This window comes from Massilia sp. CFBP 13721, assembly GCF_014842025.1.
In the GTDB taxonomy this organism is placed as follows: domain Bacteria; phylum Pseudomonadota; class Gammaproteobacteria; order Burkholderiales; family Burkholderiaceae_D; genus Telluria.
Genome location: NZ_JACYUY010000013.1, coordinates 1 through 56047 on the forward strand (window position 1 = coordinate 1; position 56047 = coordinate 56047).

The 56047-nt window shown below is 64.7% G+C and carries 56 protein-coding genes (1 of these 56 cut by a window edge); 30 read left to right on the forward strand and 26 right to left on the reverse strand.

Features of this window, described 5'->3' with window-relative positions:
• Both IFT60_RS13915 and IFT60_RS13920 read left to right on the forward strand, forming a co-directional pair.
• Nucleotides 1–181 (forward strand): hypothetical protein (locus IFT60_RS13915; RefSeq protein ID WP_192052579.1); only part of this gene is annotated, 181 nt, incomplete at its 5' end.
• A 2-nt stretch (nt 182–183) separates the two neighbouring features.
• Nucleotides 184–603: a DUF1801 domain-containing protein gene (locus tag IFT60_RS13920; protein ID WP_192052580.1), complete on the forward strand. Its 420-nt coding sequence runs from the start codon at nt 184–186 to the stop codon at nt 601–603.
• On the opposite strand, the gene IFT60_RS13925 is transcribed toward IFT60_RS13920, so the two are convergent.
• The 5 genes from IFT60_RS13925 to paaX form a co-directional block, all read right to left on the reverse strand.
• Nucleotides 600–2324 carry a response regulator gene (locus tag IFT60_RS13925; protein WP_192052581.1) on the reverse strand — a complete coding sequence of 575 codons (1725 nt, stop codon included), beginning with the start codon at nt 2322–2324 and terminating at the stop codon, nt 600–602. The genes IFT60_RS13920 and IFT60_RS13925 overlap by 4 nt on opposite strands.
• Nucleotides 2311–3777 carry an ATPase domain-containing protein gene (locus IFT60_RS13930; RefSeq protein ID WP_229510869.1) on the reverse strand — a complete coding sequence of 489 codons (1467 nt, stop codon included), beginning with the start codon at nt 3775–3777 and terminating at the stop codon, nt 2311–2313. Before IFT60_RS13930 ends, IFT60_RS13925 begins: the two co-directional genes overlap by 14 nt.
• 186 nt (nt 3778–3963) lie before the next feature.
• Nucleotides 3964–4197 (reverse strand): hypothetical protein, encoded by a 234-nt coding sequence (locus IFT60_RS13935; RefSeq protein ID WP_192052583.1) that lies wholly within the window; start codon nt 4195–4197, stop codon nt 3964–3966.
• A 62-nt stretch (nt 4198–4259) separates the two neighbouring features.
• Nucleotides 4260–5393: a M14 family metallopeptidase gene (locus IFT60_RS13940; RefSeq protein ID WP_192052584.1), complete on the reverse strand. Its 1134-nt coding sequence runs from the start codon at nt 5391–5393 to the stop codon at nt 4260–4262.
• A 164-nt stretch (nt 5394–5557) separates the two neighbouring features.
• Nucleotides 5558–6487 (reverse strand): phenylacetic acid degradation operon negative regulatory protein PaaX, encoded by a 930-nt coding sequence (paaX, locus tag IFT60_RS13945; protein ID WP_192052585.1) that lies wholly within the window; start codon nt 6485–6487, stop codon nt 5558–5560.
• Between the two features lie 106 nt (nt 6488–6593).
• On the opposite strand from paaX, the gene paaA reads away from it, so the two are divergent.
• From paaA to IFT60_RS14005, 12 genes are all read left to right on the forward strand, one after another.
• A complete protein-coding gene (paaA, locus tag IFT60_RS13950) occupies nt 6594–7583 on the forward strand; it encodes a 1,2-phenylacetyl-CoA epoxidase subunit PaaA (RefSeq protein WP_192052586.1) in 990 nt (329 codons plus the stop codon).
• 114 nt (nt 7584–7697) lie between these two features.
• Nucleotides 7698–7982: a 1,2-phenylacetyl-CoA epoxidase subunit PaaB gene (gene paaB, locus IFT60_RS13955; protein WP_192052587.1), complete on the forward strand. Its 285-nt coding sequence runs from the start codon at nt 7698–7700 to the stop codon at nt 7980–7982.
• A gap of 11 nt (nt 7983–7993) precedes the next feature.
• Complete coding sequence (gene paaC, locus IFT60_RS13960; protein WP_192052588.1) at nt 7994–8746, forward strand: 1,2-phenylacetyl-CoA epoxidase subunit PaaC; 753 nt, start codon at nt 7994–7996, stop codon at nt 8744–8746.
• Complete coding sequence (paaD, locus tag IFT60_RS13965) at nt 8746–9264, forward strand: 1,2-phenylacetyl-CoA epoxidase subunit PaaD (RefSeq protein ID WP_192052589.1); 519 nt, start codon at nt 8746–8748, stop codon at nt 9262–9264. The genes paaC and paaD overlap by 1 nt, the downstream gene beginning before the upstream one ends.
• Before the next feature lie 10 nt (nt 9265–9274).
• Nucleotides 9275–10351, forward strand: a complete 1077-nt coding sequence (paaE, locus tag IFT60_RS13970) for a 1,2-phenylacetyl-CoA epoxidase subunit PaaE (protein WP_192052590.1) — start codon at nt 9275–9277, stop codon at nt 10349–10351.
• 22 nt (nt 10352–10373) lie between these two features.
• On the forward strand, nt 10374–11165 hold the full coding sequence (gene paaG / locus IFT60_RS13975) for a 2-(1,2-epoxy-1,2-dihydrophenyl)acetyl-CoA isomerase PaaG (protein WP_192052591.1): 792 nt from the start codon (nt 10374–10376) through the stop codon (nt 11163–11165).
• Between the two features lie 2 nt (nt 11166–11167).
• The gene (paaH, locus tag IFT60_RS13980; RefSeq protein WP_192052592.1) at nt 11168–12730 is read left to right on the forward strand and encodes a 3-hydroxyacyl-CoA dehydrogenase PaaH; all 1563 of its coding nucleotides are present in this window, start codon (nt 11168–11170) and stop codon (nt 12728–12730) included.
• Nucleotides 12723–13169: a hydroxyphenylacetyl-CoA thioesterase PaaI gene (gene paaI, locus IFT60_RS13985; RefSeq protein ID WP_192052593.1), complete on the forward strand. Its 447-nt coding sequence runs from the start codon at nt 12723–12725 to the stop codon at nt 13167–13169. The genes paaH and paaI overlap by 8 nt, the downstream gene beginning before the upstream one ends.
• A gap of 33 nt (nt 13170–13202) precedes the next feature.
• Nucleotides 13203–14519, forward strand: a complete 1317-nt coding sequence (gene paaK, locus IFT60_RS13990; protein WP_192052594.1) for a phenylacetate--CoA ligase PaaK — start codon at nt 13203–13205, stop codon at nt 14517–14519.
• 13 nt (nt 14520–14532) lie between these two features.
• Nucleotides 14533–15132: a phenylacetic acid degradation protein PaaY gene (locus IFT60_RS13995; protein ID WP_192052595.1), complete on the forward strand. Its 600-nt coding sequence runs from the start codon at nt 14533–14535 to the stop codon at nt 15130–15132.
• 96 nt (nt 15133–15228) lie between these two features.
• Nucleotides 15229–17283, forward strand: a complete 2055-nt coding sequence (gene paaZ, locus IFT60_RS14000) for a phenylacetic acid degradation bifunctional protein PaaZ (protein WP_192052596.1) — start codon at nt 15229–15231, stop codon at nt 17281–17283.
• Nucleotides 17284–17343: 60 nt separating this feature from the next.
• Nucleotides 17344–17883 carry a cupin domain-containing protein gene (locus IFT60_RS14005; RefSeq protein ID WP_192052597.1) on the forward strand — a complete coding sequence of 180 codons (540 nt, stop codon included), beginning with the start codon at nt 17344–17346 and terminating at the stop codon, nt 17881–17883.
• 156 nt (nt 17884–18039) lie between these two features.
• On the opposite strand, the gene IFT60_RS14010 is transcribed toward IFT60_RS14005, so the two are convergent.
• The 4 genes from IFT60_RS14010 to argH form a co-directional block, all read right to left on the reverse strand.
• Nucleotides 18040–18726, reverse strand: coding sequence for an HAD-IA family hydrolase (locus IFT60_RS14010; protein WP_192052598.1), 687 nt, complete (start codon nt 18724–18726; stop codon nt 18040–18042).
• 8 nt (nt 18727–18734) lie between these two features.
• Nucleotides 18735–18962 carry a hypothetical protein gene (locus IFT60_RS14015; RefSeq protein WP_192052599.1) on the reverse strand — a complete coding sequence of 76 codons (228 nt, stop codon included), beginning with the start codon at nt 18960–18962 and terminating at the stop codon, nt 18735–18737.
• 79 nt (nt 18963–19041) lie between these two features.
• Complete coding sequence (locus IFT60_RS14020; protein WP_192052600.1) at nt 19042–19845, reverse strand: lipid II flippase Amj family protein; 804 nt, start codon at nt 19843–19845, stop codon at nt 19042–19044.
• A gap of 260 nt (nt 19846–20105) precedes the next feature.
• Entirely contained in the window at nt 20106–21500 is a 1395-nt protein-coding gene (argH, locus tag IFT60_RS14025; protein WP_192052601.1) for an argininosuccinate lyase, read from the reverse strand.
• Between the two features lie 134 nt (nt 21501–21634).
• Between argH and IFT60_RS14030 the strand changes: the two genes are divergently transcribed.
• The 3 genes from IFT60_RS14030 (at nt 21635) to IFT60_RS14040 (ending at nt 24223) form a co-directional block, all read left to right on the forward strand.
• Nucleotides 21635–22204: a hypothetical protein gene (locus IFT60_RS14030; protein ID WP_229510870.1), complete on the forward strand. Its 570-nt coding sequence runs from the start codon at nt 21635–21637 to the stop codon at nt 22202–22204.
• A 293-nt stretch (nt 22205–22497) separates the two neighbouring features.
• Nucleotides 22498–22935 (forward strand): GNAT family N-acetyltransferase, encoded by a 438-nt coding sequence (locus tag IFT60_RS14035; protein WP_192052602.1) that lies wholly within the window; start codon nt 22498–22500, stop codon nt 22933–22935.
• Between the two features lie 70 nt (nt 22936–23005).
• Nucleotides 23006–24223, forward strand: coding sequence for a cyanophycinase (locus IFT60_RS14040; protein WP_192052603.1), 1218 nt, complete (start codon nt 23006–23008; stop codon nt 24221–24223).
• Between the two features lie 301 nt (nt 24224–24524).
• Here IFT60_RS14040 and IFT60_RS14045 read toward each other — a convergent pair whose 3' ends face one another.
• Nucleotides 24525–25565, reverse strand: a complete 1041-nt coding sequence (locus IFT60_RS14045; protein ID WP_192052604.1) for an alpha/beta fold hydrolase — start codon at nt 25563–25565, stop codon at nt 24525–24527.
• Between the two features lie 135 nt (nt 25566–25700).
• Here IFT60_RS14045 and IFT60_RS14050 point away from each other — a divergent pair, with 135 nt between their 5' ends.
• Both IFT60_RS14050 and IFT60_RS14055 read left to right on the forward strand, forming a co-directional pair.
• On the forward strand, nt 25701–27116 hold the full coding sequence (locus tag IFT60_RS14050) for an IgA Peptidase M64 (protein ID WP_192052605.1): 1416 nt from the start codon (nt 25701–25703) through the stop codon (nt 27114–27116).
• A gap of 146 nt (nt 27117–27262) precedes the next feature.
• Entirely contained in the window at nt 27263–27751 is a 489-nt protein-coding gene (locus IFT60_RS14055; RefSeq protein ID WP_192052606.1) for a hypothetical protein, read from the forward strand.
• 277 nt (nt 27752–28028) lie between these two features.
• Here IFT60_RS14055 and parC read toward each other — a convergent pair whose 3' ends face one another.
• Together parC and IFT60_RS14065 are read right to left on the reverse strand one after the other, a co-directional pair.
• Complete coding sequence (parC, locus tag IFT60_RS14060; RefSeq protein ID WP_192052607.1) at nt 28029–30356, reverse strand: DNA topoisomerase IV subunit A; 2328 nt, start codon at nt 30354–30356, stop codon at nt 28029–28031.
• A gap of 163 nt (nt 30357–30519) precedes the next feature.
• The gene (locus tag IFT60_RS14065; protein ID WP_192052608.1) at nt 30520–32517 is read right to left on the reverse strand and encodes a DNA topoisomerase IV subunit B; all 1998 of its coding nucleotides are present in this window, start codon (nt 32515–32517) and stop codon (nt 30520–30522) included.
• Between the two features lie 287 nt (nt 32518–32804).
• On the opposite strand from IFT60_RS14065, the gene IFT60_RS14070 reads away from it, so the two are divergent.
• Both IFT60_RS14070 and IFT60_RS14075 read left to right on the forward strand, forming a co-directional pair.
• Nucleotides 32805–33620 carry a PleD family two-component system response regulator gene (locus IFT60_RS14070; RefSeq protein WP_229510871.1) on the forward strand — a complete coding sequence of 272 codons (816 nt, stop codon included), beginning with the start codon at nt 32805–32807 and terminating at the stop codon, nt 33618–33620.
• Between the two features lie 52 nt (nt 33621–33672).
• Entirely contained in the window at nt 33673–34659 is a 987-nt protein-coding gene (locus IFT60_RS14075; RefSeq protein ID WP_192052609.1) for a gamma-glutamyl-gamma-aminobutyrate hydrolase family protein, read from the forward strand.
• A gap of 22 nt (nt 34660–34681) precedes the next feature.
• On the opposite strand, the gene IFT60_RS14080 is transcribed toward IFT60_RS14075, so the two are convergent.
• Nucleotides 34682–35059, reverse strand: a complete 378-nt coding sequence (locus tag IFT60_RS14080) for a helix-turn-helix domain-containing protein (protein ID WP_524537865.1) — start codon at nt 35057–35059, stop codon at nt 34682–34684.
• Nucleotides 35060–35064: 5 nt separating this feature from the next.
• On the reverse strand, nt 35065–35364 hold the full coding sequence (locus IFT60_RS14085) for a type II toxin-antitoxin system HigB family toxin (RefSeq protein ID WP_192052611.1): 300 nt from the start codon (nt 35362–35364) through the stop codon (nt 35065–35067).
• Between the two features lie 126 nt (nt 35365–35490).
• Here IFT60_RS14085 and IFT60_RS14090 point away from each other — a divergent pair, with 126 nt between their 5' ends.
• Complete coding sequence (locus tag IFT60_RS14090; protein WP_229510872.1) at nt 35491–35814, forward strand: hypothetical protein; 324 nt, start codon at nt 35491–35493, stop codon at nt 35812–35814.
• A gap of 20 nt (nt 35815–35834) precedes the next feature.
• On the opposite strand, the gene IFT60_RS14095 is transcribed toward IFT60_RS14090, so the two are convergent.
• Together IFT60_RS14095 and IFT60_RS14100 are read right to left on the reverse strand one after the other, a co-directional pair.
• A complete protein-coding gene (locus tag IFT60_RS14095; RefSeq protein WP_192052612.1) occupies nt 35835–36971 on the reverse strand; it encodes a YbdK family carboxylate-amine ligase in 1137 nt (378 codons plus the stop codon).
• A complete protein-coding gene (locus tag IFT60_RS14100) occupies nt 36961–38163 on the reverse strand; it encodes a cation:proton antiporter (protein ID WP_192052613.1) in 1203 nt (400 codons plus the stop codon). The genes IFT60_RS14095 and IFT60_RS14100 overlap by 11 nt, the downstream gene beginning before the upstream one ends.
• Before the next feature lie 217 nt (nt 38164–38380).
• Here IFT60_RS14100 and IFT60_RS14105 point away from each other — a divergent pair, with 217 nt between their 5' ends.
• Entirely contained in the window at nt 38381–38980 is a 600-nt protein-coding gene (locus IFT60_RS14105; protein WP_192052614.1) for a CPBP family intramembrane glutamic endopeptidase, read from the forward strand.
• Nucleotides 38981–39169: 189 nt separating this feature from the next.
• Here the strand turns inward: IFT60_RS14105 and IFT60_RS14110 are convergent, their stop codons facing one another.
• The 5 genes from IFT60_RS14110 to IFT60_RS14130 all read right to left on the reverse strand — a co-directional run bounded on the left by IFT60_RS14110 (nt 39170) and on the right by IFT60_RS14130 (nt 43574).
• Nucleotides 39170–39706: a DUF4166 domain-containing protein gene (locus IFT60_RS14110; RefSeq protein WP_192052615.1), complete on the reverse strand. Its 537-nt coding sequence runs from the start codon at nt 39704–39706 to the stop codon at nt 39170–39172.
• A gap of 8 nt (nt 39707–39714) precedes the next feature.
• Nucleotides 39715–40815 (reverse strand): saccharopine dehydrogenase NADP-binding domain-containing protein, encoded by a 1101-nt coding sequence (locus IFT60_RS14115; protein ID WP_192052616.1) that lies wholly within the window; start codon nt 40813–40815, stop codon nt 39715–39717.
• 143 nt (nt 40816–40958) lie between these two features.
• Nucleotides 40959–42131: a vWA domain-containing protein gene (locus IFT60_RS14120; RefSeq protein WP_192052617.1), complete on the reverse strand. Its 1173-nt coding sequence runs from the start codon at nt 42129–42131 to the stop codon at nt 40959–40961.
• 1 nt (nt 42132) lies between these two features.
• Entirely contained in the window at nt 42133–42723 is a 591-nt protein-coding gene (locus IFT60_RS14125) for a GNAT family N-acetyltransferase (protein ID WP_192052618.1), read from the reverse strand.
• Nucleotides 42720–43574 (reverse strand): AAA family ATPase, encoded by an 855-nt coding sequence (locus tag IFT60_RS14130; protein ID WP_192052619.1) that lies wholly within the window; start codon nt 43572–43574, stop codon nt 42720–42722. Before IFT60_RS14130 ends, IFT60_RS14125 begins: the two co-directional genes overlap by 4 nt.
• A gap of 180 nt (nt 43575–43754) precedes the next feature.
• Between IFT60_RS14130 and IFT60_RS14135 the strand changes: the two genes are divergently transcribed.
• The 3 genes from IFT60_RS14135 (at nt 43755) to IFT60_RS14145 (ending at nt 46057) form a co-directional block, all read left to right on the forward strand.
• Nucleotides 43755–44090, forward strand: a complete 336-nt coding sequence (locus IFT60_RS14135) for a c-type cytochrome (protein WP_192052620.1) — start codon at nt 43755–43757, stop codon at nt 44088–44090.
• A gap of 11 nt (nt 44091–44101) precedes the next feature.
• Nucleotides 44102–44443, forward strand: coding sequence for a c-type cytochrome (locus IFT60_RS14140; RefSeq protein WP_192052621.1), 342 nt, complete (start codon nt 44102–44104; stop codon nt 44441–44443).
• Between the two features lie 108 nt (nt 44444–44551).
• Nucleotides 44552–46057 (forward strand): SulP family inorganic anion transporter, encoded by a 1506-nt coding sequence (locus IFT60_RS14145; protein ID WP_192052622.1) that lies wholly within the window; start codon nt 44552–44554, stop codon nt 46055–46057.
• 217 nt (nt 46058–46274) lie between these two features.
• Here IFT60_RS14145 and IFT60_RS14150 read toward each other — a convergent pair whose 3' ends face one another.
• The 3 genes from IFT60_RS14150 to IFT60_RS14160 all read right to left on the reverse strand — a co-directional run bounded on the left by IFT60_RS14150 (nt 46275) and on the right by IFT60_RS14160 (nt 49033).
• Nucleotides 46275–46703, reverse strand: a complete 429-nt coding sequence (locus IFT60_RS14150) for a DUF1841 family protein (RefSeq protein WP_192052623.1) — start codon at nt 46701–46703, stop codon at nt 46275–46277.
• A gap of 31 nt (nt 46704–46734) precedes the next feature.
• A complete protein-coding gene (locus IFT60_RS14155; protein ID WP_192052624.1) occupies nt 46735–48264 on the reverse strand; it encodes an aspartyl protease family protein in 1530 nt (509 codons plus the stop codon).
• Nucleotides 48265–48412: 148 nt separating this feature from the next.
• Complete coding sequence (locus tag IFT60_RS14160) at nt 48413–49033, reverse strand: RNA pyrophosphohydrolase (RefSeq protein ID WP_192052625.1); 621 nt, start codon at nt 49031–49033, stop codon at nt 48413–48415.
• 204 nt (nt 49034–49237) lie between these two features.
• Here IFT60_RS14160 and IFT60_RS14165 point away from each other — a divergent pair, with 204 nt between their 5' ends.
• From IFT60_RS14165 to IFT60_RS14180, 4 genes are all read left to right on the forward strand, one after another.
• Entirely contained in the window at nt 49238–50968 is a 1731-nt protein-coding gene (locus tag IFT60_RS14165; protein WP_192052626.1) for a proline--tRNA ligase, read from the forward strand.
• On the forward strand, nt 50968–51615 hold the full coding sequence (locus IFT60_RS14170) for a lytic transglycosylase domain-containing protein (protein WP_192052627.1): 648 nt from the start codon (nt 50968–50970) through the stop codon (nt 51613–51615). The genes IFT60_RS14165 and IFT60_RS14170 overlap by 1 nt, the downstream gene beginning before the upstream one ends.
• A gap of 105 nt (nt 51616–51720) precedes the next feature.
• On the forward strand, nt 51721–53151 hold the full coding sequence (locus tag IFT60_RS14175) for an alkaline phosphatase (RefSeq protein WP_192052628.1): 1431 nt from the start codon (nt 51721–51723) through the stop codon (nt 53149–53151).
• Nucleotides 53152–53171: 20 nt separating this feature from the next.
• Nucleotides 53172–54569 (forward strand): alkaline phosphatase, encoded by a 1398-nt coding sequence (locus IFT60_RS14180; RefSeq protein ID WP_197986332.1) that lies wholly within the window; start codon nt 53172–53174, stop codon nt 54567–54569.
• Between the two features lie 214 nt (nt 54570–54783).
• Here IFT60_RS14180 and IFT60_RS14185 read toward each other — a convergent pair whose 3' ends face one another.
• A complete protein-coding gene (locus IFT60_RS14185; RefSeq protein ID WP_192052630.1) occupies nt 54784–55185 on the reverse strand; it encodes an SWIB/MDM2 domain-containing protein in 402 nt (133 codons plus the stop codon).
• Between the two features lie 381 nt (nt 55186–55566).
• Nucleotides 55567–56047: the 3' portion of a signal recognition particle protein gene (ffh, locus tag IFT60_RS14190; protein WP_192052631.1), read on the reverse strand. Its footprint extends 890 nt past the window's final position; 481 of the gene's 1371 nt are visible here — the last part of the coding sequence; its start codon lies beyond the right edge, outside the window — the gene reads right to left on this strand; the stop codon is at nt 55567–55569.

The following is a 56047-nucleotide window of genomic DNA, read 5'->3' on the forward strand; positions in this document are numbered from 1 at the left end:
CCTCGACCTGGTGGCATCGGTCGAACTGTCGCCCCAGTCCGACCTGCTCAGTTCGGCCGACGAAAAGCGCGTGTACGTCAGCTGCCTGGCGCACGACAAGACGGTGATCGCCACCGTGCACTTCGATACCGTCGAAGATGCGCACGCGTGGATCGAAAAGAACCTGGGCGTGCAGCTGTAAGCATGGCCAACAAGACGCTGCCGACTCCGGCCGATGCGCATGGCTATCTCGCGGCCATCGACGACCCGGTGCGGCGCGCCGACTGCCAGGCGCTGGCCGCCCTGATGGAGCGGATCACCGGCGCGCCGCCCGTCATGTGGGGCGCCAGCATCGTCGGCTGCGGCAGCTACCACTACCGCTACGCCAGCGGCCGCGAAGGCGACGCCCCGCTGGCCGGCTTCGCGCCGCGCAAGGGCGACATCAGCATCTACCTCAGCTGCGACCTGGAAGCGCGCGCCGACCTGCTGGCGCAACTCGGCCGCCACAAGATCGGCAAGGCTTGCCTGTACGTGCGCAGGCTCGACGAGATCGATATGGCCGTGCTCGAACAGCTGGTGCGCGAATCGGTCGCCGCTACCGAAGCGCTGTACGGCACATCCTAATTGGCCGCCGTTTCGCCTTCCACCTTCTGCAAGGCGCGCTCCACGATCGCCGCCAGCTCGTTCAACTGGAATGGTTTACGCAGCAGCATGTCGTCCCCGATCACCTGTTCGATCGCCTTCATGTCGGCATAGCCGGTGGCGATGATCATCGGCACGCCGGGCAGTTCCGCACGTGCGCGCAGCACCAGTTCGGCGCCGGTCATGCCCGGCATCAGGTAGTCGGTGATGATCAGGCCGGGCCGGGCGCGCCGCAGTTCCAGCAGGGCCGCTTCGGCGTGGGGCGCCTGCGCCACCGTGTGGCCGAGGGCCTCCAGTGATTCGACCATCGATTCGCGCACGAAGTCGTCGTCTTCGACCACCAGGATGCGCACGCCCGGACGTGGGGAGGCGGCAACCGCCGCCGCTGCCGCCGGCAGCGTGTCGGCGCCGCTGCCCGCCGCGCGCAGCCAGATCTCGACCGTGGTGCCGACGCCCTGTTCGCTCAGGATGCGCGCCGCGCCGCCCGACTGCTGCGCCATGCCGTAGACCTGGGACAGGCCAAGTCCCGTTCCCTTGCCGACGCCCTTGGTGGTGAAGAAGGGTTCGAACACGCGCGCCGCCACTTCCGGCGGCATGCCGGCGCCGCTGTCGGTCACCGCGATGCGGACGTAGTCGCCAGGCGGCAGCAAACCGCTCGGCGGCGTGGCGGCGCCCGCATGAAAGCGCAGCTGGCCGCCGCCATCCATGGCGTCGCGCGCGTTGATCGCCAGGTTCAGCAGCGCCATCTCCATCTGGTTCATGTCGGCCATGATGCTGGTCGATGGGTCCGCGATCTCGAACGACAGGCGGATGCTGGCGCCGAGCGAGGTCGTGACCAGTTCGCGCACGCCCTCGAACAGCGTACCGACGTCGAGCGGGCGCAGGTCGAGGCTCTGGTTGCGCGAAAAGGCGAGCAGCTGGCTGGTGAGCTTGCCGCCGCGCTGGCAGGCCCGTCTCGCCACCTCGGCGCGCTTTTTCGCGGCCTCGTCCTTCGACATCAGGAGGATCAGGTCCATGCTGCCCTGGACCACGTTCAGGAGGTTGTTGAAATCGTGGGCGATGCCGCCGGTGAGGCGGCCGATCGCTTCCATCTTTTGCAGCTGCACCATCGCCGCCTGCACCCGTTCGCGCTCGATGACTTCGTTCATCAGGCGATCGTTGGCCTGCGCCAGCGCGCGCGTGCGCTCGTCGATGCGCGCTTCCAGCGTTTCGTTCAGGTGCACCAGCGCCTGCTGGCTGTGGCGCAGGCTGGCGGCGGTGCGCTCGCGGTCGAGCAGCACGTCGCGCGCCTGGTACTGGCGCCGGCGCGCGCGCAACACCGAGGTCGCGGCGCTGCGCAGCGTTTGCGCGTTCAGCGGGCGCTCGAGCAGGATCACGTTGCCGAGCTCTCCCAGGCGCGTACGGGCGCCGTCGGCCGGCACGCCGACACTGCGGTTGAGCAGCACGACGAAGGGAAAGTCCGACCAGTGCGGCTGGGCTTCGAGCCAGGCGCGCAGGGGCGCGGTGTCGGCGCCTTGCAGCGCTTCCTCGGCAACGATCGCCGCACCGGCGCCTGCGGCAATGCTGGCGGTGAAGTTGCCGACGCTGTCGACCGTGGCGCAGCCGAAACCGTCGCGCGTCAACATCGCGCACATGACCTGCGCATCGCGCCCGTGCGGCGCAAAGATCAGGATGCGCTCCTCGAAGGCGTCAGCCGGCTGCATGCGGACCCGGTACCATCATCGGGGTCGAGCCGCGATAGCTCGGCAGGCCGGTGAGCACGCCGTCGAAGCCTTCGAGCGGCTCGCCAACACGCACGCCTTCCTGGCCGAGCTGCAGTTCGTGGATGGTCAGCGCGTGGTTGGCGGTGCGGCTCTTGATGACGGTGATGGCGCGGCGCAGGCGCCCGCTCGATTCGAAGAAGCGCAGCAGCACCGTGGTGTCGGCCAGGTAGCTCAGGTCGACGTCGCTGTGCACGTCGCCGATCAGGCCGTGCTGCCCGAGCACCAGCAGCGTGGTCACGCCTTGCTGGTTCAGGTAGGAGAGCAGTTCGTGCATCTGCAGCGTCAGGTACTGCTCGCCCGGCATCGCCTGCAAGTAGGCGTTCAGGCTGTCGATGCCGATGAAGGAAACGCCATGCTGCTCGACCGCGTCGCGCAGCATTTGCGCGAATTCACCCGGCGAGAGCTCGGCCGGGTCGATGTGGTGCAGGCGCAGCCGGCCACTGTCGACGAAGGGGCGCAAGTCCATGCCGAGCGCCTGGCTGCGGGCGAAGAAGGTGCCCAGGCCTTCATCGAACAGGTAGAACGAGGCCGTCTCCCCGCGTTCGAGTGCGGACAGCAGGCAGCGCGCCACCATGGTCGTCTTGCCGATCCCGGACGGACCGACGATCAGGGTGTTGGTACCGCTCACCAGGCCGCCGCCGAGCAGCTTGTCGAAGCCGCTCGACCCGGTCGAGTGCAGGGTCGGCGTGAAGTCGAGCACATGTTCGGCCGCGACCAGGCGCGGATACATCGTGATGCCGCCGGTGTCGAGCGTGTAGTCGTGGTAGCCGCCGCGGAAGCGGATGCCGCGCATCTTGATGATGTTGACACGGCGCCGTTCCTTGCCGAATTCCTTGGCGATCTGTTCCAGGCTGATGACGCCGTGGGCGATGCTGTGCAGGTGCTGGTCGGTCGAGCTGGTCTTGTCGTCGAGGAGCAGCACGGTGCAGGCATGCGTGGTAAAGAACTGCTTCAGCGCCAGGATCTGGCGCCGGTAGCGCAGCGGGTTCTGGGCCAGCAGGCGCATCTCCGACAGGCTGTCGAACACCACGCGCAGCGGTTGCACGCGGTCGACTTCGTCCATCACGTTGCGGGTGGTCTCGCCGAGTTCGATTTCGGACGGGTGGAAGATCGATTGTTGGGCGTCGATGTCGAGCGACATGTCGCTGGCCAGTTCGTACAGCGACAGCGCATCGAGCGACCAGCCGTGGCTGGCGGCGACGGCTTTCAGTTCGTCGGTCGTCTCGGACAGGGTGATGTACAGGCCATGTTCGCCCTTCGCCAGGCCGTCGAGCAGGAACTGCAGGCCGAGCGTGGTTTTACCCGCGCCGGGCGAGCCTTCCACCAGGTAGATGCGCCGTGGTGTCAGGCCGCCTCCGAGGATGTCGTCGAGGCCGGCGATGCCGGTCGACATCCGGGGTGGTGGAATGGACTCTGCGGTGCGAAGGGATGCTGGGGAAGTCATGAATACGGCCTATGAGTGGCCGGGGCGCCGTTGCAGGGGCCGGCCGGGTTGGGGTGCGTTGCCGTCGTGCGCGGCAGTGCTGATGACGTAATTATAGTGCCAGTTTGCGCCGTTTTATCGTACGGCCGGGCACATTCAGGCCGCCTCGATGCGGCTCAGGCGCTGGCCGTAGATGCCCCAGGTGACGTCGGCGCCATCGACCTGGGCACGCAGGACCCAGCCGGTGCCGAACTTCTCGACCGTGACCGGCGCTTCGATTTCCTTGGCCACCTTGGCGGCCCAACCCTCGGCCGCGCCGCGGCCTTTAAACAGTTCCTGGCCGTTGTAGACCACGGTGGCGTCGAAGACGGAGGCGGAGAAGATGCTCATGATTCTGCTTTCAAAGGTAAAACGCCCCGGCTGGCGGGGCGTTGGTGCATGTTATACGTCGCTTACTTCAGGGCGCGGATCGATTGCAGCACCGGCTGCAGCACTGCGGCGCCGAGGCGGGCGCTGCGCGCACCGTCCCAGCCCACCTGCGGGTCGGGGTCGTTGGCGTTGTCCTTGAACGGCAGTTCGAGCGTCAGCGACAGGCAGCCGAAGGCGTGCGTGATGTGGGGCGAACCCATGGTCAGCGTCTCTTCGGTATACGGCGACTCGCCGTAGCCGTGGACGTCCTGGAAGTCGGGGCTGGCGATCATGAAGTTGTCGCTGAAGCGTTTTTGCGCTTCCGCCTGCTCGGGCGTGAAGGTCGGCAGCGATTCGCTGCCGGCCACGAACACATAGGGCAGGCCTTCGTCGCCGTGCACGTCCAGGCACAGGTCGACGCCGGTTTCATGCATCTTCTGCTTGACCAGGAAGACTTCCGGGCTGCGTTCCATCGATGGGTTGAGCCACTCGCGATTGAGGTTGGCGCCGGCCGCGTTGGTACGCAGGTTGCCGCGCACCGAGCCGTCCGGGTTCATGTTCGGGACTACGTAGAACACGGTTTCCTTCAACAGCTGGCGTCCGAACGGGTGCGCCGGATCGAGCAATGCATCGAGCATGCCTTCGACGAACCATTCCGCCATCGTCTCACCCGGGTGCTGGCGTGCGATGACCCAGACCTTCTTCTTGCCTTCGCCCGGCTCGCCGATGACCAGCATGTTCAGGTCGCGGCCATCGACGGTCGAACCCAGGTCGAGCATGCGCACGTTCTCGCTCATCTGCGCGCGGTCGAGCAGTTCCAGGTGGCGCTCCCACGAATACGGCTCGAAATAGGCGTAATACACGCTGTCCATGCCCGGCGTGTGGTTGATCGTCATCACCTGGCCGTCGAAGGTGGTCGGCACGCGGAACCAGTTGATGCGGTCGTAGCTGGCCATCGCCTGGTAGTCTTCCCAGCCGGCCGGATAGGCGGCCTGGCCGGCGTTCAGGAAGCGGATGGTGCACGGCTCGCCCGCCGCGCCCTGCAGGCGGAAGTAGAACCACTGGATGATGTCGGCGTGCGAATCCTTGCGGATGTTCAGGTCGATGGCGTTGGCGCTGGTGGCGTTCACGATCTCGATGGCGCCAGCGTCGAACTGGCTGCTGATCTTGATAGACATGGTGTGTCCCGTAGAAGAGGCGTAAAGCCGAGATGATACTCGGTTTCGGGGCGGGTTTGAGGGCGCATCCGCTCATGGGGTGTGACGCGTGGAGTCGGGACTCCACCCTACGGTTATCGCAGTTCGTAGGGTGGAGTCCCGACTCCACCGGGGGCCACGTCCGCTCAGCCGCGCAATCCGCCAAACCGCCCATAAAACGCTTCATCGGCGGAAGGCGCCTCCGCATCCTCGCGCCGCAACACGGCATCGATATGCACCTCGGCCGGCACCGCCACCATCCGGTACACCTCGCGCGCCACCGCATACGCATCCGACCCCGGCCACGGATCGGGCAGCAGTTCGATCGGCAGCATCGGATCGTGCAGCTGCAGCCGCCGGTAGGCGTGGATCAGCAGCGAACGAATCGCGAACGCATCCGCCGGCGCCACCGGCGGCGCCTCGCGCAGCAAAGCCAGCAGCGGCGTGAACTGCGCGATGAAATCGACGTAACTGCGCGCCACCGCCGTCAAATCCCAGCCTTCGCCCACAAGTTCCTGCAAGGGGCGCGAGCCGACGTCGGGCAGCTCGGCCGCACTGACCACGAATACCTTGTCGCGCGCGCCGGTGCGTCCGAGCGCATCGAGCAAGCCTTCGGGATCGGCGCCGGGATGCGCCAGCACGCCCGGGCCCAGCATGGCAAAACCTTCCCACTCAAGTTCCTTGCGCACGGCGGTGCGCAGGTCGGCGTCGATGCTGCCGTTCGGGGCGAGCACCAGGGTCCAGCGTCCGTCCCAGTGCAGCCCGGGAGGCGCATAGATGCGGCGGTTGGCGCGCTGGAAGCGCGGCAGCGATTGCGGATCGAAGGCATAGCGGCTGCGCCGGCCCTCGCGGCTGGCAGTCAGCCAGCCTTCCTGCACGAGCCGGAATACGCTGGTGCGCACCAGGCGGTCGGTTACGCCGAGCGGGGCCAGCAATTCGATCAGGCTGCCCAGCCAGGCCGCGCCGCCGTGGGGCGCGATGGCGTCCCCCATCACCGTCATCACCAGGGATTTCGAGCGCAGCGATTCACGAGCGAGCGCATCGGTTATCCATTCGGTGCAGGTTAGTTGTTTCATGTAATCCCGTCTGCTTTTTTTACCCAACATGATTCAAAATTTCGGTGTACATCTCGTTTTCTGTATCGTATTATTGTTGGACGATGTTTGCAATGGGAGACTGACCATGTACGCGCAACTGGTAGAAACGGGCCTGAAAAAGGTCCAGACGGCAGAAGACATGAGTGCGGAAGAGCAGGCCTTCCAGGCCCGCATCGACGCCGGTGTGAAAATCGAAGCGAAGGACTGGATGCCGGATGCGTACCGCAAGACGCTGGTACGGCAGATCTCCCAGCACGCGCACTCCGAAATCGTTGGCCAGCTGCCCGAGGGCAACTGGGTGACGCGCGCACCGACATTGAAACGCAAATCGGTGCTGCTGGCGAAAATCCAGGACGAAGCCGGGCACGGCCTGTACCTGTACAGCGCCGCCGAAACCCTGGGCGTGTCGCGCGACGAACTCCTGGCCGCGCTGCACTCCGGTAAAGCGAAATATTCGAGCATCTTCAATTATCCGACCCTGAGCTGGGCCGACATGGGCGCGATCGGCTGGCTGGTCGACGGCTCGGCGATCATCAACCAGATCCCGCTGTGCCGCTGCTCGTACGGTCCGTATGCGCGCGCCATGATCCGCGTCTGCAAGGAGGAGTCCTTCCATGCGCGCCAGGGCTACGACGTCATGATGAGCCTGGCCAAAGGCACGCCGGAACAGAAGGCGATGGCGCAGGATGCGCTCAATCGCTGGTGGTGGCCGTCGCTCATGATGTTCGGCCCGTCGGACGCCGAATCGGTGAACAGCGCGCAGTCGAGCAAATGGCGCATCAAGCTGTTCTCGAACGACGAACTGCGCCAGCGCATGGTCGACCAGACCGTGCCGCAAGCCGAATACCTCGGCCTGACGATTCCCGACCCGGATTTGAAATTCAACGAGGCCACCGGCCACTACGAATTCGGCGAGATCGACTGGAGCGAATTCAACAACGTCCTCAAGGGCAACGGCCCCTGCAACCGCGAACGCCTGCGCACGCGCGTCAAAGCCTGGGACGACGGCGAATGGTTCCGCGACGCCCTGGTCGCCCACGCCGACAAGCAAGCCGCAAAGAAGGCTGCCGCCTAAATCTGATTCCCGGGACCGTTGCGTAACGTAGGGTGGGCTCTCGAGCCCACGCGTTACGCACGCCCCGGAACTCCGCGGCCGTGAATAAACATCGAAACACCGGAGACAAAAACCATGAGCAAAGAATGGCCCCTGTGGGAAGTATTCATCCGCAGCCAGCACGGCCTCGCCCACAAGCACGTCGGCAGCCTGCACGCCCCTGACGCCGAAATGGCGATCAACAATGCGCGTGACGTCTACACGCGCCGCAACGAAGGCGTCTCGATCTGGGTCGTGCGCGCGATGGACATCGTCGCCTCCAGCCCGTCCGACAAGGAAGCCCTGTTCGAGCCGGCCAACAGCAAGGTGTACCGCCACCCGACCTTCTTCCCGATGCCGGAAGAAGTCAAGAACCTGTGAGCGCGGCAGCCATGGACGCGAAAATTGAATACTTACTTCGCCAGGGCGATAACGCCCTGATCCTCTCGCAGCAGCTCAGCCAACTGTGCGGCAAAGGCCCGGCGCTGGAAGAAGACATGGCGCTGACCAACGTCGCCCTCGACCTGCTGGGCCAGACGCGCATGTGGCTGACCTACGCCGGCGAACTGGAGGGGCAGGGCCGCGACGAAGACAAGCTTGCCTTCCACCGCGACGCCCATGACTACCGCAACGTCCTGCTGGTCGAGCAGCCCAACGGCAGCTATGCCGAAACGATGGTGCGCCAGTTCCTGTTCGATACCTGGCACTACTTCCTGATGCAGGGCCTGCTGAAGTCAAGCGACCCGCGCATCGCCGAGATTGCCGAAAAGTCGTTCAAGGAAGTGACTTACCACCTGCGCCGCAGCGGCGATCTGGTGGTGCGCCTGGGCGACGGCAGCGACATCAGCCACGCGAAGATGCAGGCGGCGCTGGACGACCTCTGGATGTACAGCGGCGAAGTGTTTATCTACGACGCGGTCGACAACGCGATGGTCGAGCAGGGCATCGCCCCGCCGGCCGACGGCTTGCGCGCCGCCTTCCTCGAGCACGTGAGCGAGATCTTGGCGGAAGCTACCTTGAGCATGCCATCGCCCGACGCCTGGATGCAGCGCGGCGGCAAGGCCGGCCGCCACAGCGAGCACCTCGGCTTCATCCTGGCCGAGATGCAGTTCCTGCAGCGTGCCTATCCCGGGGCGGAGTGGTAATGATGTCCCAGGCCGCCACGCTCGAACAGGTCTGGTCCTGGCTGGGCGAGGTGCCGGACCCCGAGATCCCGGTGATCTCGGTGGTCGACCTCGGCATCGTGCGCGACGTCGCTTATGAGGGCGACGAAGTCGTGGTGACGATCACGCCGACCTATTCCGGCTGCCCGGCGATGCAGGTCATCAGCGAAGCCGTCACCGAGGCCCTGCATGCGCACGGACTCGACAAGGTAAAACTGGTCAGCCGCCTGTCTCCCGCCTGGACCACCGACTGGATGAGCGAGACCGGCAAGGCGGCCTTGAAGGGCTATGGCATTGCGCCGCCGGTGCAGCAGGCGATCGACATCAGCGGCTTGCGCGGCGGTGTCAAACGCGGCGCTTTTGTCGAACCCGAAGTGACTTGCCCGAACTGCGGTAGCAAGCACACGCAATTGACCAGCCAGTTCGGCTCGACTCCGTGCAAGGCGCTCTACAAATGCCTCGATTGCCGCGAACCCTTCGATTACTTCAAGTGCCACTAGAAGAACAGACATGAGCAAATTCTATCCACTCACCGTGGCCAAGGTGAAGCACGAAACGCGCGACGCGGTCGCCGTCACCTTCGCCGTGCCGCCCGAACTGAAACAAACCTTCGCCTACCAGCAGGGCCAGCACCTGACCCTGCGCGCCATGATCGACGGCGAAGACGTGCGCCGCTCGTACTCCATCTGCTCGGCCGTGCAGGACGAGCAGCTGCGCGTGGCGATCAAGAAGACGCCCGGCGGCCTGTTCTCGAACTGGGCCAACGACAGCCTGCAGCCAGGCGCCACGCTCGACGTGATGCCGCCGATGGGCCACTTCAACGTGCCGCTCGATCCGAACAGCGAACGTCACTACCTGGCATTCGCCGCCGGCAGCGGCATCACGCCGATCCTGTCGATCATCAAGACCACCTTGCTGGCCGAGCCGAAGAGCCGCTTCACCCTCGTCTACGGCAACCGCGCTTCCTCGTCGGTCATCTTCCGCGACGAGCTGACCGACCTGAAGGACGTCTACATGGGCCGCCTGAAACTGGTCTACGTGATGAGCCGCGAGCAGCAGGACATCGAACTCTTCAACGGCCGCATCACCGGCGAGAAGTGCAGCGCCTTCCTCAAAAGCTGGATCGACGCCCAGGATATCGACGTCGCCTTTATCTGCGGCCCGGAAGACATGATGCATGGCGTGTCGAAGTCCTTGCAGGACGCCGGCATGGCCAAGGAAAAGATCCGCATCGAGCTGTTCGCCGCCAGCATCCCCAAGCACGAGCACAAGCCGCGCCCGGTGGTCGAAGGCGCCCGTCACCAGACCGAAGTCACCGTGATCATGGACGGCAGCGCCGCCAGTTTTACGATGGACAAGGACAAGGAATCGATCCTCGACGCCGGCCTGCGCGCCGGCATCGACATGCGCTACTCGTGCAAGGGCGGCGTCTGCTCGACCTGCCGCTGCAAGGTCGTCGAGGGCAATGTGGAGATGGACGTGAACTACGCACTGGAAGACTACGAAGTCGCGCGCGGCTTTGTCCTGAGCTGCCAGGCTTTCCCGATCACCGACAACGTGATCGTCGATTTCGACCAGCACGAATAAACAATACGGGAGGAGACACCCCATGAGCTACGAATCGATCCTGTTCACCATCAACGACGGCGTCGCCGTCCTGACCTTGAACCGCCCCGACCGCCTGAACAGCTTTACCCAGGCCATGCACGGGGAGGTACGCGACGCCCTCGACAAACTGCAGGCCGACAAATCGGTACGCGTGCTGGTGCTGACCGGCGCCGGCCGCGGCTTTTGCGCCGGCCAGGACTTGGGCGATCGCGCCGTCGCACCGGGCGCGCCAGGCGTCGACCTGGGCGAATCGGTCGAAAAATTCTATGCGCCGCTGGTCATAACCCTGCGTTCGCTGCCGATGCCGGTCATCTGCGCCGTCAACGGCGTGGCCGCCGGCGCCGGCGCCAACCTGGCCCTAGCCTGCGACATCGTGCTGGCCGCAAAGTCCGCCAGTTTCATCGAAGCCTTCTGCAAGCTCGGCCTGATCCCGGACACCGGCGGCACCTGGCATCTGCCGCGCCTGATCGGCATGGCGCGCGCCACCGGTCTCGCCATGCTGGGCGAAAAACTCTCGGCCGAAAGGGCGGAAGAGTGGGGCCTGATCTGGCGCAGCGTGCCGGATGAAGCGCTGATGGAAGAAGCGCTGGCCATGGCCACGCACTTCGCCAGCGCGCCGACCAAAGGACTCGCGTTTACGAAGAAAGCACTGCAGGCCAGCTACGCCAACACGCTGCCCGACCAGCTGAAGCTGGAAGGCGAGATGATGCGCGAACTCGGCTACAGCCACGATTACCGCGAGGGCGTCGCCGCCTTTATCGCCAAGCGCCCGGCGCAGTTCAAGGGAGAATAGGCATGGAGGGTCTGGCAAGGGGCAGCATCGTCGCCGTGATCGGCAGCGGCGCCATGGGAGCAGGCATCGCCCAGGTGGCGGCCGCCAGCGGCCACGAGGTGCGCCTGTTCGATACGCGGCCCGATGCGGCAAGCAAGGCGATCGACGCGATCGGCAAGGTTTTTACCAAGCTGGTCGACAAGGGCCGCATGGGCGCGGCGGAAGCGGATCTCGCGCGCGAGCGCCTGCAGGCGGTCGGCTCGCTCGCCGAAGTCAAGGAGGCGGCGCTGGTGGTGGAAGCCATCGTCGAACACCTCGACGCCAAGCGCGCCCTGTTCGCCGAACTGGAAGGCATCGTCGACGCGCGCTGCATCCTGGCGACGAATACTTCCTCGATTTCGGTCACGGCGATCGGCGCCCAACTGCGCCATCCCGAACGCCTGGTCGGCATGCATTTCTTTAATCCGGTGCCGCTGATGGCGCTGGTCGAAGTGGTGAGCGGCCTGGCGACCGACAAGCAGGTTGCCGACACCGTCTACGCCACCGCCCACGCCTGGGGCAAGGACCCGGTGCATGCGAAGTCGACGCCCGGCTTCATCGTCAACCGCGTGGCCCGTCCCTACTACGCCGAGGCGCTGCGCCTGCTGCAGGAAGGCGCGGCCGATGCGCCGACGCTGGACGCGGTCATGCGCGACTGCGGCGGTTTCCGCATGGGTCCCTTCGAGCTGATGGACCTGATCGGCCACGACGTGAATTTCTCGGTCACGCAATCGGTGCACGCGGCCTATTTCGGCGACCCGCGCTTTACCCCATCGGTGTTGCAGCAGGAACTGGTGAATGCCGGTTTCCTCGGCCGTAAATCGGGCCGCGGTTTCTATCGCTACGGCGACGATGTCGTCACGCCGGCCGTGCCAACCGAGCCGCAAGCGGTGCGCCCGCACACGGTCGGCATCAGTGTCGCGCGCGAAGTCACGCGTAGCGTACTGACGCCGATGGAAGCACGGTTGACGGACGCCGGCTTGAGCGTCGCCCACCGCGAACCGCTGGCGGGCGCCGAAAAGCACGAGGCGCCGGCCCTGCACACGAACGGCGTCGCGATTTTTCTCAGCGATGGCCGCAGCGCCACCGAGCGCGCCGCCGCCAACCACCACCCGAACACCGTGGTGTATGACCTGCTGTTCGACGTCGCCCGGGCCACGCGCATCGCGCTGGCGCGCGCCGATCAATGCAGCGAGGAAGCCTGGCAAGCAGCGGTCGGCCTGTTCCAGGCGGCCGGTTTCACGGTCACGCGTATCGACGACGTGCCCGGCATGATCGTCATGCGCACCGTCGCCATGCTCGCCAACGAAGCGGCCGATGCCGTCAACCAGGGCGTATGCAGCGCCGGCGCGGTCGACATCGCCATGCAGAAGGGCGTGAACTATCCGCGTGGACCGCTGGCCTGGGCGGACAGCGTTGGCATTGGCCACATCGTCACCGTGCTTGCGAACCTCGCCGCCACCTATGGCGAAGACCGTTACCGGGTCTCGCCGCTATTGCGCCGCAAGCTCGCGGCCAATCCATCCGGAGCACGTTTCCATGCTTAGTACCCAATTGAGCAATCCGCAAGCCCTGGCCGAACTGGCCGGCAAGACCATGTACGAACGCGACCCGGCCAGCCAGGCGCTGGGCATGACGCTCGACGAAATCCGTCCCGGCTACGCGCGCATGAGCATGCGCGTGCGCGCCGACATGCTCAACGGGCATGCCACCTGCCACGGCGGCTTCATCTTCATGCTGGCCGACAGCGCCTTTGCCTTCGCCTGCAATTCGCACAATTTCAACACCGTCGGCGCCGGCTGCACGATCGACTACCTGGCGCCGGGGCGCGAAGGCGACCTGCTGGTTGCCGAAGCGGTCGAGCAGGCACTGGCCGGCAAAACCGGCGTCTACGACGTCACGGTGAAAAACGAAGAAGGGCGCACGATCGCCCTGTTCCGCGGCAAGTCGCACCGCGTGAGCGGGATGGTGGCGAACGTCGACTAAGTCTATAGCTATAGCTGAACTAAGGAGGTCCAGATGGTCCAACGTATTCCCTCGCCCGGCGAGCTGGAACCGATCGAACGCGCCAGCCGCGACGAACTGCAAGCCTTGCAGCTCGCACGCCTGCAATGGTCGCTGCAGCATGCCTACGACAACGTCCCGCACTACCGCAAGGCCTTCGACGACGCCGGCGTCCATCCCGCCGATTTGAAGTCGCTCGCCGACCTGGCGAAATTCCCCTTTACCGAAAAGAAGACCCTGCGCGACAACTACCCGTTCGGCCTGTTTGCGGTACCGCGCGAGCAGGTGGTGCGCGTGCACGCCTCGTCCGGCACCACCGGGCGTCCGACCGTGGTCGGTTATACGAAGGGGGACATCGACGTCTGGGCCGACATGGTGGCGCGTTCGATCCGCGCGGCCGGCGGCCGTCCGGGCGACATGGTCCATATCGCCTACGGCTACGGCCTGTTCACCGGCGGCCTCGGCGCCCACTACGGCGCCGAGCGCCTGGGCTGCACCGTGGTGCCGATGTCGGGCGGGCAGACCGAAAAGCAGGTGCAGCTGATCTGCGATTTTCAACCGTCGATTATCATGGTCACGCCTTCGTACATGCTCAACATCGTCGAAGAGTTCAAGCGCCAGGGCCTCGATCCGGCGGCGTCCTCGCTGAAAGTCGGCATCTTCGGCGCCGAGCCGTGGACCAACGAGATGCGCCGCACCATCGAAACTGAAGCCGGCATCGACGCGGTCGACATCTATGGCCTCTCCGAAGTGATGGGTCCGGGCGTGGCCAGCGAATGCATCGAGAGCAAGGATGGCCCCGTGATCTGGGAAGACCATTTTTATCCCGAGATCATCGACCCGGATACCGGCGAAGTGCTGCCCGACGGCGAAGAGGGCGAGCTGGTGTTTACCTCGCTCAGTAAAGAGGCGCTGCCGATCATCCGCTACCGCACGCGCGACCTGACCCGTTTGCTGCCGCCGACCTCGCGTTCGATGCGGCGCATGGGCAAAATCACCGGCCGCTCGGACGACATGCTGATCATCCGCGGCGTGAACGTGTTCCCGAGCCAGATCGAAGAACTGGTCCTGAAAATGCCGGCGCTGGCGCCGCAGTACCAGCTGGTGGTGGCGCGCGACGGCCACCTCGACACGCTGGAGGTGTTTGGCGAATTGCGCGAAGCCGGCCAGTCGCAGGAAACCGTGGACGCGCTGTGCCGTGAACTGCAGCACTGCATCAAGACCTATGTCGGCGTGACGACGAAGGTAACGCTGACGCCGCCGATGGGTATCGAACGCACGATGACCGGCAAGGCGCGGCGCGTGGTCGACCGCCGTCCGAAGAACACATAAGGAGAAACCAGACATGGTCAAGGTCTACGAAATCGACGGCGTGCGCCCGGTGGTGCACCCGACCAGCTACGTGCATCCGACCGCGGTGCTGATCGGCGACGTCATCGTCGGCCCGCGCTGCTACATCGGCCCGCTGGCCTCGCTGCGCGGCGACTTCGGCCGCCTGGTCCTGGAAGAGGGCGCCAACGTGCAGGATTGCTGCGTGATGCACGGCTTTGAAGACGGCGAGACCGTGATCGAAGTCGACGGCCACATCGGCCACGGCGCCGTGCTGCACGGCTGCCGCGTCGGCCGCAACGCCATGGTCGGCATGAACGCCGTCGTCATGGATGGCGCCGTCGTCGGCGCAGAATCGATCGTCGCCGCCATGAGTTTCGTGAAAGCCGGCATGCTCATCCCGCCACGCAGCATGGTTATGGGCACCCCCGCCAAGGTCATGCGCGCGCTGACCGACGAAGACGTCAAGTGGAAGAGTTTTGGGACGCACCAGTACCACCAGCTGACCGAACGCTCGCTGAAAACGATGCGCGAAGTCGAAGCGTTTACGGAAATCGAACCGAACCGCCCATCCTTCGACTTCACTGGTACCGGCGGCCACACGCCCAAAAAATAATCTAACCGTAGGGTGGGCCGGGCGGCGAACCGCTCCGCCCACGCGTTTGCGGCATCCGCACACCACCTGCGCGAACAAAATCCTGAGGAGACAAACATGGCACAAGCAAGCACCCTGCAAAGCTGGATCGCGGGCCGCTGGATCGGCATGGAGGCCGCCACGCCCCTGCACAGCGCCCTCGACGGCCAGCTGGTCTACCACACCCACGCCGAGAAAATCGACTTCGACGAAGCCGTCACCTACGCCCGCAAGACCGGGGTCCCCGGCCTGATGAAGCTCGACTTCCAGACCCGCGCCCAGCGCCTGAAAGCCATCGCGCTCTACCTGATGGAGCGGAAAGAAGAGCTGTACGAAATCTCGCACCTGACCGGCGCCACCCGCCAGGACAGCTGGGTCGACGTCGAAGGCGGCATCGGCACCCTGTTCGCCTACGCCAGCATGGCCTCGCGCGAGCTGCCCTCCTCGAACGTGCTGCACGAAGGCCCGGCCATCGCGCTGGGCAAACGCGGCGGCTTCGCCGGCACCCACATCCTGGTGCCGAAGGGCGGCGTCGCCGTCCACATCAACGCCTTCAATTTTCCGATCTGGGGCCTGCTCGAGAAATTCGCACCGAGCTTCCTCGCCGCCATGCCCTGCATCGGCAAACCGGCGACTGCGACCAGCTACCTGACGCACGCGGTCGTCAAGATGATGCAGGAATCGACGCTGCTGCCGGAAGGTGCGCTGCAACTGGTGATCGGTTCGACCGGCGACCTGCTCGACCGCCTGAGCGGCTTCGACGCCGTCACCTTCACCGGTTCGGCCGACACCGCCGCCAAGCTGCGCGCGAATGCGAACCTGATCCGCGAATCGGTGCCGTTCACCGCCGAAGCCGATTCGCTCAACTGCGCGATCCTGGCGCCGGACGTCACGCCCGACGATCCCGAGTTCGACCTGTTCGTGAAGGAAGTCGCGCGCGAAATGACCGGTAAAGCGGGCCAGAAGTGCACGGCGATCCGCCGCATCATCGTGCCCGAAACCCACGTCGATGCACTGGGCGAGCGACTGCGCGAGCGGCTGTCGAAAATCGTGGTCGGCAATCCGGCCATCGATGGCGTGCGCATGGGCGCGCTGGCGTCGATGGACCAGCACCGCGACGTGTCCGAACGCGTCGAGATGCTCGCGCGCGGCAACGAGGTCATCTTCGGCGCCCACCACGGTTTCAATCCGGTCGGCGACGATGCAGCAAAGGGCGCCTTTTTCGCACCGACCCTGCTCCTGTGCCGCAACGCGGCCATCAACACGGCGGTACACGACATCGAAGCCTTTGGCCCGGTCAGCACGATGATGACCTACCGCGACATCGACGAGGCGCTGCACCTGGCCGCGCTCGGCCGCGGCAGCCTGGTGACCACGCTGGCAACCAAGGATCCAGCCATTGCCGCGCACGCGGTGCCGGTGGCGGCGGCCTCGCACGGACGTGTGCTGATCCTCGACCGCGAAGCCTCGGTCGACAACACCGGCCACGGCTCGCCGCTGCCGCAGCTGAAGCACGGCGGTCCGGGCCGCGCCGGCGGCGGCGAAGAGCTGGGCGGGATCCGGGCCGTAAAACACTTCCTGCAGCGGGCAGCGGTGCAGGGCTCGCCGACGATGCTGGCGGCCGTGACGGGAGAATATGTGCGCGGCGGCGCGGTCAAGGAAACGGAAATCCACCCGTTCCGCCGCCACTTCGAGGAGCTCGAAATCGGCCACTCGCTGCTGACCCACCGCCGCACCGTGAGCGAGGCGGACATCGTGAACTTCGGCGGCGTCTCTGGCGATTATTTCTACATGCACTTCGACGAGATCGCGGCGAAAGACACGCAATTCGGCAAGCGCATCGCGCACGGCTACTTCGTGTTGTCGGCGGCGGCCGGCCTGTTCGTGTCGCCGGCCCCGGGTCCGGTGCTGGCGAACTATGGCCTGGACAACCTGCGCTTCGTGGCGCCGGTGGCGATCGGCGACACCATCCGCGCGCGCCTGACCTGCAAGCGCAAGGTCGACCGTAACCGCACGGATGAACAGGGCCGCGGCCAGGGCGTGGTGGCCTGGGACGTGCAGGTCACCAACCAGAACGACGAACTGGTGGCAAGTTACGATATCCTGACGCTGGTACAGAAACGCGCAAGCTGAGTTCTCCACAGTGGGGAGCCAGCCTATCTTTGCAGCTCCCCACACAGGAAGGAATTGAGTATGTCGCGGTTAGACCTGAGCAGTATCCCCGTGCTGACCGGCACCGGTTATCCGGAACCCTTTGCCGACATCGTCAACGGCCGCAGCCGGCAAGCGCTGGGCGAGGCCGGTGGCCTGACCCAGTTCGGCGTCAACCTGGTCGAACTGAAGCCCGGCGCGGCCTCCTCGCAGCGCCACTGGCATACCCATGAAGACGAGTTCGTCATGGTGGTGTCGGGCGAACTGACCCTGGTCACCGACGAGGGCGAAACTCTGATGCGCGCCGGCGACTACGCCGCCTTTCCCGCCGGCCGGCCGAACGGCCACCACCTGGTCAACCGCGGCTGGGGCAACGCCCTGTTCCTGGCGGTCGGCCCGAACGTCCCCGAAGACCGCGCCACCTATCCGGACATCGACCTGATGTACGACGCCAGCACGAACAGCTACACGCACAAGGATGGGACGCCGTATCCGCAGCGCGATGCGGGTGCGGCAGCGCCGGCGCCGCAGCCGCCGACGGAAGAACACGACCTCGAACCGCGCGTGTACCGGCACGAATAAACGTAGCCACAGGCTGCTGTGCATCGTAGGGTGGACTCCTGAGTCCACGCGTTGCTGCGTTGGCGTCATGGCTGCGGTTGCAACAAGACGCAGGCGCTCGCGATCTCCGGCCCCGGTAGGGGGACGCCGCGGCACGAACGCGTGGGCATGCCCACCCTACGGTGCACTGCCGCCGCGGGTAACCTGCAGCAGTCCGTCTGCAGTGCGGTTCATCCGCAAATCCGCATAATCGAGCACGCTCACCACATCCGTCTCCAGCGGATGCGTATGCGTCACCGTCACGACGATGCTCTCCATCCCGGCCGCCGCCGCTGCCTGCAGCCCGGTCCGCGTATCCTCGAACACCAGGCAATCGGCCGGGGTCACGCCCAGCTTGTGCGCACCCAGCAGGAACGGATCGGGCGCCGGCTTGCCGTGCTCGACATCTTCGGCCGCCACCAGCAGGTTGTTTGAGGGCAGCCCGGCTGCCGCCAGGCGCGCCTCCGCCAGCGCGCGCGGCGCCGAGGTGACGATGCCCCAGCGGTCCGGCGGCAGGCTGGCGAGAAAATCCGCCGCGCCCTGGATGGCCTCGATATCGGCCACGTCCTCGATCTCGGCCGCCGTGATCCAGGCCGCTTCCGCAATCGGATCGACGCCTGGCAAGCCGAGCTGGCGGATGGTGTCGTGGGTGCGCTTGCCGTGCAGGGTCGGCAGGAAGGTCTCGACGTCGAGGCCGTGGCGCGTGGCCCAGCTGGTCCAGACCCGTTCGGCGGAGCGGATCGAGGTGAGGATGGTGCCGTCCATGTCGAACAGGAAGGCGGCGAAGCTGCGCTCGGGCAGGGAAGTAGTCGTTGTCGTGATCATGGTGCGCTTCAATCCAGCTTGCGTTCGTAACGGTCCTTGACTACCTGGCTGATAAACGTCGACAGGCCGCTGCCCAGCGTCGCCAGCCGCTGCATCTCGGCGATATTCTCGGCACCGGCGCTCCCGTCGGTGTACAGGTAGCGCTCGCCGCTATTAAAACGGACCGTGATCGAGCGGTCGCCGATCTCATAGGCGACCACGCCTGATTCGCCGCTCAGGTTTTTGTAGCGTTGCATCGCGTTCCCCATGCTGATGTCGTGGGGCGATTTTATTGGGAAGCGGGCGCGTGTTCTGTGCTGCTTCCAACAGTGCGCATCACACCGCCCGCGCCACGAACACGATCAGCATTGCCGACGGCACCAGCAGCGCCTGCGCCAGCATGGTCCCTGCCAGCCGGCTGCCGACCAGCCAGACGATCGCATGGCGGAACTCGGCTTCGCTGACGCGGCCCTCGACCACGTCGTCGGTCATGCCCGACATGTGCGGGTCGATGAAGACGGCCATCATGATCGTCGCGCCGCCGTTGATGATGGCCGACAGGGTCGAAGAGGTCACGCGTACGGCGGGATCGAGCGCGCCGGCGTACAGCGAGGCGAATACGCCAACCGTCCACAGCGCCACTGCGCCGACGTTGAGCAGGGTGATCGACAGCGACACGCTGTTCTTGCCGCGCAAGCCGCTGACGTTGGCCGCAGCCGGCAGCGTCGCCGAATGTTTTACGTACGACAGCCCGCCCTTGAAGAAGCCGTGCAGGATCAGTTTCGGCACCGAGCGGTGCACCTGGAAGTGGTCGACGGCGCGGCAGAACACACGCTGGAAGGTCGGGATCAGGACGGCGCCGGCGATCGTCGCCAGCGAGGCCGAGATAAGCAGCCAGCGGAAGTCCGACAGCAAATTCGTCGCCATCGTGCCGGCCAGGTTCGATTCGACCCGCTTGGCGAGGAAAGGGCCGAGGAAGGAATTCGAGGTGCGCGACACCAGCACCAGGATGCTGAACAGCGCGAACGATACCGCGATGCGGCGCGTGCGCACGCCGGCGATGCGGACCGAATAGGCGAGCGTGCCGATCAGGTGGATGACGAAGGTGAGGAAGCAGATCAGCAGGAGCTGGGTGTCCATGCGCGAGCGACGTTGTTGTCAGGCATGCATGCTGACATTGAACGGGCTGGGCGGCAACTGAAGATTGCGGCAGAGGATTTTCGTAGGGTGGGCGCCCCGAGCCCACGCGTGGAGCGAGCAAGGTGTTGTCCGTGTCCTTCCTGAACGAAGCTAAAATGATGCGACGTTCATGCGCGGGCACGGGGCACCCACCCTACATACATCACCGTACAGCAGAAAGAGATGAAATATTATTTCATCTCTGCCAGCATAATGAAATATTATTTCAACTGCCCCCGCACCCGTTCGATCGCCTTACGCACCTGGTTTGGCGCCGTACCACCCACGTGATCGCGCGCGGCAACGGAGCCTTCCAGCGTCAGCACCGCAAACACGTCGTCCTCGATCAGCGGCGAGAAGCCGCGCAAGGTTTCCAGCGACATTTCCGACAGGTCGACACCGGCACTGTCGCAGGCGCGCACCGCATGCGCCACGGCTTCGTGCGCGTCGCGGAACGGCAAGCCTTTTTTCACCAGGTAGTCGGCCAGGTCGGTCGCGGTGGCGTAGCCCTGCAGCGCGGCGGCGCGCATGTTGTCGGCTTTGACGGTGATGCCGCCGGCCATGTCCGTAAAAATGCGCAGCGTGTCGAGCACGGTGTCGACGGTATCGAACAGCGGTTCCTTGTCTTCCTGGTTGTCCTTGTTGTAGGCCAGCGGCTGGCCTTTCATCAGGGTCAGCAGCGAAGCGAGGTGGCCATACACGCGGCCGGTCTTGCCGCGCGCCAGTTCCGGCACGTCCGGGTTTTTCTTTTGCGGCATGATCGACGAGCCGGTGCAGAAGCGGTCGGCGATGTCGATGAAGCCGACGCGCGGGCTCATCCACATGACCAGCTCTTCCGACATGCGCGAGACGTGCATCATGACCAGCGACGCCGCGGCGGTGAACTCGATCGCGAAATCGCGGTCGGAGACGGCGTCGAGCGAGTTGTGGCAGACGTCCTCGAAGCCGAGGTTCTGCGCCACGCGCAGGCGGTCGATCGGGAAGGTGGTGCCGGCCAGGGCGGCCGCGCCCAGCGGCAGGCGGTTCACGCGACGGCGCGCATCGAGCATGCGCTCGGCGTCGCGCCCGAACATCTCGACATAGGCCAGCATGTGGTGGCCGAAGGTGATCGGCTGCGCCACCTGCAGGTGGGTAAAGCCCGGCATGATGGTGTCGAAGTGGCGTTCGGCGAGATCCGTCAGCGCGCCGCGCAGGCTGTTCAGCAGCGCCACCACGTCGTCGATCGCCGCACGCACGTACAGGCGGATGTCGGTGGCGACCTGGTCATTGCGCGAGCGGCCCGTGTGCAGGCGTTTACCGGCGTCGCCCACCAGTTCGGTCAGGCGCTTTTCGATGTTCAGGTGCACGTCTTCGAGGTCGAGCAGCCATTCGAAGCTGCCGGCCTCGATCTCGGCCTTGATCTGCGCCATGCCGCGCTCGATCTCGGCACGGTCGGCGTCGCTGATGATGCCTTGCGCGGCCAGCATCTCGGCGTGCGCGAGCGAGCCCTGGATGTCGAACATGGCCAGTCGCTTGTCGAAGAAGACGGAGGCGGTATAGCGTTTGACGAGGTCCGAGACGGGTTCGGAGAAGCGTGCCGACCAGGCTTCGGCTTTTTTGGAGAATTGTTCGGTCATGGTGAGTGGGGTCAGGTGGATTTATTCGATTATAGCCCGCCGTCCTTGACCATCGTCCGTGCCGGCGCCGCATGACAAGGGCGGTAAAATAGCCCATTATTCAACTGTTAACATTCGCATTCGAAGGAACCGACATGAAACGATGGCTCAGGCTCGGCGCCGCCGCCGCAACGCTCACCGCTGCGAGCACGGCAATGGCCCAGCTGCCGCAGCCGCCGGTGCACACTGCGCCCGCCCATCCCGCGGTGGCGAAGGAAGCCGACGGCGCCTCGGTCGACAGCACCGTCGCCGCCTTGTACGAGGTCATCTCCGGTCCGGCCGGGGCGCCGCGCAACTGGAACCGCATGCGCGCCCTGTTCGCCCCCGATGCGAAATTGATGGTGATCCAGCCGGGGCGCGACGGCGGCTATGGCCTGCGCACGATGACGGTCGAGGATTACATCAGCCGCAACATGAGCGCCTTTAATACCAGCGGCTTTTATGAACGTGAAATCGCGCGCACCACCGACGCCTTCGGCCAGCTGGTGCACGTCTTCAGCACCTATGAACTGCTGCGCTCGCCGAACGATCCCAAACCTTTCATGCGCGGCATTAACAGCATCCAGCTGGCATTCGACGGCAAGCGCTGGTGGATCGCCAACCTGGTCTGGCGCGCCGAAGACGCCGGTCTCGCGCTGCCCGAGCGATACCTGCAAAGCCGGTAGGAACAAGGGTGGTCGGCTCCACCCTGGAACCTGCGTCGACGCTGCGTGTGCGCCGCCCACGCGTTCAAGCTGTGCCGGAATGATCGCACGGTGCGCGTTGGGCGAGTGAACGCGTGGACGGCACCGGAGCAGCGTCAGTGCATGCCGTCGGGTGTAGCCGTCCACCCTACGTAAAGCCGCCAGGAACAAGCCACAAAGCAGCAAAAGATCCTCTGACGAATCGTACTTGTCGTTCGCATAAACAGCGCTAAACTTAATTTTTTAGCCAGATCGGCCGGCGCTGACTATCACCGATGACTACCAACGATTCCAGTTTCGACGTCAGCACCGACCAGTCGCGGCTCGACATCCCGATGATCTACCGCTTCCTCAGCGAGCAGTCGAGCTGGGCAGTAGGGATATCGCGGCCAACCGTCGAGCGCGCCATCGAAAATTCGCTGTGTTTCGGCGGCTTCCTCGACGGCCGCCAGGTCGCCTTTGCGCGCGTGGTCACCGATTTCGCCACCTTTGCCAACCTGGTCGACGTGTTCGTCGTGCCCGAGTACCGCGGCCGTGGCTACGGCAAGCAACTGGTTGGCGCCGTGCTGCGCCATCCGAGCCTGCAGCGCCTGCGCCGTTTCACGCTGGCCACCCACGACGCGCAAGGGTTGTATGAACGCTTCGGTTTCACCGCGCCGCGCAATCCCGAAACGCTGATGGAGCGTTACTTCCCGAACATTTATCTCTCCTGAGACAGCGCAACACGGCGCCGTTCTTCCGGGCACAGGCTGATGGTTTGTCGTGTTCGAGAAGGAGCAAGCCATGCGCCGCTCTGCTGTCTCTGTCGCTCTCGCCCTCGCTGTGGCCTGGCTGGCCGGATCCGTGCGCGCCGCCGAGGCGCCTGCCTCGAAAGGCTCGCTCGTCATCATCGGCGGCGCCCTGCGTCCCGATAATGCCGCCGTCTGGGAGCGCATCGTCGAGCTGGCCGGCGGGAAGGGCGCCCGCATCGCCGTGTTCGCCTCCGCGTCCGCCAATCCCGAAAAATCCGGCGCCGGCCTGGTCGAGCGCCTCGACAAATATGGCGCCAACGCCTTTTTCGTGCCGGTCGCGGTGCGCCTGACCGGCACCGACTACCAGGTCGCGGCCGATAGTCCCGAACTGGCGCAGGCCGTCCGCTCCGCAGGCGGCGCCTACTTTGCCGGCGGCGACCAGGCCCGCATCACGCGCGCCCTGCGCCGCCCCGACGGCAGCAATACCCGCGTGCTCGACGCCCTGTGGGAACTGTACCGGCGCGGCGGCGTCATCGCCGGCAGCAGCGCCGGCGCCGCCATCATGAGCAGCACCATGTTCGGCAATCCGAAACCGGTGCTCGCCACCCTGAAACTGGGCCTGACCGACGGCCAGGAAATCGCGCCCGGCCTCGGCTTCATCGGCGACGACGTGTTCATCGACCAGCACCTGCTGGTGCGTGGGCGCTTCGCACGCATGCTGCCGGCGATGCTGCAAAAGGGCTATAAGTTGGGTCTGGGCATCGACGAGAATACGGCGATGGTGGTCGGGCCGAACCGCGACGTGGAGGTGCTCGGCTACAAGGGCGCGCTGGTGGTCGACCTGTCCGCGGCCAACGCACGCCAGGGCACCTTCAACGTCAGCAACGTGCGCCTGAGCTACCTCGACAACGGCGACCGTTTTAACATTGCCACCCACAGTTTCACGCCGGCGCCGGACAAGGCCGACGGCCGCCTCGACCCGGCGCGGCCGTATTACCGCGAGCCGCTGTTTTCCGCCGACATCCTCGGCAACAGCACGGTGGTCGACCTGATGGGCAAGCTCATCGACAGCGACCAGTTCGAGGCGATCGGCCTTACCCTCGACAGCGCGAATGCGGTGCAGCCCGATCTCGGCTTCGAATTCAAGTTCTCGCGCACCGGCGACAGCGTCGGCTACATGTCGGCCACGACCGAGGCGTATTCGGTCTACAACGTGCGGCTCGACATCCGGCCGATCGTGGTCAAACGGCCGCTGTATCAGTACAAATAAATCACATGCAGCGCGGTAATGCCGTTCAGTTAAGCCTGAGTGGACTCGCTGCCAGCAGTGAGCTAGGCTACACAGGCTGCGTTTCGATAATCGTAGGGTGGACTCAGTCCACGGCCGTTTCGTTGCACTCCTGCACGCTGGCGGAAGCCCGGACGTGCGCGCTCCGAGGCTACGTGGCGCATTTCGATGTGCATGAAAAGGGCTGTGGACGGAGTCCACCCTACGTATCGCGCAATTTGGATTGCGCGACCGGTCTTGGTACTAGCTAAAAATGCGTAACGCTCCGCTTAACTAAACGGCATTACAGGCAGCGCGGCCGGATTTCTTCCTTCAGCAGCCGCGTTTGCGCTTCGACCGTCGGCGGATTCGGATCGTGGCCGGCGCGCGGCACCAGCACCAGTTTTTTCACCGGCGCCCGGATCGCATCGTAGTAGCGCTGCGTCACTTCCTGTGTGGTGAGCAGGTCTTCGGTGCCCTGCACCAGATAGACCGGCAGCTTGAAGTCCGTTCCCAGCTTGTACAGGTCGATGGTGGCGGCCATGCCGTTGTCCCGCGGGCCGACGAACTGGAAGAACGAATAGTCTTCGCCGCCCTCGTAATCGGCCAGCGCCTGCGGCGTGGCGTACAGCGCGCCTGGCGTCATCCATTCCTTTGGCATCGGGTCGGTGGTCATCGCTTCGTACTTGCGCATGGCGCGGCGTTCGATGCCGAACGAGCGCGGGTTGGTCCATGGCGGCGGGCCGAGCGCCTCGATCCGGGTGACGGTCTCGGTGTCGCCGGCGGCACGCGCCAGCGCGATCAGTTTGGCGTGGCCATCCGTATTCCCGCGGTGCGAGACGAACTGCGCCGTGCCGAGATAGGCGCAGAACAATTCGGGACTGGTTTTCACCATGTTCACGGCCAGTACCGAGCCCCAGGAACCGCCCATCATGATCAGCTTGTTTTTCCCCAGGCGCGCGGCCACGTGGCGCGCCACCGCCAGGCCATCGTCGCGCAAGCCCTCGACGGTCAGCGTCTCGGTCTCAAGCGGCTTGTTGCGTCCATAGGTCATGCCGGCGCCGCGCTGGTCCCAGTGCACCACCGTAAAATCCTTGCTCAAGCCGGCGTCGGGGCCATTCACGTACAGGCTTTGCGGATTGCCGGGGCCGCCGTGCGCGATCAGGATCACCGGATTGGCGCAGCTGTCGCCGCGCATGGTCACCCATTGCTCGATGCCGTTGATGCGGACGAAACCTTCTTCCTGTACCCGCCCATCCGGGGCGGCGCAGGCCGGGGCCGCCGCCGTGCAGGTGAAGGGGAGTGCCAACAGGGTGGCGGTCAAGGCAGGCAGCAACGATCTCATCCGGTCTCCGATTCTTGTTGATAAGTAATCATGCTTCGATGCACGGTTGGCGTCAACAAACATCGGATATGCATCGGCGTCTATTCACGCCGTGTCAGGATTACAATGCCCGGATTCGTTTCCCGAGGATTTCCCATGCTTCGATTCATCTCGCGCCTGTGCGCCTCCGTTTCCTTATTGGTCGCTGGCCTGGCCCAGGCGGCGCCACCGGCGACCGTGCGCGTCGACTACACCCACAGCGGCAACGCTTTATCGGACAGCTACGCGCTGGAACAGGTGCTACTCGAACCGCTGCCCTGGCCGGGCGATACCACGCGCAACCTCGACAACACGAACCGCGGCCAGAACCGGGTCGAGGTGGTGGATGCGAAGACGGGAGATTTACTGTATTCGCGCGACTTTTCCACGATCTTTGGCGAATGGCGCACGACGGAAGAGGCCAATAAAATCAGCCGCGCGTTCCAGGAATCGGTGCGCTTTCCCAAACCCGACCGCCCGGTGCGCGTGCGCATCCTGAAACGCGACGAACGCAATGTGTTTTCGGTGGCCTGGAGCGTCGAGGTCGATACCGATGCGCCGGACGTGATCCGCAAGCAGCCGCCGGCGCCGGCCACGCCGATGCCGATCCGGGTCAGTGGCCCGTCGCCGCAAAAGGTCGATTTGCTGGTGCTGGGCGATGGCTATACCGCGGCGGAGATGAAGAAATTCGAGGCCGATGCGCGCCGCCTGGCGGCGCACCTGTTCACGGTCTCGCCTTTCAAGGAACGCGCGGACGATTTCAATGTCTGGGCGCTGGCGGTGCCGACCGTGGAATCGGGCGTATCGCGCCCATCGACCGGGGTGCACCATGCCTCGAAACTCGGCACGCGCTACGACATCTTCGGCAGCGAGCGCTATGTGCTGACGCTGGATAACCGGGCGCTGCGCGAGATCGCCCAGCATGCGCCCTACGAATTCATCGAAATCCTGGTGAACAACGAGACCTATGGCGGCGGCGGCATTTTCGGCCAGTTCAGCACGGCGGCGGCGAGCAACGAGTGGGCGCCTTATCTGTTCGTGCACGAGTTCGGCCACCATTTTGCCGGCCTGGCCGACGAGTACTACACCTCGCCGGTGGCGTATGCGGCCAGCAGCACGCGCATGGAACCATGGGAGCCGAACGCGACCGCGCTGCGCGACCCGAATAAGCTGAAGTGGGCGAAGCACGTGAAAGCCGGCACGCCGCTGCCGACGCCGTGGCCGAAAGCCGAGTACGAGGAAGCCTCGCGCGCCTACCAGAAGCGGCGCGCCGCGCTGCGGGAACAGAACCGTCCCGAGAGCGAGATGAATGCGCTGTTCCGTGAAGACCTGGCGCGTACCCGCGCGCTGTTCGCCAAACAGCCGCACCGGCATGACATCGGCGCCTTCGAAGGCGCGAACTACGAGGCGAAAGGCTATTACCGGCCGGCCATGCAGTGCATCATGTTCGACCGCAGCGAGGCGTTCTGCCCGGTGTGCCAGGACGGGATCGGCGAGATCATCGACCTCTACGCAGGCCCGGCAAAGCGATGAAACGCGCTTGATCTTGCGCAACAAGGGTCTGTGTGGTGGCGAACAGACCCTTCCTTCGGCAAGGCATATTCTGGGGGCGTTGTTAATAAAAAGTTAAACAAGCGGGAGAGAACCCGCACCCACCATAGCACCGAAAGGAACACATCATGAACAAACTGCTCGCCACCCTGATCGCCGCTTTCGTCGCTACCGGCGCCTATGCGCAGACCGCCACGACCGAGACCAACACCAAAGCCGTCGTCAAAGCCGAAGCGCGCGCCGAAGCCGACGTGGCCAAGGCCGAAGCGAAGGAAATGAAGGCGGCTGCCAAGGCCGACGAAAAGGCCACCAAGGCCGTCGCCGACGCCCAGGAAAAGAAAGCCAAGGCGCATGCCAAGGCCGTGAAGACGCACGCGGAGGCCGCCGAAAACGTCAGCCGCGCCGATGCGGACGATCGCGCCAAGGTCGTCGCCCGCGCGGAAGAGAAAGTCTCGAAAGCGAACCTGAAGGCGGAAAAGGCAATGATCAAGGCCGACGAAAAATCGCTGAAAGTGCAGGTCGACGCCGCCGCCGACAAGGCGACCGCATCGGCCAAGACCGAACAGGCACGCGCCGAGGCGATGGCCGACGTGCACAAGGCGGCGGCCAAGAAGTAATTTGGTTCGTTGTCATGAAAAATGCCGGCACGAAGCCGGCATTTTTTTGTACGTAGTTTGGAAAAGCGGCCGGGCGTGCATGGGAACGAACGCGTGGGCACAAGTGCCCACCCTACGGTGCACAGCCACCGCATGAAGAAATCCAAGGCCGCCGCGTAACGTAGGGTGGGCTCCCGAGCCCACGCGTTACGGACGCAGCATAGCCGCGCAGCCATTCGACACCCTAAACAACAATGCCGGCTCGCGCCGGCATTGTCACATTCGCGTCACGAGAACATTACTCCCCGGTCGCGCGCATCGACAAATCGGTCGCTTTCAGCTTCTGCGACAGCGGCTTGCCCTTCTTCGCGCGCTTGCCGAAGTGCGGCTCCAGCCCCGACGCATACAGCTCCACCGTGCGCGGCTTGGAGCCGGCCCAGGTGCCGATCACGTTCACGCCTTTCTGGCTGATCGGCTGCGCCGCCAGTAGCTGCTCTTTCGGATCGAGTTCCATCAGCGTCACGCCGCGCCCGCCATTGGTCAGCACCTTCATTTCGTCGATGCCGAACACCAGCACACGGCCATTGCCGGACAGGCAGGCAATCGCCCCGGCGGCGTCAAGCACCACGCGCGGCGCCAGCGGTACGGCGCCGGCGTCGAGCGTGATAAACGATTTACCACCTTTCAGGCGGCTGACCATGTCGCCCGCCTTGGAGATGAAGCCGAAGCCGTTCGAGGCCGCCAGCAGCAATCTCGTGTCGGCATTGCCAGCGAAGTAGTGGAGGATGCGCACGCCACCGGACAGGTCGACCAGCGTCGTGATCGGCACGCCGTCGCCGCGCGCGCCGGGCAGGGCCGACACCGGCACCGAATAGGTCTTGCCGTTGTCGCCGATGCCGACCAGCGAATCGACCGTGCGGCACTCGAACACGGCGTGCAGCGAGTCGCCGGCCTTGAACGTGAACTGGGCGGCGTCGTGGCCGATGCCGGTGCGTGCGCGCACCCAGCCTTTTTCGGAGATGATCACGGTGACCGGCTCGTCGATGATCTTCTGCTCGGCCACCGCCTTTTGCGCTTCCTCGATCAGGGTACGGCGCGCGTCGCCAAAGGCTTTCGCGTCCGCTTCGATCTCGCGGATGATGGTGCGCTTCATGGTCGACGGATTGGCGAGGATGTCTTCCAGCTTGTCCTTCTCGCCGCGCAGCTGGGCCAGCTCCTGCTCGATCTTGATCGCCTCCAGGCGCGCCAGCTGGCGCAGGCGGATCTCGAGGATGTCCTCGGCCTGGCGGTCCGACAGCCCGAATTCGGCGATCAGCGCCGCCTTCGGCTCGTCCGAATTGCGGATGATGGCGATCACCTTGTCGATGTTCAGGAGAACGATCTCGCGGCCTTCCAGGATGTGGATGCGGTCGTTGACCTTGCCCAGCCGGTGCTCGCTACGGCGCCTGACGGTCGTGAAGCGGTAATCGATCCACTCCTGCAGGATCTCGTTCAAGCCCTTCTGGCGCGGGCGGCCATCGCCGCCGATCATCACCAGGTTGATCGGGCTCGAGGTCTCGAGCGAGGTATGCGCCAGCAGCAGCAGCATGAATTCGGTCTGGTCCTGGTTCTTCGACTTCGGTTCGAACACCAGGCGCACGGCAGCCTCGCGGCCGGATTCGTCGCGCATCGCGTCGAGCGAGTTCAGGACCGTCTGCTTCAGGGCGATCTGTTCCGGCGTGAGCGTCTTCTTGCCCAGCTTGACCTTCGGATTGGTGATCTCTTCGATCTCTTGCTGGACCCGCGCCGCCGAGGTGCCCGGCGGCAGTTCGGTCACCACCGCCTGCCACTGGCCGCGCGCCAGTTCCTCGATCTTCCAGCGCGCGCGCACCTTCAGCGAGCCGCGGCCGCTGGCGTACATGTCGGCGATCTGGGAGGCCGGGGTGATGATCTGGCCGCCGCCCGGGAAGTCCGGACCCGGCATCAGCGTGATCAGTTCGGCGTTCGAGATTTTCGGGTTGCGGATCATGGCAACCGCCGCCTCGGCCACTTCGCGCAGGTTGTGCGACGGGATCTCGGTGGCCATGCCCACGGCGATACCGGAGGCGCCGTTGAGCAGCACCATCGGCAGGCGCGCCGGCAGCGTGCGCGGTTCGTTGGTGGAACCGTCGTAGTTCGGCTGGAAGTCGACCGTGCCCATGTCGATCTCGTCCATCAGCAGGCGAGAAATCGGGGTCAGGCGCGCTTCGGTATAGCGCATCGCCGCCGCGCCGTCGCCGTCGCGCGAGCCGAAATTGCCCTGGCCGTCGATCAGCGGGTAACGCAGCGAAAAGTCCTGGGCCATGCGCACCAGGGCGTCGTACACCGACTGGTCGCCGTGCGGGTGCAGTTTACCGAGCACGTCGCCGACCACGGCGGCGGACTTGCGCGGTTTCGCCGTCGGGCCGAGGCCGAGTTCGTTCATCGCGTACAGGATGCGGCGCTGCACCGGCTTCTGGCCGTCGGCGACGTCGGGCAGGGCGCGGCCTTTCACGACCGAGACCGCATAGTCGAGATAGGCGCGCTCGGCGAAGGTGGAGAGGGTCAGCGTGTCGATGTCGTCGGCCGGTTCGGCAGCTTGTTCGAAGAGGTTTGCTTGGTTCGTCATAATTCAGTGTGTTCGATTCTCTTGGCGGTGTAACGCGTGGACTCGGGAGTCCGGTGAACCCGTCATTCAGGCCATTGGCCTCAATGCCCCCTACGTATTGCGGGTTTCGTAGGGTGGAGTTCCGACTCCACGCGTTTTACGTGCGTCTCATCACCGCAACCCATCAAATATCCGCTTCCGTCTCGTTACCGTGTTCTTCGATCCACGCGCGGCGTGCGGCCGCTTCGCCTTTACCCATCAACATGTTGAAACGCGCGCTCGATTCGCCGTGGTCGAAACCGCCCAGCGACACCGGCAGCAGGCGCCGCGTGTCCGGGTTCATCGTCGTTTCCCACAGCTGCTCGGCGTTCATCTCGCCCAGGCCCTTGAAGCGCGAGATGTTCCAGCTGCCTTCCTTCAAGCCGTCTTTCTTGAGCTTGTCTTCGATCGCCAGCAGTTCGCCGTCGTCGAGCGCATACAGCTTTTGCAGCGGCTTCTTGCCGCGCGGCGGCACGTCGACACGGTACAAAGGCGGCCGCGCGACGCAGATGTGGCCATGGCGGAACAGGGCAGGGAAGTGCTTGAAGAACAGCGTCAGCAGCAAGACCTGGATGTGCGAACCGTCGACGTCGGCATCCGACAGGATGCAGATCTTGCCGTAGCGCAGACCGCTCAAGTCAGGCGAATCGCCCTGGGAATGCGGGTCGACCCCGATCGCCACCGAAATATCGTGGATTTCGTTGTTGGCGAACAGGCGGTCGCGGTCGGTTTCCCAGGTATTCAGCACCTTGCCGCGCAGCGGTAGAATTGCCTGGTATTCCTTGTCGCGGCCCATCTTGGCGGAACCGCCGGCCGAATCGCCCTCGACCAGGAACAGTTCGTTGCGGGTCAGGTCGGTCGATTCGCAATCGGTCAGTTTGCCCGGCAACACCGCCACGCCCGAGGATTTCTTTTTCTCGACCTTTTGCAGCGAGCGCATGCGCGACTGCGCCTGCTTGATGACGAGTTCGGCCAGCTTCTTGCCGTATTCGACGTGCTGGTTCAGCCACAATTCGAGCGGCGGCTTGGTAAACGTCGAGACCAGTTTCACGGCGTCGCGCGAGTTCAGGCGCTCCTTGGTCTGGCCCTGGAATTGCGGGTCCAGCACTTTTGCCGACAGCACGAACGAGACGCGCGCGAACACGTCTTCCGGCAGCAATTTGACGCCTTTTGGCAACAGGCCATGCAGTTCCACGAAACCTTTGACGGCGCCGAACAGGCCATCGCGCAGGCCGGACTCGTGCGAGCCGCCGGAGGGCGTCGGGATCAGGTTGACGTAGGATTCGCGCACCACGGCGCCTTCCTCGTTCCAGGCCACGACCCAGGCCGCGCCTTCGCCTTCGGCAAAGCTTTCGTCGCCCGCGGCGGCGTAACCCGCGCCTTCGAACAGCGGGATCACGGTCTGGCCGCTCGAGGTCTGGTTCATCGCCTCGACCAGGTAGCCGCGCAAGCCTTCGTCGTAGCGCCAGGTCTGGACGTCGCCGGTCTTCGCGTTGGTCAGCGTGACGGTCACGCCCGGCAGCAGTACGGCCTTCGAGCGCAGCAGGCGTACCAGGTCGCCCATCGGGATGTTGGGCGAATCGAAGTATTTGGCGTCCGGCCAGGCAGTGACGCGGGTACCGTTCTTCTTGCCGCCGCGCTCGAACGGCGCGGAGCTCAATGGCTCGATGACGTCGCCATCGGCGAAGACCAGGTTGTGCACGCCGGTGCCGTCGTCGCTCTTGCGCCACACGGTGATTTCCAGGCGCTTCGACAAGGCATTGGTGACGGACACGCCGACGCCGTGCAGGCCGCCCGAGAACGCGTAAGCGCCGCCCGAACCCTTGTCGAACTTGCCGCCGGCGTGCAGGCGCGTGAACACGATCTCGACCGTGGAGACGCCTTCTTCCGGGTGGATGCCGACCGGGATGCCGCGGCCGTCGTCCTCGACGGTGACGGAGCCGTCGACGTTCAGGGTGACGCCGATGTTGTTGCAGTAGCCGCCCAGCGCCTCGTCCGAGGCATTGTCGATGACTTCCTGGATGATGTGCAGCGGGTTCTCGGTGCGGGTGTACATGCCCGGGCGTTGCTTCACGGGCTCGAGGCCCTTGAGGACGCGGATGGATGATTCGCTGTAGTCGGGTGCGGGTTTCTTGGTTGCCATGCTGATCAGTGTATTTTCGAAAGCCTGCGCATTCTATCTTGTCGGCGCTATCTTGTCGGCGCCATCTTGTCGAAAGGAAAGAGCGAGAGGGGCGTAAGCGATTGTTCTTGTCAATACGTGCGAACGTGACTAGATTGGTACGCAAGGTTGCTACGTCAAGCGGCCCCGAGAACCGTTGAGCAAAAGGTGTAGCCGAGACTAGTACTGTACATGCATACAGTAATAATCGCAAGTCAGCCTGCTTTTTGTGCAACAGGTTGAGGACTTGCGCCAACCAGGTGAATTTGATGCATGCACAAAAAATTCCGACCGCCGTCTGCCTGCTCGGATTCGGGCCGGAGCAGGGCGCTGAACTAGGCGCGCTCTTGGCTGCGGCGCCGCGCTCGGGACCGCTGTATGTCTGCCTGCATGACGACAGCCTGCAGGAGCCCGACCTCGTGCTGGTCGACGGCGCCAGTCCGGCCGGCCTCGCCTGCCTCGAAGGCATGCGCTGCGCACCGCCGGCGCTGGTGATCGGCGGCCCCGTGCATGGCGCCTGCGATCACCTGGCGCTGCCGCTCGATCCACCTTCCCTGTACGAAGCGATGGGGCGCCTACTCGATGAACGGCGGCGCGCCCTGGCGCTGCTGCACGCACGCGGCCAGCCGCTGCTGGCCGAACGGCGCCGCCGTCCGCGCCTTAGCCCGCATACCGGCTGCGCCTCCGAACGGCGCCCGCCGCGCGACGGCAAGGTGCTGATCGTCGACAAGGGCGGCACTTTCCGCGACCACCTGGCCGGCCTGGTCGGCGCGCGCGGCCTGGCCATTGCCTGGACCGACAGCGCGCCGATGGCGGTGCGCCTGTGCGACGAAACGCAGGTGGCGCTGGCCATGATCAATACCGCCGCGCCCGGCATCGACCCTTACGGCCTGAGCCGCAACATCAAGGCCCAGGAAGGCGCGGGGCGCACGGCCGTGGTGCTGCTGGTCGGGCGCACTTTTAATTACGACAGCACGCTGGCGCACGGCGCCGGGGTGCGCGGGCTGCTCGACAAGCCGGTGGGGGACCGCAGCCTGGTGTGCATGCTGCAGCGGCTGACCAGCTTGCCCGAGTTGCCGGTGTGACTTTGTTACAACTTCGAATCGTGCGCGGCCATGGCAGGGCTATATTTGGGCCATGGCAGACGACCAACCACAGCGCCGCGGCGAGGCGCCGGGCCCGCCGCTGGAAAACCGCGAGGATGCGCCGCAGCGTGTTCCTGACCGCCGCGCCGCCAGCGGCCCGCCGCGCTACCAGCGTCCCGGCGACACCCCGTTCGCACTCGCCGGCCGCGTCCTGCGCTCGCGCTGGCGCGCCCTGCGCGACCGCTTCAGCCGCGACTTCATGCGCCGCACGCTGCGCATCGGCGTCTCGGCGCGCATCTTTCATCCCGAACCGGGCTCCACCGGCCTGCGCAGCAAGAACCTGCAATACCTGGAAGAGTCGATCGCCCAGTGGGTGATGTCGCGCGACGTGCTGGTGTTCATGATCCCGACGGTGAACACCAACGGCTTGTTACACCCCAGTAACATCACCCTGCGCCACTACGCGCGCCACCTGGATGGCCTGGTGCTGCAGGGCGGGGCGGACGTGTCGCCGCAAACCTATTCCGAATCGCCTACCCGCCCCGAGTGGAGCGGCGACCGCGCGCGCGACCTGTACGAACTCGAACTGCTGCACGAATTCGTCGAAGCCGGCAAGCCGGTGCTTGGCGTCTGCCGCGGCTGCCAGCTGATCAACGTCGCCTTTGGCGGCACCCTGTACCAGGACGTCGCGACCAACGTGCCGGCGGCGCTGGCCCACGTACACACCGACTACGACGCCCACCGCCACGCCATCGAATTCCCGCCCGGCTCGACCCTGGGGCGCATGTTTCCCAATGCCGGCCGGCCTGTCGTCAATTCGATCCACCACCAAGCCGTGAAGGAACTCGGGCGCGACATCCGGGTGGAAGCGATGTCGTATCCCGACGGGATCGTCGAGGCGATCCGCTACGACCGCGCCGACTTTGTGATGGGGTTGCAATGGCACCCGGAATTCCACCGGGCGGGCGGGACGGATCTGCTCGATTGCACGCCGGTGCTGGATGAGTTTTTGCGGGCGGCGCGGGAGACGCGGTTGTAGGAACCGCAGCCGTCTGATCTATTCAGGCGGCTACGCTGCGCGGAGGCTGGATCAAGGTCTCGGCCGGGATACCCAGTCCTTTATGCAATCGCCAAATCATGGGCAGGGTTAGCGGCCTGGCGCGGCTCAGCACCTCGTACACGCGATTCAACCTGCCGATCATCGGCTCGAGATCCTTAGGTGTGAGGCCCTTCTGGTCCATCTGAAACTTGATAGCTTCAATTGGGTCTGCAATGTCCATGGGGAAGTGTTTTGCTTCGTAAGCTTCGACAAGCGTAGCCAGGACATCAAGACGATCTCCTTCCGGTGTGCCGAATTCTGCAGTCATCAGCGATTCGACTTCGCTCAGCGCTGCGTGATAGTCCTCTTCAGTGCGGATAGGCTTAATGTCCATGGCGATGTCTTTCAAATTGTTTGAGCATCGATAGCGTCGTACTGCTTGTGTGTTCCGACGAATTTCACGAAAACAATCCCATACGGGTAGTTGATAGACGTAACTAAACGGTACTTGTTCCCAGCGATATTAAACACTACCCGACCTTCTTTGAGGATGCTCGCCGTGCCAAAGTCAGCTTTGACGTCGGCCGGCGTTTCCCACTTAGCCTTGAGGACATGTCCATGCCAGGTCAGGAGAGGTTCCTTTGCGTCGGCATATCCGGGCTGTTCGTAAAAAGCACGAAGCGTGGGAAGAGAAAGTATGCGCATCGACGGATGTTAGTCCCAATTTGGGACTAACGCAAGTTTGGCGCGTAAACCGCTTGCATCCCATCCCTCCCTTGATCATAATGAATGAGAATCATTCTCATTAAAGACTGATCAACAGGAACCGCCATGGACCATCCACTCGCAGACACCGCCGTACCTTCGCACGGCATGCCCCAGCGCCACGCCGTCATGCTCGCCTCCCTGCTGCACCTGATGTCGCACTACACCGCACGCGACGACAGGGACAAGCCGTGCGTGCGCCTGGCCTCGGTGATCGAGCGCCACCTGTGCGCGCTGGCGCGCCTGCCGGACCTCGACCCGGTGCTGCGCGCGACCTGCGAGCAGTTGTGCGAACGCTGGGCAGTGCTGGTCGACGAGGGGATGCCGCAGCCGGTCAAGCGCAATTTTCTCGAGCGGATCATGCGGCCGAGCCGCATCAGCCCGGCGTAGGTTCATACGGCCGGAAACAGTTACCGCCGCCGGAAGCGCCGCTCGCCGCGGAACCAGTTGATCGCCGCATGCACCATTCCCTCGACGCTGCCCTGGCGCTCGTATTGCTGGCGCAGCAGCGCCGCGTCGCTGCCGCCGGCCGCCGCTGCCGCCAGGTGGCGCAAGCCCTCCAGGCTGCCGAGCGCCGCTGCATACGGTTCCATCCTGGTGAGGGTCGCCAGGATGTCTTCGCGCAGCGGCATCGTCGCGTAGGTCTTGGGATGGGTAATCGCGCCCTCCAGCCCGAAGCGGCAAGCCTGGAAGCGGTTGTAGTTATAGACCAGGTAGTCATCCTCGACCGGTGGTTCTTCCAGCCGCTCCAGCAGATAGCTGCACAGCGCCTGCAGGTAGGCGGCCAGGGCCGCTGCCCGTTCGACGGTGAGCGGCGTGTCGCAGACGCGCAGCTCGATCGTGCCGTATTCGGGTTTAGGCCGCAGGTCCCAGTAAAAATCCTTCATGCTCTTGATGATGCCGGTGCGTTCCATCTTCGCGAAATAGGCCGACTCGAACTCGCTCCAGCGCAGCGTGAACGGCGCGCGTCCGCTCATCGGAAAAGCGAACACGGAATTCAGGCGTGCCGAATCGAACAGGCTGTCGTGGCCCTGCACGAAAGGCGACGACGCGGACAGCGCGATGAAGTGCGGGATGTAGCGGTTCAGCGCATGTAGCAGGTACAGCGCATTGTCGCCATTGCCGCAACCGATGTGGACGTGCTGGCCGAACACGGTGAATTGCTTGGCGAGGTAACCGTATAGCGAGGACAGGTGTTCGAAGCGCGGCTTGGAAAAAATCTTCTGTTCCGACCAGTGCTGGAACGGGTGGGTGCCACCGCCGGCGATGCCGATGTTGAGCTGGTCGCCGGCCGCGACCAGGGTGTCGCGGATCTCCTGGAGTTCCGCCAGCAGCGGCGCGTAGGCCGAGTGCACGCTCGAATTAATCTCGATCATGCTCTCGGTGATCTCGGGCGTGACATTGCCGGGGAAGGGTTTACGGGCCAGCAGGTGCAGCAGGTCCGGGCTGGCGGCAGTGAGGTCGAAGTCGGACAGGCTGACCAGTTGCAGTTCGAGTTCGACGCCGAAGGTCAGCGGCGTGGAGGCGGTGAACGGCTCAAGCGGCATGGTTGATCTCCGGCTGGGTCTTCGGTACCTCGTTCGCCCACACCAGCGCGCGCTGGATGATGATCGGGCCGAACACCTCCAGCAGCATCGTCACCGCCGCCACCGAGCGCAATTCTTCCACCACGTGCACGCCGCGCTGGCGCGCGTGTTCCAGCAGCAGGATCACGAACACGGACAGGGGCGCCAGCGCGACGCCGGCCAGCGCGCCCTTGCGCCAGGACACGCCGGACAGGTGGGCAAAGGCCACCACGCCGCCGGTCTTGGTCACGAGCCGCGCCAGCACGATCACGGTTGCCAGTCCGATGCCGGCGGCGACCTTTTGCCAATCGAGGGTAGAGGCGGCGAACACGAACAGCAACACCGTCAGCAATTCGCCGAGCGCGCCGAAACCGCGCTGGGCCTGGCTGTAGGCGACGCGCCGGTGGCGCGCCACCAGGCCAAAGGCGAGGGTGGCCACCACCGGCGACAGGCCGCCCGCATGCGAAATCGCGACCAGCAGGATGACCGCCAGCGCAAACGCGACCGTCGCATCCTGTTTCGGGTTCTTGAGCCCGTGCAGCAGCGCCGGCACGGCAAGCCCGAACACGGCCCCGGTCAGGAGCGACACGGCGAGCAGCACCAGGCTGTTCCAGATGGCGTCGCCCAGGTCTTCGAAGGTACGGAAAATCCAGAAGCCGATCACGACATTAAAGGCGAACACTGCCAGCACGCAATTCTGGGCGGTCAGGTGGAGCACCCGCTCCGTCACCTGGCCCGAACTGCGTTGCTCGTTGATCACCCGTACTACGGTGGCGGGCGAGGTCGCCATCGACAGCGCCGCCAGCATCAGCGCGGTCAGTTGCGGCGTGCCGAAGGCGATCGCGATCAGGTAGACGGCAACCAAGGTGGCCAGCGATTCGACCAGGCCGCTGATGCCGATCCAGGGGTTGGTGCGCAGCCAGCGCAGGTTGATGCGGTAGCCGAGTTCGAACAGGATCAGGCCGAAGGCGACGTCGGCCAGCATCGACGCCGGGCCGCTGTCGGGGATCGGCAGGACGCCGAGCTGGGAGCTGCCCAGCGCAAAGCCAATCACGCCATAAAAACTAATGCGCGGCAAACCCGTCCAGCGTTGCCCGAATTCGCCCGCAATCCAGGCGATCGCGATCGCGAATGGCCACGCCAGGCTGGTCAGGATCGGCAACAGGTCGGGCATGCATGCTCCTCGAAAATACACCGGAAAGCCCGGCCTGGAGCGGACGGGTCTTTTGTCGATTCTATAAGACGGCTTCGACAAAGGCTGCGCACGATTGGACAGCGGATGAACGGAAGAGTTCGTTGTCAGGCTTGGCGCCGCTGGCTAGAATGCCGGTTGTTCCAGCCGCCTTTCGATTTCTCATTCGTCCTCATTCGTCGTTTTGCGACGCACCCCCATGTCCCGACAGATTCCGCAGCATCCCCAGCCGGCCCGTGCGCCGATCCGCCTCACCGCCCAGGTATTGACCTGCGTCGTGTTTTCGCTGATCGCGCTGGTGCTCATTTTCGTTTTGCAGGACCAGCCGCGCCTGGTGCTGCGCGGGCCAATGACGTACGGCGAACAGGTGCTGTACGGCCTCGGCCTGTCGGCGCTGGCGGCGGTGTTTTCCTACGCCAGCGCGCGCCTCAGCGCGAACTCGGAAGCGAGCCGCAATACGGTTACGGCCTATGGCCGGCTCGACCTGTCGGGCCTGAACCCGGTCTGGATTAGCCTGGCCGCGGCGATCGGCGAAGAGTTGCTGTTCCGGGCCGCGCTGCAGCCGCTGCTGGGGGTGTGGATCACCTCGCTCGTGTTTCTGGTGACGCATGTGCCGGTATACCAGGTCCGCAAGCTGAACCGGGCGGCGCTGGTGCAGGCGGCGAGCGTGTTCGGGGTGAGCGTGGTGTTGGGGTTTATTTACCAGTACGTGGGCGTGCTGGCGGCCATGATGGTGCATGCGGCGCTGGATGTGGTGGGTTTGTATGTGGTGCGCAATGCGTTGCGGGGAGCGCGTTGACGCGGTGCGGTTGATCGACGGGTGACGGCGGGCATGCCCGCCCTACGTTATACGACGGCCCCATGAAAGATCCATTAGCGGCTGTGCACCGTACGGGGTCCTTGAGGCCAATGGCCTCAAGGACGGCTTCACCGGGCATGCCCACCGGTACGTGCCGTTGAATACCGCACCAATACCGCGAGCCATGGTTCATTGATTGCTCGGCACCTCGGCGTCAATGGCGAGGTAGCCGGTGTAGCCGGCGACCTGCCCGATCAGCGGCAGCGCAGCGCTGATGCGGAAATGAAGGCAGCCATCGCGGCCTTCTTCTTCGGCCACGATGCGCGGCAGCGCCCAGCGCGGGCAGGGAATGCCGAGGAATTTCAATGCGCGCAGCTGCATCACCAGGCGGCCGTCTTCGGCCAGCAGCTGGAAGTACAACAGGGTCGGTCCCAGCCGTTCCGTCAATTCTCCTTTCACCAGGCGCATGCGCGAACGCATCGTCTTGCCCGGGAAATGCCGTACCCAGGTTTCGCAGGCGGGCGTGGCATCGAGTTCGAAGCGGATGGCGCCGGACACGGGGTGCAGAGGCGTGCCCAGGCTGCGGGCCAGCAGCCGCGCCGGCCAGGAGGCGGGCGCCTCGGTGCGCACCCACCCGTGCAGCGTGCGCCGGCCGCGGGTGCGATGAAAGGATTTAACGGGGTCGGCCAATGCCTCGAATGCGGGGCCCATGACGGTTTCGTACATCGACAAATTCACTGGTCGGCTTTCATGACGATGTGCAGGCCGGCGGCGGCGCGTTCGAAATCGGCCAGCGTCAATAAACCCAGGCAGGGACGGGCGCCGGGCGGCAGGACGTCGCCCGCGGCCAGGCGCCGCACCAGCGCGGCCGCGGCCAGCGTAGGAACGAAGGGACCGTCGCCGTGTGTCGCCACCAGCGACCAGCCGCGCGCCACCTGCACGCCGGCGGCGTCAAGGCCCGTCACGCGCACGTGCATGGCGCCGGCATCCGACCCGCAATGGCGGAACCAGTCGGCGGCGCGTTTCAGTAGTGGCGCGTGCGCGGCCCAGTCGCGCACCAGGCCGCGTTGCGCCAGCCACGCCATCAGGTTCATGCCGCGGTGCAGGAAGCCCAGTTCGAGTCCGGCCCCGAAGCGCACGCTCGGCGTGCCGGGAAAGCGCGGCCCCAGCAGTTCCAGGTCGGGGACGTCGCAGGGCGACAGCAGGCGCCGTCCGACCGGCGCCGGGTAGGTGTGGGCACGGGTCGTGCGCCAGCCGGTGGCGCCGCCGGGCAGGGGCTGGCCGCAATAGCCGAGGATGGCGCGCACTGTGGACAGGCCGCGCTCGGTGCGGTTGCCGGGACTGATGCCGATGTCGATCGCGCCGACGCTCCGCATGCCGGCGGCCAGCGCGTCGGCCGCCGCGCCGGACAGGGCGGGGACCGAGCTGGCGCCGCTGGTGACCAGCACGCCGGCGCTTGTCGCCGCGCCGTGCAGCGCGCCGATGCCGGCGACAAAGGCGCGGCCGTCGGCCAGGTCGATGTAATGGGCGCCGGCGGCGATGCAGGCGCTGGCGACGCGGTAGTCCTGGCCCTGGAAGGGGCCGGCGGTGTGGATGACGGCGGCGGGGTGCAGGGTGGCCAGCGTTTGCGCGAGCGCAGGCGCGGCGATGTCGAGGGCGTGGGCTTCGAGTGGCGAGGCGGCGCCGGGCGCCAGCTTGTGCACCAGCGCCGCGGCTTGCGTGTAGGAGCGGCCGGCGACGAGGATGTGCAGGCCGGGCTGGCGGGATAGGAGTTCGACCAGGCGGGTGCCGAAGAAGCCGTAGCCGCCGATGACCAGGACGTGAAAGTTGCTCATGCTTAATGTATAGCACAGGCAACACATTGATGATAGGCCGCGTTCGATCGGACGTTGAACGGCGGGCATGCCCGCCCTACGTCAAACCGTGCGAATGTAGGGTGGGCATGCCCACCATGACGCTTGCACGGCCCGCAGCCTCCTTATTTGCTCAACAACCGCATCGCCCGCTCCAACCCTTCGAGCGTCACCGGGAACATCCGGTTGTTCATGATCTGGCGAATCACGGCAATCGACTGCCGGTACTGCCACAGGTGTTCCGGCTCCGGATTGAGCCAGGCGAATTTCGGAAAGGCCTTGCAGAAGCGCGCCAGCCATTCGGCGCCGGCTTCCTCGTTGTTGTATTCGACCGAGCCGCCCGGCGCGAGCACCTCGTAGGGGCTCATGGTGGCGTCGCCGACGAAAATGATGCGGGTGTCGGGCGGGTATTTGCGCAGCACGTCCCAGGTGTCGAAGCGTTCGGCGTGGCGGCGGCGGTTGTTCTTCCACAGGTAATCATAGATACAGTTGTGGAAGTAGTAGAACTCCATGTTCTTGAATTCGCTCTTCGCCGCCGAGAACAGCTCTTCGGTGCGCTCGATGTGGTCGTCCATGGTGCCGCCCACGTCCAGCAGCATCACCACTTTTATTCGGTTCTTGCGCTCGGCTTGCATGCGGATGTCGAGGTAGCCCGCGTTGCTGGCCGTGGCGCGCACGGTTTCGTCGAGCGCGAATTCGTCGAGCGCGCCGGTGCGGGCGAAGCGGCGCAGGCGGCGCAGGGCGACCTTGATGTTGCGCGTGCCCAGTTCGCGCTCGTCGTCGTAGTCCTTGTATGAGCGCTGGTCCCAGACCTTCACCGCCGTGCGGTTGCGGCCGGCGCCGCCGATGCGGATGCCTTCCGGGTTGGTGCCGCCGTGCCCGAACGGGGAGGTGCCGCCGGTGCCGATCCACTTGCTGCCGCCTTCGTGGCGTTCCTTCTGTTCCTTCAGGAGTTCGTTGAGACGGTCCATCAGCTTGTCGTAGCCGAATTTTTCCAGCGCGGCTTTCTGTTCGGGCGTCAGTTCGCGCTCCATGCGCTTGATCAGCCAGTCGAGCGGGATCTCGCCTTTGGTCGTGTCGAACACGGCCTCGATGCCCTTGAAGTAGGAGCCAAAGGCGCGGTCGAACTTGTCGAAGTGCGCCTCGTCCTTGACCATCACCAGCCGCGCCAGGTAATAAAATTCGTCGAGCGACGGGGCGATGACGGTCTTTTCCAGGGCTTCGAGCAGGGTCAGGAATTCCTTGATCGAGACCGGGACTTTCGCATTACGCAGTGCGAAGAAAAAATCGATCAGCATGTTACGTACCCGCGTGGCGCGTGAGTTGATAGTGCAGGTGGCTTTTGACCTCGTGCCACTCGCCGCGCACGATGCTGTACATGACGGTGTCGCGCACGGTGCCGTCGCGGCGCGGCGCATGGTGGCGGATCACGCCATCCTTTTTCGCGCCCAGGCGTTCGATCGCGGCCTGCGAAGCATAGTTGAAATTATCGGTGCGAAAACCGACCACCGCGCAGCCGAGGGTGTCGAAGGCATGCGACAGCAGCAGCAATTTGCAGCTGGTGTTCACGTGGCTGCGTTGCGCGGCTTTCGCATACCAGGTGTAGCCGATCTCGACGCGATCGATGGCCGGCAGGATGTCGTGGTAGCTGGTGGTGCCGATGACGTCGCCGCTCGAGGCATCGATCACCGCAAAGGGGAGGCGGTCCTTCGTCTCCAGCGCCGTATGCACGTAAGCCTGGGTGCGGTGCGGTTCCGGCACCGAAGTCACGCGCAGGTTCCACAATTGGCCGTCGGCGGCGGCCAGGCGCAAGCCGTCGACGTGCTCGAGACGCAGCGGTTCGAGGCGCACGCCGTTGAATTCGAGCGCGACCGGCTCGATTGCCATCATCGGTTCATCCTCGACATCGACAGCAGGCGTTCGAACAGATGCACGTCCTGCTCGTTCTTCAGCAGGGCGCCATGCAGCGGCGGCACCACGGTCTTGTTGTCCTTCGAATGCAGCGCTTCGGCCGGAATGTCCTCGGCCATCAAGAGTTTGAGCCAGTCGAGGAATTCCGAGGTCGACGGCTTTTTCTTGATGCCGGGGATGTCGCGCACGTTGTAAAAACTCTGCAGCGCGGCGGCCAGCAGCTCCTGCTTCAGCCGCGGGTAGTGCACCTGCACGATGTCGGCCATCGTCTCGCGGTCGGGGAATTTGATGTAGTGAAAGAAGCAGCGGCGCAGGAAAGCGTCCGGCAGTTCCTTCTCGTTGTTGGAGGTGATGATCACCAGCGGACGGTGCTTGGCGACGACCATTTCGCGCGTCTCGTAGACGTAGAACTCCATGCGGTCGAGTTCGCGTAATAAATCGTTGGGGAATTCGATGTCGGCCTTGTCGATCTCGTCGATGAGGAGGACCACCGGTTCCGGCGCCGTAAAGGCTTGCCACAGCACGCCCTTGACGATGTAGTTGTGGATGTCGCGCACGCGCTCGTCACCCAACTGCGAATCGCGCAGGCGCGAGACGGCGTCGTATTCGTACAGGCCTTGCTGGGCCTTGGTGGTCGATTTCACGTGCCACTGCATCAGCGGCATGTTCAGCGCCGACGCCACTTCCTCGGCCAGCATGGTTTTACCGGTGCCGGGCTCGCCCTTGATCAGGAGCGGACGCTGCAGCGTCAGGGCGGCATTCACTGCCAGCTTCAGGTCGCTTGTCGCGACATAGCTTTCGGTGCCTTCGAAACGGGGATGGGCTTGCATGGGCGTCTATCGTGAAGAGGAAAATCCCGAGTATATGCCAGAACTTTCGGTGCGGCTGACGACGCGTACGACGTTGGTAGACTGCAATCTTTTGTTGGGCTAGAATCGACAGGTTAGTAGTAGATAACTAATTTTTTGTGCGGTAGCGGTTTTCGATTAAAAAATTTTGCGATTCCCACCATGAAAAAACTTTTGGCAGTACTCGTTCTGGCCGCCGGCGTCGGCCCTGCGCTCGCAGCGGACGTCGTCGGCAATCCGAAAGCCGCACAAAGCAAGATCGAGATGTGCATCGGTTGCCACGGCATTCCTGGCTACAAAGCCAGCTTCCCCGAGGTCTACCAGGTGCCGATGATCGGCGGCCAGTCGGCCAAGTACATCGAATCCGCACTGCACGCCTACAAGAAGGGCGACCGCAAGCATCCGTCGATGCGGGGCATCGCCACCAGCCTGTCGGACCAGGACATCGCCGACGTCGCCGCCTATTATTCGCAGCAGAACGGCCAGAGCCGCAAGTAAGGACCCACGCCATGAAAAAACTGATCATCGCGCTGGCCCTCGGCGCCGTTTCGTTTTCCGCTGCCGCCGCCGACGTCAAGCGCGGCGAAGAGCTGACCAAGAAGTACAACTGCGCGTCCTGCCACGGCGCCGACTATAATAAGCCGATCGACCCGAGCTATCCGAAGCTGGCCGGCCAGCATGCCGACTACCTGGCGCACGCCCTGATGGCCTATAAACGCGGCGGCGACCAGGCCAACGGGCGCAGCAACCCGATCATGGCCGGCTTCGCCAAGCCGCTGTCGAACCAGGACATGGCCGACATCGGCGCCTATCTTTCCAGCCTGCCGTCGCAGCTGGTGGTGCGCAAATAAGCCACTAGCCGCCCGGCCCGCGCCGGAGACTAAATACCATCGGAATCCCCCGGATCCGGCTTGATTTGCCGGCGCCGGGGGATTTTCATTTTCCATCTGGAGTTTATTTTGCAGTCTGTTTCACCTGCCTACCTTAAAACCAACCTGCTCAGCGGCCTGACCGTCGCGTTGGCGCTGGTGCCCGAAGCGATCGCCTTTGCGCTGGTCGCCCATGTCTCGCCATTGACCGGCCTGTACGCCGCCGTGCTGGTCTCTTTCATCACCTCGGCCTTTGGCGGACGGCCCGGCATGATCTCCGGTGCGGCCGGCGCGCTGGCCGTGGTGATGGTGGCGCTAGTGGTCGAACACGGCGTGCAATACCTGTTCGCGGCGATCGTGCTGATGGGACTGTTCCAGATGCTGTTCGCCGCCGCCCGGCTCGGCAAGTTCATCCGCATGGTGCCGTATCCGGTGATGCTCGGCTTCGTCAACGGCCTGGCGCTGGTGATCTTCATCGCCCAGTTCGGCCATTTTAAAATCGGCGGGGAGTGGATGCAGGGTGCGCAACTGTTCACCATGCTCGGGCTGGTGGCCGCGACCATGGCGGTCATCTACCTCACGCCGCGCATCACCAAGGCGGTGCCGGCCACGCTGGTCGGTATCCTGGTGGTCACGGCAGGCGCCGCGCTGCTCGGCATCGAATCGAAGACCGTCGGCGACCTGGGCGCGATCGGCGGCGGCTTGCCGCAGTTCGCCCTGCCGGAGGTGCCGTTCAACTTCGACACCTTGCGCATCGTGCTGCCGTATTCGCTGGTGCTGGCCGGCGTCGGCCTGATCGAGTCGCTGCTGACCCTGACGCTGGTCGACGAGATCACGGAAACGCGCGGCCAGCCGAACCGCGAATGCATGGCGCAGGGCACGGCCAACATCGTCACCGCGTGTTTCGGCGGCATGGGCGGCTGCGCCATGATCGGCCAATCGATGATCAACGTGAACAACGGCGCCTACGGCCGCCTGTCGGGCATCGCCGCCTCGCTGTTCCTGCTGTCGTTCATCCTGTTCGGCTCGGCCTGGATCGAGCAGATTCCGCTGGCGGCGCTGATCGGCGTGATGTTCGTGGTCTGCGAAAAGACCTTCGAGTGGGGCACCTTCCGCACCATCGGCAAGGTCCCGCGCGCCGATACGCTGGTGGTGGTGCTGGTGGCGGCGATCACCTTGATCTTCGACCTGGCGGTGGCGGTACTGGTGGGCGTAATCGTGTCGGCGCTGGTGTTCGCCTGGCAGCATGCGAAGCAGATTGGCGTGAAGACGAGCGTCGACGCCCAGGGCTGGAAGGTCTATGAGCTGGAAGGCACGCTGTTCTTCGCCTCGATCGCCAATTTCAACGAACTGTTTACGCCGAAAGACGACCCGCAAGACGTGGTGGTCGAATTCCGCCGCGCGCGCGTGGTCGACCATTCGGCGATCCAGGCGATCGACGCGCTGGCCGAACGCTATCGGGTGCTGGGCAAGCGCCTGCACCTGCGCCACCTGAGCGCGGACTGCCGCGAGCTGCTGGGCCGGGCGCAGGACATGATTGAGGTGAATGTGGTGGAAGATCCGAGGTATCGGGTGGCGGACGACAAGCTGGGCTGATTTCGTAGGGTGGGCCGGGCGGCGAACCGCTCCGCCCACGCGGTCGTACCGTTGCATACCCCGACGCTTGGTTCAACGTTTCGACATGCATGCGCAGCACCGCGTGGGCGGAGCCCACCCTACGGACCGTGGATAACCATAGTGCGGCGGGCCACCCGCGAACATGATACGAAAAAAGCGGCCTTGGCCGCTTTTTTGTATCAGATTGCCGCTGACCTCAGCGCGTTGCGCGCCGCCGCACGCACTCGATATATGCGTCGGTATCCGGCGGAGTGCTGTTGCGTTGCGAGGTCCAGATCATCTCGCCGAGACACTCCATGATCTCGTGGTGGGCATCGTGCTCGCCTATGCGGTTCACCAGCAGATCGTGCGCCGCCTTGATGCCGCGCGGCTGGTCGATCGAGACCTGTTCGGCGATCGACAGGTGCATCGACAGGTGTAAAAACGGATTCGGCTGGCCGCCTTCGACCGAATAATCGCGCGCGACGGCTGCGTCGGCGTCGGCGAGGGCGTCGTGGTATTCGGGGTGCTGGACGATCCAGTCGGCGGCGATGGCGTCCATCGGCGTGAGGATCTCGCCGGCGCGCTGCTTGCGCAGGGCTTCGCAAAAAAAGCGGCGCACGTCGTGCGAAGAGGGCGTGAACATGGGGGAGTAGGCAGGAACGATAGAGTGGCCGTCATTGTAGCGCGCGCTGCGACGGCGCGTGCGAGGGCGCGCACTGTGCCTCGAAGCGGGCGCTGAGCGCCGCGGCCGGCCCGGCTTCGCCGTGTGCGCCGTGCCAATCCGACATGGCCGACAATGCCTCGCAAGTTTGCTTGCGTGCGCGCTCGCCGTCGCCGGCGGCGGCCTGCTTCAGCAAGGACTCGGCCGTCATCTTGCCGAGAAAAAAATCGGCGACCGGCGCCGGCCAGGCCTGGTTCTGGCTGCGTGCAAGGTTGGCTGCCAGTTCGGTGCGCGCCAGGTCCGCCTGTTTGTTGCGGATGCGCGCGAGATACAGCCACATTGCCGCCTTGCGGTTCGACGGCAGCTTGTCGGCCGCATGGCGCAGGCGCACGATGCCCTGTTCGAGGAAGCCTTGCTGCACCAGCGCGTGTCCGGTCATCAGGTTCGCGCTTGGATTGCCGCCGAGCGTGGCTTTTTCGAGCCAGCCGCTGCTGCGCGCCGCATCGCCAGGCGCGGCGCCGCCCTGGGTGGCAAGGTAAGCGGCGAGCATCTGCGCATCGTGGTTGCCCGCTTCGGCTTCCTCGACGATCCACGGTTCGAGCTTCCTGCGCTGGCCGAAAGGCTCGCCGCCGACGTAGGAGAGGTAGATCTTTTGCTGGCTCATGGCGATCAGCACGCGGTGGGCACGCAGGAAATCGGCGCCGAGCAGGATGTCGACATGGCCCTTCCAGTCGATCACGCCGACCTGGGCGTTGCGCACGATTTCGTCGCCGATCTGGAAGGTGGCGAAACTGGTGCTCCAGTGCGTCACACGCCTGGCGCCGATGCCGATACTGTCGCCCAGGCGCGTCAGGTCGGGCGCGTCCAGGCGCAGGCCGGCGCGCTGTGCGGCGGCCAGGCCAATGACGGTGCTGGCAGCACCGGTGTCGATCATCGCGCGCATTTTCTTGCCGTTGACGAGGACGCTGAATTGAGGATTCGGGCTCTGGTCAAGGTTGGCTTCGAATGGAATTTCCATGGCCGCCTCATCCCAGTAGGCCAGGGAGGCGCCGCTGCAGTTCGATGGCTGGAAGAAGCGCATCTTTTTGGTGGCCAGCGACAATTCCATGTCGGTTTGCAGCAGGAAGGGCGCGCCGATGATCGCATCGTAGGCGGGCGGATCGCCAAAGTCGGCCAGCATCGGCATCCAGCCGCGGCCGGTTTGCAGCGGGCCGGCGGTGAATGCGTCGACCCGGGCCAGGTAGATGGCGGCATCCCCGCCGATGCCTTTCGCGTAGTGGCCCGTGGCGCGCATGGACAGCTTGCGGCGCTCGGCCCCGGTTTTGGTCAGCAGCGTGTCGAAGGCCCCGGTATCGACCAGCATGGTCGCCGGGGTGCCGTTGATGCTGCCCTCGGTACTCAGGGCCAGCTCCTGGCCGCTGTAGTGCAGGGGCAGCATGCCGACCTGGAGGTAACGGCAGGCCGGCGCCTCGGCCCGGGCGGTGGGCGCCACGGCGGTACACAGGACGAGCGCAGCGAAAGCGGACAGGAGGGTCGATTTCATCGATCCGATTCTACCGGGGAAGTTTCCAATCCAGCAATAAATAAATGGCGGGACGACGCGCGCTCAAGGCGAAAAAAAGCAGGCGCCACCACTTGCGTGATGTGCCTGCTTTTCGACGCCATGCGGCTTTCACGCCTGGCGGTGTTGATTACTTCTCCGGCGCCAGCATCAGTTGCGGCTCGCTGCTGGCCAGCGGCGCCTTGACGGCAGGCTTGTTCGCTGCCGCGCTGCTGGTGGTGCGCGGCTGGCGCAGGTAACGCGCGCTGTGGCGGCGCTCGCCATGGCCGCCGTTGGGCGGCATGGTGAGAAAACGCGACAGCTCCTGCAATGCGCGCTGGTACACGTCACGCTTGAACTCGATGACCACGTCCAGCGGCACCCAGTAATCGTGCCAGCGCCAGGCGTCGAACTCCGGATGGTCGGTCAGGCGCAGATTGACGTCGTTGTCGCGCGCAACCATGCGCAACAAAAACCAGATCTGCTTCTGGCCGCGGTAATGGCCGCGGATTTCGCGCTTGATGAAATGGTCGGGCACCTCATAGCGCAGCCAGTCGCGGGTGCGGCCCACGATCTTGACGTGCTCCTGGCGCAAACCGATTTCTTCCTCGAGCTCGCGGTACATCGCCTGTTCCGGCGTTTCGCCGTATTTGATCCCCCCTTGCGGAAACTGCCAAGAGTGCTCGCGCACCCGTTTGCCCCACCACACCTCGTTATTGGCGTTAAGCAGGATGATGCCGACGTTGGGGCGGAACCCTTCCCGATCGAGCATAAGAACACCTCGAAACTTTCTGCCGGCTTCCGGGTCCTTACATTTTTACCTACAAATCCACACGTCAGCTTCCCTCGTGCACAACGAAAACGGCGGACGCTGCGTGTTCAAGACCCATTTGTACAAAGATTGGACGCATCAGCCAGCTAATCCTTTAAAATTAGGTCGATTATAACTCTCTCTTTTTAAAAAGAATTCATCGATATGCGTGCCTCACGATTTTTTATTTCTACGCTTAAAGAAGCGCCATCCGACGCCGAGATCGTCAGTCACCAGTTGATGATGCGCGCCGGGATGATCAAGCGCCTCGGCTCCGGTATCTATACGTACATGCCGATCGGCCTGCGCGTGATCCGCAAGGTCGAAGCCATCATCCGCGAAGAGATGAACAAGTCGGGTGCGCTCGAACTCCTGATGCCGGTGGTGCAGCCGGCGGAACTGTGGCAGGAAACCGGCCGCTGGGACAAGATGGGTGCGGAACTGATGCGCGTCAAGGACCGCCATGGCCGCGAGTTCGCCATCCAGCCGACCTCGGAAGAAGTGGTTACCGACGTGGTGCGCAGCGAGATCAAATCCTACCGCCAGCTGCCGCTGAATTTTTACCACATCCAGACCAAGTTCCGCGACGAACGCCGTCCACGCTTCGGCCTGATGCGCGGCCGCGAGTTCACGATGAAGGATGCGTATTCGTTCGACCGCGACCTGGCCGGCATGCAGCAGTCGTATCAGATCATGTTCGACGCCTACGTCCGCATCTTCAATCGCTTCGGCTTGAAATTCCGCGCGGTGGCAGCCGACAACGGCGCCATCGGCGGCACCGGCTCGCATGAATTCCACGTCATCGCCAGCACCGGCGAAGACGCGCTGGTCTACTGCCCGGATTCGGATTTCGCAGCCAACATGGAAGCGGCCGAAGCGCTGGCGATCGGCGAGCGCGGCGTGGCGACCGAGCAAATGACCAAGGTGCCGACGCCTGGCAAGACCAAGTGCGAAACGGTCGCCGAGTTGCTGAACCTGCCGCTGGCGCGCACCGTCAAAACGATCGCGCTGACGGTCGAGGCCGAAGAAGAGGGCAAGACCAGCAAGCAGTACTTCATGCTGCTGCTGCGCGGCGACCATGAACTGAACGAAGTCAAGGTCGGCAAGGTCGCCGGCCTGGCGAATCACCGCTTCTCGACCGAAGCCGAAATCCAGGAAGTCTACGGCACCGTGCCGGGCTACCTGGGTCCGGTGGCGCCGAAGCAGGCGGTCACCATCGTTGCCGACCGCACGGTCGCCAACATGGCCGATTTCGTCTGCGGCGCCAACGAAGTCGACGCCCACCTGACGGGCGTGAACTGGGGCCGCGACCTGCCGGAACCGCTCGTTGCCGACCTGCGCAACGTGGTCGAGGGCGACGCGTCGCCGGACGGCAAGGGCGTGCTGGCGATCGAGCGCGGCATCGAAGTCGGCCACGTGTTCCAGCTCGGTACCGCCTACTCGGAAAAGATGGGCGCGACCTTCCTGGATGAAAACGGCAAGCCGGCGCCGCTGCAGATGGGCTGCTACGGCATCGGCGTGACCCGCATCCTGGGCGCGGCCATCGAACAGAACTTCGACGACAAGGGCATCGTCTGGCCGGACGCACTGGCGCCGTTCCAGCTGGTGCTGTGCCCGATGGGCATGGACCGCAGCGAGATGGTCAAGACCCAGGTCGAGGCGCTGTACACCGAACTGCAGGCGGCTGGTGTCGACGTCATCGTCGACGACCGTGGCCTGCGTCCGGGCGCGATGTTCGCCGACTGGGAACTGATCGGCGTACCGCACCGCATCGTCATCGGCGAGCGCGGCCTGAAGGAAGGCAACCTGGAATACCTGGGCCGCCGCGAGTCCGAAGCCACGGCCGTGCCGGTGGCGGAGATCGCCGCCTTCATCAAGGGCAAGCTGGGCCAGTGATGCGGTGGGGCTTCCACGGCCGGGCGCGGGCCTGGCTGGGTGCGCACTTGCTCGCGGCCTTGCTTGGTGCGAGTGGGGCAGCGCACGCCGGCAACCAGAAAGAGGAAGCGATGGCGGACTCGGTGCGCCTGGCGCTGGCGAACGCCATTGCCGACACCCGGCCGCCGAAGCCGACTTTCCGCGACGAGGCCGCGCGCGTGCGCTACCAGCAGTGGTTCACGGAGATGTCGGCGCGTTTGAAGAAACGCCTGCCGGACGAGCAGTCGCGCACCGAGTTCCTCGAATCGGCCTGGTACGAAGCGACCCGCGCCGGGCTCGATCCGGGCCTGGTGCTGGGCCTGATCCAGGTCGAGTCGGCCTACCGCAAATACGCCGTCTCGGTCGCCGGCGCGCGCGGCTACATGCAGGTGATGCCGTTCTGGACCAAGGTCATCGGCGACAACGACCGCCGCAAGCTGTTTCACATGCAGACGAATTTGCGCTACGGCTGCGCGATCCTGCGCATGTACATCGACATGGAACGCGGCAACCTGTATCTCGCCCTGGGCCGCTACAACGGCAGCCGCGGCAAGCCGCAGTATCCGAATGCGGTGCTGGCGGCGTGGAAGAAGTGGGAGTTCAGCCCCGTCGCAGTCGCGTCGCGCTGAACCATGCGCTTGACCCTACATCCTGCTGCACGCGCCCCATATCGTTTGAGCCACACCCGTCGTTTGCGGTATACACTCCCTGCTTTCTCCGCTACGAACTCCATCATGCGAATCAACACTCTCGCCGCCGCGTGCACGCTGGCGGCGCTTGCCGGTTGCGCCTCGACCGGCCCGGCCGCCACTGGCGTGCGTCCCGCCGTTCCCGGCCAGGCAAAGAACGTCATCTTCTTCCTCGGCGACGGCATGGGCATCAACACGCTCACCGCCGCGCGCATCTATGCCGTCGGCGAAGAGGGCGAACTGGCCATCGACACGCTGCCCGAATCGGCCTTCGTCAAAACCTTTTCGAACGATGCGCAAGTGACCGACAGCGCCGCGTCGATGTCGGCCTACATGACCGGCGTAAAACAGAACAACGGCGTGATCTCGATGTCGAGCGACACCCGCTCGATCGCGCCCGCGACCGAAGGCAACCGCAGCGTCAGCCGCTGTGCCAATGGCAGCGCCGTGCCGACGCTGGCCGAACTGGCGAAGGCGCGCGGCATGGCCGCCGGCGTCGTCACCACCACCAGCGTCACCGACGCCACGCCCGCCGCGACCTATGCCCACGCCTGCCACCGCAAGCTGGAGCAAGACATCGCTGCCGCGCTGGTCCCCGGCGGCGCCGGCTACAACAAGGCACTGGGCAGCGCCGGCCTCGACCTCGTCTTCGGCGGCGGCGCCCAGCAATTCACGCCGCTCGATGCCGGCGGCAAGCGCGCCGACGGCCGCAACCTGCTCGGCGAGCTGCAAGCTAAAGGCTGGCGCGTGGCGGCGAACACGGCGCAGCTGCAGGCGCTGGCGCCGAACGGCCAGCCGGCCATCGGCCTGTTCGCCCCGAACCATTTTAAATACGAAGCCGCGCGCGACCCGGCGCAGCAGCCGGCGCTCGCCGAGATGACATCGAAAGCGATCGACATCCTGGCCAACAACCCGAACGGCTTCTTCCTGATGGTCGAGGGCGGCCTGATCGACCATGCGCTGCACGCCACGGTGGCCAAGCGCGCGCTGCAGGAGACGGTGGCCTACAACGCAGCCATCCAGACCGCGCTCGACAAGATGAACAAGCTCGATCCGGGCCTGAAAAACACGCTGATCGTCGCCACCGCCGACCACGACCACACGCTGCTGATCAACGGCTACTCGCCGCGCACCGGCAAGACCACGCCGACGAATGCCGGCGTGCTGGGCCTGGTGCGCAGCCTGCCGGACGGGAAGGTCCGCCTCGACAAGGATGGCGCGCCATTCACGATCCTGGGCTTCGGCGCCGGCGAGCACCGCATCCAGGGCAGCCGCAAGGACGTCAAACTGAGCGACGCCATCGCGGCCGGCGACGACTACCACCAGGAAGCCGTAGTGCGCACGCGCACCGGCGCCGGCATCCATGGCGGCGCCGACGTATATCTCGGTGCGGCCGGCGCCAACGCCGAACTGTTTCGCGGGACGATCGACAACACCCGCGTCTTCGACCTGATCAAGAGCGCGGCGGGATTATGAGCGCCACCAGAAAGCAAGCCATGACCAGAACTCTCCTTTCCACGCTGCTGCTGGCGGCATGTTGCGGTGCCCAGGCGCAGACCGCCGCCACCATGCGCCTGGCGCCGAAGCCGCAAGCGAAGAACATCATCTTCTTCCTCGGCGACGGCATGGGCCCGACCACGATCACCACCGCGCGCATCTACAAGGCGGGCGAAGACGGCCTGCTCGACTTCGAACGCCTCGACCGCACCGCGCGCGTTAAAACCTATTCGGCGGATGCGCAGGTGACGGACAGTGCGCCGTCGATGGGTTCTTACATGACCGGCGTGAAGATCAACAACGACGTCATTTCGCTGAAGGACGCCAAGCCAGTCCCGCCCGGCAAGGACGCCAACGGCAACCTCTCGGTGGACCGCTGCGGCGCCAACAACGGCACAGCGCCGATGACGATCCTGGAACTGGCCAAGGCGTCCGGCAAGTCGGTCGGCGCGGTCACGACCACGGAACTGACGCACGCGACGCCGGCGTCGACCTTCGCGCACGTCTGCGAGCGCGACATGGCCTATACCATCGCCCAGCAAATCGTGCCCGGCGGCGCGGGTTACAACACGCGCCTGAAAGACGGCGTCGACGTGCTGATGGGAGGAGGACGCAATCACTTCACGCCCTTCGACGCCAAGCGCAATCCGAAAGGCCGCGCCGACGGACGCGACCTGGTGGCCGAACTGGAAAAGCAGGGTTATTTCATCGCCGCTACGCGCGCCGACATGGCGTCGAGCCGTCCGGGCCGGAAATTCCTCGGCCTGTACAGCGCCGAGAGCCATCTGGACTACGCGTCGAAACGCCGCCCCGAGCAGCCGACACTGGCCGAGATGACGGCCAAGTCGATCGAACTGCTGTCGGCCAATCCGAAAGGCTTCTTCCTGATGGTCGAAGGCGGCAAGATCGATCACGCGCTGCACGACACCAACGCGCGCAATGCGATGATCGAGACGGTGGCGTTCGACGAGGCGATCCAGACCGCGATGGAGCGCATGCGCGCCATCGATCCGGGCCTGGACAACACCCTGATCGTCGTCACCGCCGACCATGACCACACGATGGTCCTGAACGGCTACCCGAAGCGCGGCAACCCGGTGCTCGACATCGTGCGCGGCTACCGCGACGGCGAACCGACCCGCGACGCCGACGGCAAGACGTTCACCACGCTCGTCTTCGGCAATGGCCCGAACCGCCCGGACCTGCGCGCCGACGTCGACAGCGCCACGGCGCAGTCTGCCGACTACCACCAGGAGACCGGCGTGAAGTGGTCGAGCGAATCGCACGGCGGCGGCGACGTCAAGCTGCACGCGGCCGGCGCCGGCTCGGCGCCGTTCCGCGGGACGATCGAGAATACGCACGTGTTCACGCTGATGAAGGCGGCGGCGGGGTTGTAGGCACGGCGCTGGCGATCGTAGGGTGGGCGCCCCTGTGCCCACGCGGACGTATGCATCGTGTTGGCATGTGATCGCGGCTAATGCAAACACAGATCAAACATCCGCGTGGGCCCAGGGCGCCCACCCTACCAAATCAATAAGCCAACGCCTAAAAACAAAAAGCCCCGATCTCGCGAGCGGGGCTTTCAACATGCGGCCGTTCGGCCAGACATTATTATTTCAGGTGATTCGAAATCAGCTTGGTCATTTCGAACATCGAGACCTGTTCCTTGCCACCGAAGACGGCTTTCAGCTTGTCGTCGGCGTTGATCATCTGGCGGTTGTCTGCAGCTTGCAGGTCCGCTTTCTTGATGTATTCCCAGACTTTCTTGGTCACTTCGGTGCGTGGCAGCGGCTTGTTGCCGACCACTGCAGCCAGTTCGGCCGACGGCGTCAGTTCTTTCATGAACGCAGCGTTAGGCTTGCGTGCGGCGGCCGGTTTCTTGGCTGCTGCTGCTTTCGGTGCGGCTTCCTTGGCAGGAGCTGCTGCCTTCTTCGCTGCAGGCTTGGCCGCGGCGGCCGGCTTCGCGGCTGCCTTTTTTGCAGGCGCTGCTGGGGATTTCTTGGCTGTTGCCATCTTCGAGCCTCCTAATATGAGAAATTGCGCAATACATCGCACGGCTTATATTGGTGGCGTTTTACTGTTCCTGCAAGTCTTTTTCACCATTTTTTCACTCTGATAAGCCCAAAAAACAGGGTTTATTCGCAACTCGTCGGGATAGAGTGAAAAACGCCCCGAAAACGCGCAAAAAAACGCCGCGCCGGCATGGTGCCGGGCGCGGCGTTTTATGAGGACAAAAGGGTCCGCAACCGGATTAAGGACCTTGAGAAACCGTAGCGAGCGGCGGCAATGTTGGCTGCGCCGCCAAGGCGCCGCGGCTGTACGCAAGTACAGCGAGCTATCGCCTTGGCGGCGCAGGCCGGCAGTGCAACGCGCAGTAGATTTATCGAGGTCCGACTAGCGCATCCCGCCTGGCATCATACCTTTCATACCCCGCATCATTTTCATCAGGCCGCCGCCCTTCAATTTTTTCATCATCGTCTGCATCTGGTCGTACTGGTTCAGCATGCGATTGACTTCCTGCACCTGCACGCCGGCGCCGGCGGCGATGCGGCGCTTGCGGTTGGCCTTGATCAGTTCCGGCTTGGCGCGCTCCAGCGGCGTCATCGAATCGATGATGCCGCACATGCGCTTGACCTGCTTTTCGGCCTGGTCCATGTTGGCGCCGGCCGCCGCCTGCTGGAACTGCGCCGGCAGTTTGTCGAGCAGGCCCGACATGCCGCCCATTTTCTTCATCTGCGACAGCTGCGCCTTGAAGTCGTTCATGTCGAAGCGGCCGCCCGACTTGATCTTGTTGGCCATGTCGGCCGCAGCCTTTTCGTCGACGCCTTTGCGCGCTTCCTCGACCAGCGCCATGATGTCGCCCATGCCCAGCACG

Coding starts and splice junctions, on each gene's coding strand:
- IFT60_RS13920 (WP_192052580.1), top strand. CDS start 184: ATGGCCAACAAGACGCTGCCGACTCCGGCCGATGCGCATGGCTATCTC.
- IFT60_RS13925 (WP_192052581.1), bottom strand. CDS start 2,324: ATGCAGCCGGCTGACGCCTTCGAGGAGCGCATCCTGATCTTTGCGCCG.
- IFT60_RS13930 (WP_229510869.1), bottom strand. CDS start 3,777: ATGTCGACCGGCATCGCCGGCCTCGACGACATCCTCGGAGGCGGCCTG.
- IFT60_RS13935 (WP_192052583.1), bottom strand. CDS start 4,197: ATGAGCATCTTCTCCGCCTCCGTCTTCGACGCCACCGTGGTCTACAAC.
- IFT60_RS13940 (WP_192052584.1), bottom strand. CDS start 5,393: ATGTCTATCAAGATCAGCAGCCAGTTCGACGCTGGCGCCATCGAGATC.
- paaX (WP_192052585.1), bottom strand. CDS start 6,487: ATGAAACAACTAACCTGCACCGAATGGATAACCGATGCGCTCGCTCGT.
- paaA (WP_192052586.1), top strand. CDS start 6,594: ATGTACGCGCAACTGGTAGAAACGGGCCTGAAAAAGGTCCAGACGGCA.
- paaB (WP_192052587.1), top strand. CDS start 7,698: ATGAGCAAAGAATGGCCCCTGTGGGAAGTATTCATCCGCAGCCAGCAC.
- paaC (WP_192052588.1), top strand. CDS start 7,994: ATGGACGCGAAAATTGAATACTTACTTCGCCAGGGCGATAACGCCCTG.
- paaD (WP_192052589.1), top strand. CDS start 8,746: ATGATGTCCCAGGCCGCCACGCTCGAACAGGTCTGGTCCTGGCTGGGC.
- paaE (WP_192052590.1), top strand. CDS start 9,275: ATGAGCAAATTCTATCCACTCACCGTGGCCAAGGTGAAGCACGAAACG.
- paaG (WP_192052591.1), top strand. CDS start 10,374: ATGAGCTACGAATCGATCCTGTTCACCATCAACGACGGCGTCGCCGTC.
- paaH (WP_192052592.1), top strand. CDS start 11,168: ATGGAGGGTCTGGCAAGGGGCAGCATCGTCGCCGTGATCGGCAGCGGC.
- paaI (WP_192052593.1), top strand. CDS start 12,723: ATGCTTAGTACCCAATTGAGCAATCCGCAAGCCCTGGCCGAACTGGCC.
- paaK (WP_192052594.1), top strand. CDS start 13,203: ATGGTCCAACGTATTCCCTCGCCCGGCGAGCTGGAACCGATCGAACGC.
- IFT60_RS13995 (WP_192052595.1), top strand. CDS start 14,533: ATGGTCAAGGTCTACGAAATCGACGGCGTGCGCCCGGTGGTGCACCCG.
- paaZ (WP_192052596.1), top strand. CDS start 15,229: ATGGCACAAGCAAGCACCCTGCAAAGCTGGATCGCGGGCCGCTGGATC.
- IFT60_RS14005 (WP_192052597.1), top strand. CDS start 17,344: ATGTCGCGGTTAGACCTGAGCAGTATCCCCGTGCTGACCGGCACCGGT.
- IFT60_RS14010 (WP_192052598.1), bottom strand. CDS start 18,726: ATGATCACGACAACGACTACTTCCCTGCCCGAGCGCAGCTTCGCCGCC.
- IFT60_RS14015 (WP_192052599.1), bottom strand. CDS start 18,962: ATGCAACGCTACAAAAACCTGAGCGGCGAATCAGGCGTGGTCGCCTAT.
- IFT60_RS14020 (WP_192052600.1), bottom strand. CDS start 19,845: ATGGACACCCAGCTCCTGCTGATCTGCTTCCTCACCTTCGTCATCCAC.
- argH (WP_192052601.1), bottom strand. CDS start 21,500: ATGACCGAACAATTCTCCAAAAAAGCCGAAGCCTGGTCGGCACGCTTC.
- IFT60_RS14030 (WP_229510870.1), top strand. CDS start 21,635: ATGAAACGATGGCTCAGGCTCGGCGCCGCCGCCGCAACGCTCACCGCT.
- IFT60_RS14035 (WP_192052602.1), top strand. CDS start 22,498: ATGACTACCAACGATTCCAGTTTCGACGTCAGCACCGACCAGTCGCGG.
- IFT60_RS14040 (WP_192052603.1), top strand. CDS start 23,006: ATGCGCCGCTCTGCTGTCTCTGTCGCTCTCGCCCTCGCTGTGGCCTGG.
- IFT60_RS14045 (WP_192052604.1), bottom strand. CDS start 25,565: ATGAGATCGTTGCTGCCTGCCTTGACCGCCACCCTGTTGGCACTCCCC.
- IFT60_RS14050 (WP_192052605.1), top strand. CDS start 25,701: ATGCTTCGATTCATCTCGCGCCTGTGCGCCTCCGTTTCCTTATTGGTC.
- IFT60_RS14055 (WP_192052606.1), top strand. CDS start 27,263: ATGAACAAACTGCTCGCCACCCTGATCGCCGCTTTCGTCGCTACCGGC.
- parC (WP_192052607.1), bottom strand. CDS start 30,356: ATGACGAACCAAGCAAACCTCTTCGAACAAGCTGCCGAACCGGCCGAC.
- IFT60_RS14065 (WP_192052608.1), bottom strand. CDS start 32,517: ATGGCAACCAAGAAACCCGCACCCGACTACAGCGAATCATCCATCCGC.
- IFT60_RS14070 (WP_229510871.1), top strand. CDS start 32,805: ATGCATGCACAAAAAATTCCGACCGCCGTCTGCCTGCTCGGATTCGGG.
- IFT60_RS14075 (WP_192052609.1), top strand. CDS start 33,673: ATGGCAGACGACCAACCACAGCGCCGCGGCGAGGCGCCGGGCCCGCCG.
- IFT60_RS14085 (WP_192052611.1), bottom strand. CDS start 35,364: ATGCGCATACTTTCTCTTCCCACGCTTCGTGCTTTTTACGAACAGCCC.
- IFT60_RS14090 (WP_229510872.1), top strand. CDS start 35,491: ATGGACCATCCACTCGCAGACACCGCCGTACCTTCGCACGGCATGCCC.
- IFT60_RS14095 (WP_192052612.1), bottom strand. CDS start 36,971: ATGCCGCTTGAGCCGTTCACCGCCTCCACGCCGCTGACCTTCGGCGTC.
- IFT60_RS14100 (WP_192052613.1), bottom strand. CDS start 38,163: ATGCCCGACCTGTTGCCGATCCTGACCAGCCTGGCGTGGCCATTCGCG.
- IFT60_RS14105 (WP_192052614.1), top strand. CDS start 38,381: ATGTCCCGACAGATTCCGCAGCATCCCCAGCCGGCCCGTGCGCCGATC.
- IFT60_RS14110 (WP_192052615.1), bottom strand. CDS start 39,706: ATGTACGAAACCGTCATGGGCCCCGCATTCGAGGCATTGGCCGACCCC.
- IFT60_RS14115 (WP_192052616.1), bottom strand. CDS start 40,815: ATGAGCAACTTTCACGTCCTGGTCATCGGCGGCTACGGCTTCTTCGGC.
- IFT60_RS14120 (WP_192052617.1), bottom strand. CDS start 42,131: ATGCTGATCGATTTTTTCTTCGCACTGCGTAATGCGAAAGTCCCGGTC.
- IFT60_RS14125 (WP_192052618.1), bottom strand. CDS start 42,723: ATGATGGCAATCGAGCCGGTCGCGCTCGAATTCAACGGCGTGCGCCTC.
- IFT60_RS14130 (WP_192052619.1), bottom strand. CDS start 43,574: ATGCAAGCCCATCCCCGTTTCGAAGGCACCGAAAGCTATGTCGCGACA.
- IFT60_RS14135 (WP_192052620.1), top strand. CDS start 43,755: ATGAAAAAACTTTTGGCAGTACTCGTTCTGGCCGCCGGCGTCGGCCCT.
- IFT60_RS14140 (WP_192052621.1), top strand. CDS start 44,102: ATGAAAAAACTGATCATCGCGCTGGCCCTCGGCGCCGTTTCGTTTTCC.
- IFT60_RS14150 (WP_192052623.1), bottom strand. CDS start 46,703: ATGTTCACGCCCTCTTCGCACGACGTGCGCCGCTTTTTTTGCGAAGCC.
- IFT60_RS14155 (WP_192052624.1), bottom strand. CDS start 48,264: ATGAAATCGACCCTCCTGTCCGCTTTCGCTGCGCTCGTCCTGTGTACC.
- IFT60_RS14160 (WP_192052625.1), bottom strand. CDS start 49,033: ATGCTCGATCGGGAAGGGTTCCGCCCCAACGTCGGCATCATCCTGCTT.
- IFT60_RS14165 (WP_192052626.1), top strand. CDS start 49,238: ATGCGTGCCTCACGATTTTTTATTTCTACGCTTAAAGAAGCGCCATCC.
- IFT60_RS14170 (WP_192052627.1), top strand. CDS start 50,968: ATGCGGTGGGGCTTCCACGGCCGGGCGCGGGCCTGGCTGGGTGCGCAC.
- IFT60_RS14175 (WP_192052628.1), top strand. CDS start 51,721: ATGCGAATCAACACTCTCGCCGCCGCGTGCACGCTGGCGGCGCTTGCC.
- IFT60_RS14180 (WP_197986332.1), top strand. CDS start 53,172: ATGACCAGAACTCTCCTTTCCACGCTGCTGCTGGCGGCATGTTGCGGT.
- IFT60_RS14185 (WP_192052630.1), bottom strand. CDS start 55,185: ATGGCAACAGCCAAGAAATCCCCAGCAGCGCCTGCAAAAAAGGCAGCC.